The 51482-nt window shown below is 55.7% G+C and carries 40 protein-coding genes; 26 read left to right on the top strand and 14 right to left on the bottom strand.

Annotated elements, in window-relative coordinates:
• Positions 1 to 446: 446 nt before the first annotated feature.
• From BUE18_RS22420 to BUE18_RS22455, 8 genes are all read left to right on the top strand, one after another.
• Positions 447 to 1298 carry an SDR family NAD(P)-dependent oxidoreductase gene (locus BUE18_RS22420; RefSeq protein WP_073478399.1) on the top strand — a complete coding sequence of 284 codons (852 nt, stop codon included), beginning with the start codon at positions 447 to 449 and terminating at the stop codon, positions 1296 to 1298.
• Positions 1299 to 1711: 413 nt separating this feature from the next.
• Positions 1712 to 3268, top strand: a complete 1557-nt coding sequence (locus BUE18_RS22425) for an ABC transporter substrate-binding protein (RefSeq protein ID WP_073478400.1) — start codon at positions 1712 to 1714, stop codon at positions 3266 to 3268.
• Positions 3269 to 3355: 87 nt separating this feature from the next.
• The gene (locus tag BUE18_RS22430; RefSeq protein ID WP_073478401.1) at positions 3356 to 4330 is read left to right on the top strand and encodes an ABC transporter permease; all 975 of its coding nucleotides are present in this window, start codon (positions 3356 to 3358) and stop codon (positions 4328 to 4330) included.
• The gene (locus tag BUE18_RS22435) at positions 4327 to 5247 is read left to right on the top strand and encodes an ABC transporter permease (protein WP_073478402.1); all 921 of its coding nucleotides are present in this window, start codon (positions 4327 to 4329) and stop codon (positions 5245 to 5247) included. Before BUE18_RS22430 ends, BUE18_RS22435 begins: the two co-directional genes overlap by 4 nt.
• Positions 5248 to 5258: 11 nt before the next feature.
• Positions 5259 to 6239: an ABC transporter ATP-binding protein gene (locus BUE18_RS22440; protein WP_073478403.1), complete on the top strand. Its 981-nt coding sequence runs from the start codon at positions 5259 to 5261 to the stop codon at positions 6237 to 6239.
• Positions 6236 to 7258: an ABC transporter ATP-binding protein gene (locus BUE18_RS22445; RefSeq protein ID WP_073478404.1), complete on the top strand. Its 1023-nt coding sequence runs from the start codon at positions 6236 to 6238 to the stop codon at positions 7256 to 7258. Before BUE18_RS22440 ends, BUE18_RS22445 begins: the two co-directional genes overlap by 4 nt.
• A gap of 1009 nt (positions 7259 to 8267) precedes the next feature.
• Positions 8268 to 9764 carry a PP2C family protein-serine/threonine phosphatase gene (locus tag BUE18_RS22450; protein ID WP_073478405.1) on the top strand — a complete coding sequence of 499 codons (1497 nt, stop codon included), beginning with the start codon at positions 8268 to 8270 and terminating at the stop codon, positions 9762 to 9764.
• A 27-nt stretch (positions 9765 to 9791) separates the two neighbouring features.
• Positions 9792 to 13196: an adenylate/guanylate cyclase domain-containing protein gene (locus BUE18_RS22455; RefSeq protein WP_073478406.1), complete on the top strand. Its 3405-nt coding sequence runs from the start codon at positions 9792 to 9794 to the stop codon at positions 13194 to 13196.
• Positions 13197 to 13290: 94 nt separating this feature from the next.
• On the opposite strand, the gene BUE18_RS22460 is transcribed toward BUE18_RS22455, so the two are convergent.
• Both BUE18_RS22460 and BUE18_RS22465 read right to left on the bottom strand, forming a co-directional pair.
• Positions 13291 to 14118 carry an amidohydrolase family protein gene (locus BUE18_RS22460; RefSeq protein ID WP_073478407.1) on the bottom strand — a complete coding sequence of 276 codons (828 nt, stop codon included), beginning with the start codon at positions 14116 to 14118 and terminating at the stop codon, positions 13291 to 13293.
• A 70-nt stretch (positions 14119 to 14188) separates the two neighbouring features.
• A complete protein-coding gene (locus tag BUE18_RS22465; RefSeq protein WP_073478408.1) occupies positions 14189 to 14626 on the bottom strand; it encodes a MarR family winged helix-turn-helix transcriptional regulator in 438 nt (145 codons plus the stop codon).
• Between the two features lie 681 nt (positions 14627 to 15307).
• On the opposite strand from BUE18_RS22465, the gene nifH reads away from it, so the two are divergent.
• The 13 genes from nifH (at position 15308) to BUE18_RS22530 (ending at position 28625) form a co-directional block, all read left to right on the top strand.
• Positions 15308 to 16132: a nitrogenase iron protein gene (gene nifH / locus BUE18_RS22470; RefSeq protein ID WP_073478409.1), complete on the top strand. Its 825-nt coding sequence runs from the start codon at positions 15308 to 15310 to the stop codon at positions 16130 to 16132.
• A 41-nt stretch (positions 16133 to 16173) separates the two neighbouring features.
• Positions 16174 to 16530: a P-II family nitrogen regulator gene (locus BUE18_RS22475; RefSeq protein ID WP_073478410.1), complete on the top strand. Its 357-nt coding sequence runs from the start codon at positions 16174 to 16176 to the stop codon at positions 16528 to 16530.
• Complete coding sequence (locus BUE18_RS22480) at positions 16527 to 16907, top strand: P-II family nitrogen regulator (RefSeq protein WP_073478411.1); 381 nt, start codon at positions 16527 to 16529, stop codon at positions 16905 to 16907. The genes BUE18_RS22475 and BUE18_RS22480 overlap by 4 nt, the downstream gene beginning before the upstream one ends.
• 148 nt (positions 16908 to 17055) lie before the next feature.
• Positions 17056 to 18759 (top strand): nitrogenase molybdenum-iron protein alpha chain, encoded by a 1704-nt coding sequence (gene nifD / locus BUE18_RS22485; protein ID WP_280173720.1) that lies wholly within the window; start codon positions 17056 to 17058, stop codon positions 18757 to 18759.
• 63 nt (positions 18760 to 18822) lie between these two features.
• Positions 18823 to 20202, top strand: a complete 1380-nt coding sequence (gene nifK / locus BUE18_RS22490; protein WP_073478413.1) for a nitrogenase molybdenum-iron protein subunit beta — start codon at positions 18823 to 18825, stop codon at positions 20200 to 20202.
• Positions 20203 to 20305: 103 nt separating this feature from the next.
• Positions 20306 to 21667 carry a nitrogenase iron-molybdenum cofactor biosynthesis protein NifE gene (nifE, locus tag BUE18_RS22495; protein WP_073478414.1) on the top strand — a complete coding sequence of 454 codons (1362 nt, stop codon included), beginning with the start codon at positions 20306 to 20308 and terminating at the stop codon, positions 21665 to 21667.
• Positions 21668 to 21678: 11 nt separating this feature from the next.
• Positions 21679 to 23055: a nitrogenase component 1 gene (locus tag BUE18_RS22500; RefSeq protein WP_073478415.1), complete on the top strand. Its 1377-nt coding sequence runs from the start codon at positions 21679 to 21681 to the stop codon at positions 23053 to 23055.
• A 70-nt stretch (positions 23056 to 23125) separates the two neighbouring features.
• Positions 23126 to 24400, top strand: coding sequence for a radical SAM protein (locus tag BUE18_RS22505; RefSeq protein ID WP_073478416.1), 1275 nt, complete (start codon positions 23126 to 23128; stop codon positions 24398 to 24400).
• Between the two features lie 68 nt (positions 24401 to 24468).
• On the top strand, positions 24469 to 24771 hold the full coding sequence (locus tag BUE18_RS22510; protein ID WP_073478417.1) for a (2Fe-2S) ferredoxin domain-containing protein: 303 nt from the start codon (positions 24469 to 24471) through the stop codon (positions 24769 to 24771).
• A gap of 55 nt (positions 24772 to 24826) precedes the next feature.
• Positions 24827 to 25222, top strand: a complete 396-nt coding sequence (locus tag BUE18_RS22515) for a hypothetical protein (protein WP_073478418.1) — start codon at positions 24827 to 24829, stop codon at positions 25220 to 25222.
• A gap of 48 nt (positions 25223 to 25270) precedes the next feature.
• A complete protein-coding gene (locus BUE18_RS22520) occupies positions 25271 to 25729 on the top strand; it encodes a GNAT family N-acetyltransferase (protein WP_073478419.1) in 459 nt (152 codons plus the stop codon).
• A 15-nt stretch (positions 25730 to 25744) separates the two neighbouring features.
• On the top strand, positions 25745 to 26869 hold the full coding sequence (locus BUE18_RS22525) for a homocitrate synthase/isopropylmalate synthase family protein (protein WP_073478420.1): 1125 nt from the start codon (positions 25745 to 25747) through the stop codon (positions 26867 to 26869).
• A gap of 241 nt (positions 26870 to 27110) precedes the next feature.
• Complete coding sequence (locus BUE18_RS22530; RefSeq protein ID WP_083611226.1) at positions 27111 to 28625, top strand: vWA domain-containing protein; 1515 nt, start codon at positions 27111 to 27113, stop codon at positions 28623 to 28625.
• Between the two features lie 32 nt (positions 28626 to 28657).
• On the opposite strand, the gene BUE18_RS22535 is transcribed toward BUE18_RS22530, so the two are convergent.
• Positions 28658 to 29830: a type III PLP-dependent enzyme domain-containing protein gene (locus BUE18_RS22535; protein ID WP_073478422.1), complete on the bottom strand. Its 1173-nt coding sequence runs from the start codon at positions 29828 to 29830 to the stop codon at positions 28658 to 28660.
• Between the two features lie 263 nt (positions 29831 to 30093).
• Between BUE18_RS22535 and BUE18_RS22540 the strand changes: the two genes are divergently transcribed.
• The gene (locus BUE18_RS22540; RefSeq protein WP_073478423.1) at positions 30094 to 32340 is read left to right on the top strand and encodes a hypothetical protein; all 2247 of its coding nucleotides are present in this window, start codon (positions 30094 to 30096) and stop codon (positions 32338 to 32340) included.
• A gap of 5 nt (positions 32341 to 32345) precedes the next feature.
• On the opposite strand, the gene BUE18_RS22545 is transcribed toward BUE18_RS22540, so the two are convergent.
• The 3 genes from BUE18_RS22545 to BUE18_RS22555 form a co-directional block, all read right to left on the bottom strand.
• Positions 32346 to 33335 carry an ABC transporter ATP-binding protein gene (locus tag BUE18_RS22545; protein ID WP_170868436.1) on the bottom strand — a complete coding sequence of 330 codons (990 nt, stop codon included), beginning with the start codon at positions 33333 to 33335 and terminating at the stop codon, positions 32346 to 32348.
• A gap of 20 nt (positions 33336 to 33355) precedes the next feature.
• The gene (locus BUE18_RS22550; RefSeq protein ID WP_073478425.1) at positions 33356 to 34051 is read right to left on the bottom strand and encodes an ABC transporter permease; all 696 of its coding nucleotides are present in this window, start codon (positions 34049 to 34051) and stop codon (positions 33356 to 33358) included.
• 128 nt (positions 34052 to 34179) lie between these two features.
• Positions 34180 to 35064, bottom strand: a complete 885-nt coding sequence (locus tag BUE18_RS22555; RefSeq protein ID WP_073478426.1) for an ABC transporter substrate-binding protein — start codon at positions 35062 to 35064, stop codon at positions 34180 to 34182.
• A 496-nt stretch (positions 35065 to 35560) separates the two neighbouring features.
• Between BUE18_RS22555 and BUE18_RS22560 the strand changes: the two genes are divergently transcribed.
• Positions 35561 to 38167, top strand: coding sequence for a PAS domain S-box protein (locus tag BUE18_RS22560; protein ID WP_073478427.1), 2607 nt, complete (start codon positions 35561 to 35563; stop codon positions 38165 to 38167).
• 13 nt (positions 38168 to 38180) lie between these two features.
• Here BUE18_RS22560 and BUE18_RS22565 read toward each other — a convergent pair whose 3' ends face one another.
• Together BUE18_RS22565 and BUE18_RS22570 are read right to left on the bottom strand one after the other, a co-directional pair.
• On the bottom strand, positions 38181 to 40721 hold the full coding sequence (locus tag BUE18_RS22565; RefSeq protein ID WP_073478428.1) for a response regulator: 2541 nt from the start codon (positions 40719 to 40721) through the stop codon (positions 38181 to 38183).
• 350 nt (positions 40722 to 41071) lie between these two features.
• A complete protein-coding gene (locus tag BUE18_RS22570) occupies positions 41072 to 41554 on the bottom strand; it encodes a single-stranded DNA-binding protein (protein ID WP_073478429.1) in 483 nt (160 codons plus the stop codon).
• Between the two features lie 162 nt (positions 41555 to 41716).
• Here BUE18_RS22570 and BUE18_RS22575 point away from each other — a divergent pair, with 162 nt between their 5' ends.
• From BUE18_RS22575 to BUE18_RS22585, 3 genes are all read left to right on the top strand, one after another.
• Positions 41717 to 42523 carry a class I SAM-dependent methyltransferase gene (locus BUE18_RS22575; RefSeq protein ID WP_170868437.1) on the top strand — a complete coding sequence of 269 codons (807 nt, stop codon included), beginning with the start codon at positions 41717 to 41719 and terminating at the stop codon, positions 42521 to 42523.
• Entirely contained in the window at positions 42480 to 43493 is a 1014-nt protein-coding gene (gene amrS / locus BUE18_RS22580; protein WP_073478431.1) for an AmmeMemoRadiSam system radical SAM enzyme, read from the top strand. The genes BUE18_RS22575 and amrS overlap by 44 nt, the downstream gene beginning before the upstream one ends.
• Before the next feature lie 123 nt (positions 43494 to 43616).
• On the top strand, positions 43617 to 45437 hold the full coding sequence (locus tag BUE18_RS22585) for a C45 family peptidase (RefSeq protein WP_139264872.1): 1821 nt from the start codon (positions 43617 to 43619) through the stop codon (positions 45435 to 45437).
• A 98-nt stretch (positions 45438 to 45535) separates the two neighbouring features.
• Here BUE18_RS22585 and BUE18_RS22590 read toward each other — a convergent pair whose 3' ends face one another.
• The 6 genes from BUE18_RS22590 to rfbA form a co-directional block, all read right to left on the bottom strand.
• A complete protein-coding gene (locus tag BUE18_RS22590) occupies positions 45536 to 45982 on the bottom strand; it encodes a CGGC domain-containing protein (RefSeq protein WP_073478433.1) in 447 nt (148 codons plus the stop codon).
• Positions 45983 to 46196: 214 nt separating this feature from the next.
• On the bottom strand, positions 46197 to 47045 hold the full coding sequence (locus BUE18_RS22595; protein WP_073478434.1) for a lysophospholipid acyltransferase family protein: 849 nt from the start codon (positions 47043 to 47045) through the stop codon (positions 46197 to 46199).
• A 75-nt stretch (positions 47046 to 47120) separates the two neighbouring features.
• Complete coding sequence (locus BUE18_RS22600) at positions 47121 to 48128, bottom strand: glycosyl hydrolase family 18 protein (RefSeq protein WP_073478435.1); 1008 nt, start codon at positions 48126 to 48128, stop codon at positions 47121 to 47123.
• A 60-nt stretch (positions 48129 to 48188) separates the two neighbouring features.
• Positions 48189 to 49595, bottom strand: a complete 1407-nt coding sequence (locus BUE18_RS22605) for a mannose-1-phosphate guanylyltransferase/mannose-6-phosphate isomerase (RefSeq protein WP_073478436.1) — start codon at positions 49593 to 49595, stop codon at positions 48189 to 48191.
• A 176-nt stretch (positions 49596 to 49771) separates the two neighbouring features.
• Entirely contained in the window at positions 49772 to 50326 is a 555-nt protein-coding gene (gene rfbC, locus BUE18_RS22610) for a dTDP-4-dehydrorhamnose 3,5-epimerase (RefSeq protein ID WP_073478437.1), read from the bottom strand.
• Between the two features lie 11 nt (positions 50327 to 50337).
• Positions 50338 to 51213 carry a glucose-1-phosphate thymidylyltransferase RfbA gene (gene rfbA / locus BUE18_RS22615; protein ID WP_073478438.1) on the bottom strand — a complete coding sequence of 292 codons (876 nt, stop codon included), beginning with the start codon at positions 51211 to 51213 and terminating at the stop codon, positions 50338 to 50340.
• Positions 51214 to 51482 lie beyond the last annotated feature (269 nt).

Consider the following 51482-nt stretch of genomic DNA (forward strand, 5'->3'; position numbering starts at 1 on the left):
GTGTTTTCCTTGCTCAAGGACAACCATGGAGGCCGTCATATCCGCGTTCGCGGCCCCAAGAAGGTGATGGCGCACCTGATGTTTGGAATACTTGTAATCACAGCGACGCAGTTATTCCGCCTTACGTTGTGAGTTAGCGGTATTGGATGCGGAGTTTTTTTGGCGGCTGGGCCGTTATCAGGATAGGTGCGTGTAAAGTTGGGCGAAAAGTATGGAAAATGCGAAAAATCCGCTTCAAAGACTCTTTCGGCCGAGGGTCCAAGCCCTTGAAGCGGTTAAGATCGTCTGCGTACGGTCGTCGCCGTGACCTTTTGCAATTGGCTCGGTTTATAATCATTTTTTCACCCTTGAAACCCGTCATCCCAGCAAGGGCGATCCGTTATTTCAGGATCGTCTGCAAGCGGGAACCCAGCGTCGCCGTTTTAACCAAATCCAAGGAGAGATCCATGAACCAATTCAAGGACAAAGTCGCCATAGTCACCGGAGGCGCTTCAGGCATGGGCGAATCTTTGTGCCGGAAGCTGGCGGCTGCGGGCGCAAAGGTCATTGCAGCGGACATAGCCTTTGATAATGTAAATCGCGTGGTTGAAGACATTCGCTCCGCCGGAGGAAAGGCCGAAGCCGCATCCCTGGACGTAACCGATAAAGACGCTGTGTACGCCCTGGTGGAAGAGGTTGCGCAAAATCACGGCCGCCTGGATTATATGTTCAATAACGCTGGAATTCTTGTGGTGGGCGAAATTCGGGACATGGCGCCGGGCCAGTGGGACAGGCTTATGGCGGTCAACGTCATGGGCGTATTGCACGGAACCCTGGCCGCTTACTCCGTGATGCTTCGCCAGGGCTTCGGCCATATTGTGAACACGGCTTCCATGGCCGGGCTGATTTATCAGCCGGTGACTGCGGCGTACGTCATGACCAAGCAGGCCGCCGTGGGCCTTTCCCTTTCCCTGAGAGCCGAGGCGGCGGCCCTGGGTGTCAAGGTTTCCGTGGTTTGCCCGGGCTTGGTGGACACCTCCCTGTATACCAACTGCCAGTCCGTCAAGGCGGACGTCCAGGATGTGCTTGGCATGCTGCCTGTCCGGGCCTGCCCGGCGGATAAGGCGGCGGACAAGATTCTTTCGGGCGCAATAAAGAATAAAGCCGTGATCGTTTTTCCCCTGCACGCCCGCATTCTTTGGCGGGCCTATCGCCTTGCTCCCATTGGCATGCTTAAAGTGATGGAAGTCCTGGTCTGGGCTTTCAGAAAAAAGGCCCGCAAAGAAGCACAGCAAGGGGTTTGCATCGACGAATTATAAATAGCCTGATCCGGAAAAACAGCGGTTTCTTTAAGCCTTCCGGCCATAGCCGCGCCGGTTAAGTTTATCGTCAATTGTTGCGCTTCGCCTCACCGTAAGCAAAACGGCCTTCTTCAACTTCCGCCCAATTTTTTTTTCTTCCTGCAAAAATTTTTTCGAGGTTTTTACACAAGTTTACATGGAGTTCTCTAATGTGTATAATGCGAAAATAAGAATCAACACCAACTTAAAAGCCCGCGGCGCCGTTTTTCCTTGACCCCTGTCCTAACATTGTCTAAACACAGCGGCGGTTGATCCACGGGAGGGCGTCAATAGCTGTTTAATCCTGAAATTAAAGCATATTTAAACAATAGTGCAGTGAGGCTATGCCTGGATTTTCAACCGACCACAACTCACTTACCAGGAGGTTTGCCATGAAAAAGATTTTAATCGCTGCGTGTCTGGCCCTGTGCATCGTGCTGGCGTTCGGTGCAACGGCTCAGGCCAAAACCCTCAAGCTCGCCATGGATGCTGACCCCGTCTCGTTAGATCCTCATGTTCAGCTTTCCGGCGGAATGCTGCAATACAGCCACATGGTGTTTGATCCGTTGGTGCGCTGGACCAAGGACATGCAAATTGAACCCCGTTTGGCGGAAAAATGGGAAAGACTCGACGACCTGACCATGCGCTTTTATCTGCGCAAGGGCGTCAAATTCCATTCCGGAGCCGAGTTTACGGCCAAGGACGTGGTCTTTACCATTGATCGCCTGAAAAAAAGCCAGGACTACAAAGCCCTGTTTGAGCCCTTTACGGGCGCTTTGGCTGTGAGCGACTATGTGGTGGACCTGAAAACCACCAAGCCGTACCCCCTGGTCCTGAACATGGCAACCTATGTTTTTCCCATGGATTCCGCATTTTATACGGGAACCGATGAAAAAGGCCAGCCCAAGGACGCCATCGTTAAAATCGGCCCCTCCTTTGCCCTGACCAACGAATCCGGCACCGGCCCCTACAAAGTGACCTTCCGTGAACAAGGCGTGAAAAACGTGTTCACCCGTTTCGCCGATTACTGGGACAAAGCCTCCCCCGGCAACGCCGATGAAATCGTCCTGACTCCCATCAAGAACGACGCCACCCGCGTGGCCGCCCTTCTTTCCGGGGACGTGGATTTCATCATGCCCGTGCCGCCCCAGGATTACGAACGCATCCGCAAGGAATCCGGCGTGCAGTTGGTTACCATGGCCGGCTCCCGCATCATCACCGTGCAGTTGAACCAGAAGCGCCGTCCTGAGTTCGCCAACCGCAAGGTGCGCCAGGCCATTGTTTACGCCATCAACAACGAAGGCATCGTGAAAAAGATCATGAAGGGCGAAGCCCTGGCCGCCGGCCAGCAGGGCCCCATGGGATTCGCCGGCTACGATCCCGCCCTGGTTCCCCGTTACGACCTGGAAAAAGCCAAGACCCTCATGAAGGAAGCCGGTTTTGAAAACGGCTTTTCCTGCTCCATGATCGCCCCCAACAACCGGTACGTAAACGACGAAAAAATCGCCGAAGCCATCGTGTCCATGCTGGCTAAGATCAACATCAAGGTGAACCTCAAAACCATGCCCAAAGCCCAATACTGGGATGAATTCGACGCCCAGGCGGCTGACATCCAGATGATCGGCTGGCACTCCGACACCGAAGACTCCGCCAACTACACCGAGTTCCTGTGCATGTGCCCCAACAAGGACACCGGCTACGGCCAGTACAACAGCGGCAACTACTGCAACCCCCAGGTGGATGAGCTTGTTCTGGACTCCCAGAGCGAAACCGATCCGGCCAAGCGGTCTCAGATACTCAAACAGGTGGAACGCCTCCTGTATGACGACGCCGCCTACGTGCCCCTGCATTGGCAGAACCTGTCCTGGGCCGGCAAGTCCAATCTGGACATCGACCCCATCGTCAACGTCATGAACTTTCCCTACTTTGGGGATCTCGTGATCAAATAACCTGCACCCAAACCCCGGACCGCAAACGCGGTCCGGGGTTTTTTTCGCTGGATTTCCAACCAATAATTTAAAAATCGCGCGGTAAATATGTTCGCCTTTGTCATTCGACGCATTATTCAATCCTTGTTCGTGATTCTGGTCATCGGCTTTATCGGCTTCGCCATCAAGCACCAGATCGGCGATCCCGTGCGCGACCTGGTGGGGATTTCCGTCTCCAAGGCCGAACGGGACGCGCTTCGGGAGGAGTTGGGGCTGAACGATCCTTTTATGTCCCAGTACGTGCGTTTTATGAAAAACGCCGTCCGCGGGGACCTGGGCATGAGCTTTTTCTACAAAAAGCCCACCTTGAAGGTCATCGTCAAAAAGGCCCCCGCCACCCTGGAACTGGTTTTCGTCTCCAGCCTGATCATCATCTTTCTTTCCATACCAGCCGGAGTGTACGCAGCCATACGACCTCGAAGCTGGCTCACCCGGTTTATTATGGGCGCCAGCATTGTGGGCGTCTCTATTCCCGTCTTTTTAACGGCGATTTTATTAATCTATGTATTCAGCGTGGAGTTGGGGTGGCTTCCTTCCTACGGGCGGGGCGCCACCGTCAGTCTGTGGGGATGGGAGACCGGCTTGCTGACCATTGACGGGTGGAAGCATCTCATCCTGCCAAGCATCGCCCTTTCCTCCATCATGCTCCCTTTGTTCATCCGTTTAATCAGGTCCGAAATGATGGAAGTCCTCCAGAGCGAGTACGTCAAATACGCCTGGGCCAAAGGGCTGGCCCCCAGACGGGTGTACTTCGTCCACGCCTTTAAAAATACCTTGCTGCCCGTCATCACCGTGGGCGGGGTGCAGTTGGGAATACTCATCGCCTACACCATCCTCACGGAAACGGTCTTCCAGTGGCAGGGCATGGGCTTCATGTTTCTGGAAGCCGTGGAGCGCTCGGACACCACGCTGTTAGTGGCGTACATGATGGTTGTGGGCGTGGTCTTTGTGGCGGTGAACACCATGGTTGATATCATTTACGGGTTGGTCAACCCCACGGTCCGCATAGCAGGCAGGAAATGAAAAAATATTGGCGGCGTTTTAAAAATTCGTTTTTCTGGTTCAGCTTTCGCCGGGATCCGGTGGCCATCGCCAGTTTTTCCATCCTGGTCATCCTGGCGATTCTCAGCTTTTCCGCGCCCTGGATCGCCCCCCATGATGTGTACGAATCCTCGTCCATCGACATCATGAACTCGGAGCTTCCCCCAGCCTGGATGGAGGAAGGCTCAAGCGACTACATGCTGGGCACGGATATTCAGGGGCGGGACATGCTGTCAGCCATGCTCTACGGCATGCGGCTGTCCATCCTTATCGGTCTTGGGGCTGTCTGCCTGCAGGCGGTGTTGGGAGTGTTGATCGGCCTCATCGCGGGCTACGTGGGCGGCAAGGTGGACTCCTTTCTCATGCGGGTGGCGGACGTGCAGCTATCCTTTTCCACCCTCATGGTGGCCATCATTATATCCGCCATATTCCAGCTGGCCTTCGGCCTGGCCAAATACGAAGACCTTGCCGTGCCTTTGCTGATCGTCATCATCGGTCTGGCGGAGTGGCCCCAATACGGCCGCACGGTCAGGGCCAGTGTTCTGGGCGAAAAGAAAAAGGAATACGTGGAAGCCGCCCGGGTCATCGGCCTGCCCCGGTGGTGGATCATGTTCCGGCACATCCTGCCCAACACCTTGAGCCCGGTGCTGGTTATCTCCACGGTGCAGGTGGCCAACGCCATCATGAGCGAGGCGGCCCTGTCCTTCCTGGGCCTGGGCATGCCGGTCACCAAGCCCAGCCTGGGGTCTCTGATCAATTCGGGCTTTGAATACATCTTCTCCGGGTCCTGGTGGATCACCCTGTTTCCGGGCGTCCTCCTGGTGACCCTTGTTGTCGTGATCAATCTTCTGGGTGACTGGGTGCGCGACGTGCTCAACCCCAAACTGTATAAAAGGTAATCCAAGCGGCTATGGATCATTTGCTGGAAATTCAAAATCTGGAAGTAAAATTCCGCCTGCGCTCCGGCGAGGTCACGGCCATCAACGACGTGAGCTTTTTCCTGGATCAGGGGGAGCGCGTGGGCCTGGTGGGCGAAAGCGGCGCGGGCAAGTCCGTGACCGGCTTCGCCATTATCAAGCTGATCAGCAAACCGGGATTCATCTCCGGCGGCAAGGTGCTTTTCGAAGGCCGGGACATCGCCGGGCTTTCCATTGAGGAGGTGCGCAATATCCGGGGCAATCGCATCAGCATGATTTTTCAGGATCCCATGATGACCCTGAACCCGGTGCTTTCCATCGGAACCCAGATGACGGAAACCATCCTGGCGCACAAAAACGTCTCCAAAGCCGAGGCCCAGGCCATCGCCCTGGACAAGCTGAAAAAGGTCCACATTCCCTCCCCGGAAAAAAGGCTGGATCAATACCCCCACGAGTTTTCCGGCGGCATGCGCCAGCGCATCGTCATCGCCATAGCCCTCTTGACCGACCCGGCCGTGATCATAGCCGACGAGCCCACCACCGCCCTGGACGTGACCATCCAGGCGGAAATCATGGATCTCTTGTCCGAGTTGTGCGAGTCGGAAAAAATGGCCCTGATCCTCATTACCCACGATTTGGGCGTGGTCAGCCAGGTGACCGACCGGATCATCGTCATGTACGCAGGCCGCATTGTGGAGCAAGGACTCACCCGGGACGTGGTCTCCAACCCGCGCCATCCCTACACCAAGGGACTCATCGCCGCCCTGCCCGAAAGCCAGCAGCGGGGCAAGGCCCTGAGCCAGATCCCCGGAACCATGCCGTCTTTGACCGACATGCCCCAGGGGTGCTCCTTCCATCCCCGGTGCGAACTGGTCATGCCCATATGCAAGGAAAAAGTCCCGGAACTGATCGAATTGGATAACAAAAACGCCCTGGTTGCCTGCCACGCCCTGGCGAAAGGAGGGGCCTCATGAACACCCAAGCCAAGCCCCTTCTCAAGTTGGAGGACGTTTACAAGGAATTCGACGTCACCGGCGGCTTCTGGGAGCAGTTCCGGTGGGAAAACGGCCGCCCGGTGCGAAAAAAGGCCATCGTCAAGGCGGTCAACGGGGTTACCTTTGACATTTATCAGGGGGAAACCTTTTCCGTGGTCGGGGAATCAGGCTGCGGAAAGTCCACCCTGGCCAGGACCGTCACCGGCCTGCTGCAGCCGGAATGCGGAAAGATCTTCTATGACGGCGACCGGATAGACGATCTGTCCTACTCCCAAAAGACCCCCTACAAAAAACGCATGCAAATGGTCTTCCAGGACCCCTACGCCTCCCTGAACCCCCGGTTCACCGTCCGGAAAACCCTGGAGGAGCCCCTGTTTTTTCACTACCCGGAGCTTACAAGGGAACAGCGGCTGGATCGCATCGCAGAGGTCATGGAGCAGGTCGGGGTGCATCCCGCCTGGGCCGAACGCTTTCCCCACGAGTTTTCCGGCGGACAGCGCCAGCGCATATCCATCGCCCGGGCCCTGATGGTGGACCCGGAGTTCATCGTGGCCGACGAACCGGTGAGCGCCCTGGACGTGTCCGTGCAGGCCCAGATCCTTAATCTGTTCATGGAAGCCCAGGAAAAGCGCGGCCTGACCTATATGTTCATCACCCACGATCTTTCCGTGGTGGCCCACATTTCCACCAGGGTGGCGGTCATGTATCTGGGCAGCCTGTGCGAGCTTTCCCCGGGCGGCGAGATTTTCAACAACCCCAGGCACCCCTACACCAAGGCTCTGTTATCGGCCATCCCCAGACTGGGGGAGAAAAAGGCCAAACACATCCGCCTGAAAGGGGAGGTCACATCCCCCTTGCACCTGCCTTCTGGGTGCGTATTTCATAAACGATGCACCTACGCCAAGGAGATCTGCACCCAGGAAATCCCCACGCCCTTCACAGCGGGAGACAACGCCGCTGTCGCCTGCCACGGCGTGGAACAGGGGTGGGTGGGTTAAAAATAGTTTGGGCCAATCCATGTTTGACGTTTGAGCGTTTGTCATTTGCAGTTGCAGGGCTTACCTTGGTCAAAGCGTACTCCGCACGCCATTGGAACCCATAAAGGGCGCGGCTACAACGTGGATTGCGGCGCTTTGGTCGGCCTTCCGTTAGGGTAGCCCCGGCAGAGCAGCATCCTGCCGTCAAACTATGGGGTCAAATCTACGTTTGACGTTTGAGGCTTTTTGACTGCGATAGCTGGCATGCGGCATGTAGATGCATGGCCTGCCCAGCCCAAGACGCACTTTGCGCGTTCCAAAGGCGCCCACAGGGGGACGCGGCTACAAGGTAGATTGCGGCGCATAGGCTGCCATCCGTCCGTAGTAGGGTAGCCCCGGCAGAGCAGCATTCTGCCGGGGCGTGTGAGCACATGTCAGGCGGCCTCGTCAACCATGGAAATCAAGGAAGGTTAATCAGAAGGACGATCTATCCAATGTCGGCCTCGCTCCCATGCTGCGCGTGGGAATGCATACGGAAGTATTTGAAATCATATTTTTCTCAATGTGTTGAGGATTCATTTGAAAACCCAGGAAACAGGAATCCAATCCATTCCCTCCGGCCGCCGACCATTCCTGATTCCTGCAATTTTTAAAGGTCGCAATTAGTGTTGCCAACACAATATGGCGCCAGACCGCCGCTGTCGGCGCCGCCCTAAAAAACAATACGCCCAGGCTCTAAACAAGGCATTCCTTCCGCCTGCCATCCCTGATAGAAAGATCCTCAATTTCAAGGCTGGCGGCAACTCAGACCCTATCGTTCTTTCCCGGATGCCCCCTGGATTTTATGTTGCATATAGTCATAACTGGCAAATGTTATCAAAATGGGAATTCAGACGTGACGCCCTTAGAAAAAAGTTGAAAGGTCGGTCAAAAGAGGAGTATTTTTAAAGTACATGAAAAAAATGGGCGCTGGCCATATTTGAAGGTTGTTTATAGCTCTATGAAGCGGGACGCCTTCGAAAGAGGGCTTATGCGGGAACCGGACTTTCAGGCAGAGATCGCCGCACTCCGAAAGGAGAACGGGGCGTTGAAGGCTCAGAGCCTTCTGCTGGAAAATTTTGTGGCCATGCTGCGCGCTCCCATGAAAGACGACATGCTCTGCGCCAGCCTGCAACAAACCTTAACCCTTTCTTTGGAATTGACCGGGGCGGAGAAGGGGAGCATCTTTTTGCTTGACGGCAACGGCGCGGTCACGGACAGCATCCTTACCCGGGACGCCTCCGGTGAGGAGAAAACCGCCCTCGTCGGCCAGGTCATGGACAAAGGGCTGGCCGGCTGGGTGCTGAAACACCGGATCTATGGAATTGTGGATGACGCGGATAACGATTCACGCTGGTTGTCCATGGAAAACCAGCCATACCAAGTCGGGTCCGCGCTGGCGGTTCCTATCAAGCGGAGGGGAGCCTTCTTTGGACTTCTGACGCTCCTGCATTCGGGAAAACAGCACTTCAATCAGGCTATCGCCGAATCCATGATGGTCACCGCCGACCAGATCGCCTTGGTGCTCGAAAACATCAAACTCTATGTGGAACTGGCCGAGGCGAAAGCCTCCGCGGAGTTATATTCCTCCATCCTTGCTCGGGAACTGGAAAAGGGCCGCAAGATCCAACGGGGCTTCTTGCCCCGGAATCTCCCCCGGCTGCCCAATATGGAAATCGCCGCCTTTTTTTCCCCCGCTCTTCAGGTTTCGGGTGACTTCTACGACGCCTTTATCCTGCCCGGCGGCCATGTTTGCCTGGTTATAGGGGATGTGTCCGACAAGGGGGCGGCGGCTGCCTTTTACATGGCGTTGATTCGCAGCTGCATTCGGATTTTCGCCGTCCAGTGTTGCGAAAGGGCGCTTGCCGCATTGGGCGAAAGCGTTTCCGAATGCGGGGCGCCGACAGTCCGCCGTTCAATCCTGAAGGCCCTTGATATCACCAGCGATTATCTGGCGCAGGAGCATGGCGCCGAGGGCATGTTCGCCACGGTGTTTTTCGGCGTTTTAGATCCCAAAGGGGGCGCTTTGTCCTATATAAACGCGGGCCATTTGCCTGTTTACGTGCTTGGCGGCAAGAGCGGATTCATGGAGTTGAGCGCCACAGGGCCTGCCCTTGGCCTGCATGGGGCTGCGCCGTATGAGCCGAGGGAACTCCGGATTCATTCAGGTTCGCTGGTTTTCGGATACACGGACGGGGTTACCGAAGCCCTGTCGCCCGACGGGGAGATGTTTGGAAGGCAGCGGCTGAAGCGATTGGTTGAAAGCGCCGGCCGCCCTTCGGCGGACGAGTTGATTCAACATATTCATAGCGGCCTTTTTTCTTTCATGAATGGCGCAGGCCAAAGCGACGACATCGCCATGTTGGCCGTCTATTGGGAATCAAGGGGGGCGCCTCCAGCCCCTGATTGGTCCGGCCCCCTAAAGAAGGATGTCTCTGCGGACGCAATCTGCGCCCTTGGCTTTAATCCCTGTGTCGTGCATTTTTAATAATTGGAAGATTCCGGGAGGGAGGCCATGAAATGCATGCAATGCGGATTCGAAAATCGGCGGGAGGCAAAATTTTGCAGTGAGTGCGGCCATGCATTGGAAACCGCCTGCCCCAAATGCGGCAGCGCCCTGCGGGGCGGCGCCAGGTTCTGCGATCAGTGCGGCCATCAAACCGCAGAACCAGCGCCGATAGCTCCTCTTGACTACAATCAGCCCCAATCCTATACGCCCAAACACCTGAAAGAAAAGATCCTCACCACTCGTTCGGCCATTGAGGGGGAGAGAAAGCTGGTCACCGTCCTTTTCGCCGACGCCGCGGACTTCACCGAAATCTCCGGAATGCTGGACCCCGAGGAGGTTCACCAGATCATGGACGGGTGTTTCAGGATTTTGATGGATGAGATCCATCGATGCGAGGGCTCCATCAATCAGTTCACCGGCGACGGCGTCATGGCCCTTTTCGGGGCGCCGGTAGCCCACGAGGATCATGCGCAAAGAGCCTGCCATGCGGCTTTGGCCATCCAAAGGGCGCTCAAGGTTTATGGGGAGAAAATTTACAAAGACCTGGGAGTGGCGTTCAGGATGAGGATTGGGCTCAACACGGGACCTGTGGTTGTCAGTTCCATCGGCGACGATTTGCGCATGGATTACACAGCCATCGGGGATACCGCCAATCTGGCCTCCCGCATGGAGAGCATGGCCGAACCAGGCGAAATTTTGATTTCGCGGAACACCTACCGGCTTGTGAACCATTTTTTTGAGTGCACGGCCCTGGCTCCCGTTGCGGTCAAAGGAAAGGAGGGGTTGCAACAGGTCTACCGGCTGGAGAGGACCGGAAAGGCCGTTACCCGCATTGAAGCCTCTGCAGCCAAAGGGCTGACGCGGTTCATAGGCAGGCATAACTCGTTTGCCGCACTCTGGGAAGCCTGGGGAAAAGCCTCTTCCGGCTCGGGCCAGGCGGCCTCCCTGGTGGGGGAGGCCGGCGTGGGCAAGTCCAGAATTCTGCTGGAGTTCAAAAAAAGGCTGGACGAGCAGGGGATTACGTGCCTGGAGGGATGCTGCCTGCATTATGGCGCATCCATGCCTTATCTGCCCTTTTTGGATATTCTTAAAATCCTTTTCGGCATCGAAGAGGATGACCGTGAATTCATCGTCAAAAAAAAGATTCGGGATAAGGTGGACGGTCTGGGCGAAAATATGGCTCATATGCTCTCTCCCCTGCAGGCCCTGCTGTCTGTCGCGGTGGACGACCCGGGCTGGCTCGGCCTTGAACCTCAGGAGCGGCGCGAAAGGGCCTTTGAGGCCCTTCGGGACCTGCTGATTCTTTCCAGCCAGGATCAGCCGCTTGTTATTGCCGTGGAAGACCTGCATTGGATCGACAAAACCTCCGAGGAGTTTCTCGGCTATTTTATGGGGTGGATCGCCGCCAGCCCCATCCTCCTGGTCATTACCTACCGGCCCGAGTACACCCATCCGTGGGGAAGCCGTTCCTATTATTCCCAGATACGCGTCGACCAATTGACATCCAAGTCCAGTACGGAGTTGATTTCCGCCATGCTGGAAGGCGGCGAAGCCGTTCCGGAGCTGAGGGACCTGATTATTACCAGAGCTGCGGGAAACCCCTTGTACATGGAGGAATTGACCCGCTCATTGTTTGAAAACGGCTGCATCGCAAAGGAGGGGGCCCAGTTCGCCTTGATCGGCCGGGCGGAATCGCTGCAGGTTCCTGACACCATACAGGGTATCATTGCGGCGCGAATCGACCGGCTTGAGGAAAGCCTGAAGCGCACCATGCAGGTGGCCTCGGTAATCGGCCGGGATTTCGCCTTCAAGATTCTCCAGACCGTGACCGGAATGCGGGAAAACCTGAAAAAGTCGCTGGTGAATCTACAAGACCTTGAATTTATATATGAAAAACAGCTGTTTCCGGAACTGGAATACATTTTCAAACATGTCATGATTCAGGAAGTGGCTTACGACAGCCTTTTGATCATGCGCCGCAAGGAACTGCACGAAAAGATCGGCCAGGCAGTGGAGGAAATATACTCTGCCCGTATCGAGGAGTTTTATGAGGTTTTGGCCTACCATTATTCAAAAAGCGAAAATGCGGAGAAAGCCTGCAAGTATTTGAAGCTCTCCGGGGAAAAAGCGTCTATAAAGCACGCGAATCAGGAATCTCTCCAGATCTATAGGCAAGCATTGGAAATCCTGAAAAGCCAGCCTGAATCCCAAAAACGAAAGAAAGCCATTATTGCTCTTATCCAGCAGATGCTTCCCCCTATGGTGTTTTTGAATTATCCCGGTGACTCGCTCCGGCTTATCGAGTACGGAGAAGATCTTGCGAAGAAGATACCGGATGAAAAGGCAATGGCCGTGTTGAATGCCCGGCTGGCCCATTATTATTCATGGGCGGGAAACACGCCCCTGTCCATGGACTACGCGGAAAAGAGCATCCGATACGCCGAAGCTTCCGGCTGCATTGATTTGATGATCCGGACTGTATGCGGCATTATAAATACATATTACGTGTCCGGGAAAATCAGAAATCTTATCGAAATATCAGCACGGCTTATTAATATTATCGAAAAGCAGGCAACCCAATTCAATAAATACGATCTTCCGATCATTCCCTATCCCTATTTGTGTTCTTATGCTTCTATCGCCTTAGCCTTGCAAGGAAGATTTTCTGAGATGCAGACATATTTGGATAAGGGATTGCCCGTGGCAATGGAATCCAATCATTTGGTAACCATGGGCCATTCAAACCTTTTCTATGCATTCTCCCTGCTGATAAAAGGAGAATATGAAAAGCCCATAGAACTTGCCCAGATGAGTCTGAAATGTTTTGAGAAAGCGAATTCCCCCTTGTTTTACATCTTCGCATTGACTGCCCTGGCCTGGGCTTATTGCCTCTCCGGGGACCTGGAAACAGCTCGGGGATATTGTGATAAGAGCCTGAAAATGCATAAGGATACAGGAATAGTTTTTAACCTCAACATGCCGTATTACATATCAGCGTTGATCCATTATTACAGCGGAAACCTTTCCATGGCCAAGGCTGACGCCGAAATGGCGACAAAACTGGCGGAGGGGCAGGACAGTCTGCATACAGCGACCGTATCCGCTTTCATGCTTGCTGTGTTGCTTACCAAAATGGATCCGGAGAATTTGACAGTATCCGAAGCCATTATTTCTGAACATCAGAAAAGGATTGAACGAGAACAACTAGCTACCTTTCATGCAATTGGAAACTACAGCCTTGGCGAGTGTTACGCTCATGCCAATCAAAAAAGCAGGGCCCTGGAAAAACTCCGGATAGCCGATCAAATGTTCCATGAAATGGGCGGCATGCCGCATTTTTCGCGCCGAATCCAGGATATCTGCCAAGGCCTGGAGCCCCTATCTTCCGGAGATGACCGGCCTCATGATTGAAATGCCGAAAATGAATGCTTTTTTGAAAGCGGCGCCGGGAGGCAAGTTCCGGCTTACAGGGGGCGGCCCTTCAAAAGGCCGCCCCAGGTTCATCCTATCCCAGATTGAACACCTCCCGGGCGTTTTGGTGCAAAAAGCGCTCCTTGACGTCCTGGTCCAGGCCCAGGCTGTCCAGATCCTCCAGGCATTTGGCGTGAGGGATCATGGGATAGTTGGTGCCGAACATCACCTTTTTCTTGCCGTTGGTTTTCATGTATTGGATCAGTTCGGGCGGAAAGCGTTTGGCCGTATAGGCCGACGTGTCGATGTATACGTTGGGGTGCTTGGTGGCCACGGCGATCATCTCCTGGGTCCAGGGATAGCCGATGTGCCCGCAGACCATCTTCAATTCCGGAAAGTCCAACGCAACCTCGTCTATATAAGGGATAGGCCTGCCCGGCTCTGACGGGCGTAAGGGGCCGGTATGCCCGACTTGAAAGCAGATGGGGACGTCCAGCTCCACGCACCGGGCGTATAGAGGATAGTAGCGCCTGTCCGTGGCCGGAAGGTTCCAGAACCACTGCACCTGCCTCACTCCCACGAATCCGCGCTCCTGTATATAATAGGTCATCTCCCGCAAGGCTTCCATGGGCTGATGCAGATTGACCGAGGCCAGGCCCTTGAACCTGCCGGGGAAGGCCTGAACCAAAGACAAAACCTGCTCGTTGGAGATCAACGGGCCGCAGGGGCCATGCCAGGCGCTGAGGAGCCCCAGGCCGACTCCGGCTTGATCCATGGAATCCAGGGTCCATTCCATGGGCAGGTCCTGTTCGATCAAATCGATTCCCATCCATTTCCTTAAGGAAGCGAACATGGGGTGGTTGAGGAATTCCCTGGTGGGCTGCTGCATCCATACGTCGATGATGGGCTTTTCCGATTTCATGATGTCTCCATTTTAATTAGATGTCTAACTATTTGGGGGCGTAAAACTACTTGCGTACATGACCGTATTTTTATTGAGCGGAATGAAAATTACGCAGGGCTTTTGCCGTCAGTCCGGCCAGGACCTGTTTCTCGTGCTCATCAAAGCCTGTGTACAGCCGCTCCCTGAGCTCTTGGGAGACGGCTTCCAGGTCCTCAGCCAGTTCCCGGGCCTTGGGGGCCAGGCTCACCTGAAAGACGCGTCCGTCCTGGGGATCTCGGACCTTTTCCACGTACCCGTGCTTCATGAGCTTGCGGACCAGCACCGTGACCGTGGGCCTGGTGCGCCCGGTCAAACGGGCCAGCTCGCTCATGGTCAAGGGGCCCTGGACGTGCAATTGCCGCAGGATGACCCCATGGGAGGGCTCGATCCCCTGGACGCCCCTCTGCCTGAGGGCGTCTGTCAGAAAGCGGTGGGCGCTTTCCTGAAGCCGTGTGACGAGAAAAACAATGTGGTCCGGATTGGTCATGGCGTCTCCTGGGCGCATTTAATTAGATATCTAATTAAATGTCAAGGGTGATTTCCATCCATAAATAAAAGGTCAACGACGTTTTGGAGGCGGCAATATTTCCTAAGCACATTTTTGTATGAATCCTGACGGGACGGAGCCGGAGAGGGCGCGGACTTTTCGGCGCCGGGCGGTTTTTCCCCGGGAATGGGCGTGTAAATAAGGGGGCGACCCTATTTTGGCCTGCGGGGAGGAGAAAAGAATCTTGGGGTCTTGGGCGGCCTGGGGCGGGGGAGGGGGGTCGGGGCGGCGGCGTTGAAGGGGAGGGCCGGGTCCATTGCGTGAGAGTTTCAATTTTTTTAATAAATAAAAACAGGTAATTAATTGAATAGGGCATGGTTTGTTGGATGCCCCCTCCGGAATTTATATACATAATTGTAGAAAGTAAGTATTCGATAGACAAAATTGTATATTATAATTATCCTATAAACAAAATTGTAATAAATAAGGGGCCATGCTCGCCTGCAAAATGTCCGGCTCCGCCCTTTTTTAAAGAAATATCTCTCATTATACCAGAACTTTATAATTGTATGAAGCATTCACTCCACCCCCCTTGGCACATGCGTTGCTCTTATACCCAGGCAACCGGTTGGGATTAAGTCACCCTATACCCCCTGGCAAACTAACAAAGGAAACAGAAAAATGAGAAAAATCGCAATTTACGGCAAAGGCGGAATCGGCAAATCCACAACAACCCAGAACACAGTGGCTGGTCTGTCTGAAATGGGCAAGAAAATCATGGTGGTCGGCTGCGACCCCAAAGCGGACTCCACAAGACTTCTTTTGGGCGGTCTGGCCCAACGTACGGTTCTGGACACCCTGCGGGAAGAAGGCGAGGACGTGGAACTGGAAGACGTGCGCAAGGTCGGATACGCCGGCACCCTCTGCACCGAGTCCGGCGGCCCTGAACCAGGGGTGGGCTGTGCGGGCCGCGGAATCATCACCTCCATTAACCTTCTGGAGCAGCTGGGGGCTTACGCCGACAGCGAAGAGTTGGATTACGCGTTTTACGACGTCCTGGGCGACGTTGTGTGCGGCGGATTCGCCATGCCCATTCGCGAAGGCAAGGCCCAGGAAATTTACATCGTGGTTTCCGGCGAGATGATGGCCATGTACGCCGCCAACAACATCTCCAAGGGCATCGTGAAGTTCGCCGAAGCCGGCGGCGTCCGCCTGGGCGGCCTCATTTGCAACAGCCGCAACGTGGATAACGAGCGTGAAATGATCGAAGCCTTTGCAGCCAAGCTGGGCACCCAGATGATTCACTTCGTCCCCAGGGATAACATGGTGCAGCGGGCGGAAATCAACAGGAAAACCGTCATCGAGTTCGATCCCGGCCATTCCCAGGCGGACGAATACCGCACTCTGGCCAGGAAGATCGACGCCAACGAGATGCGCGTGATTCCCTCGCCTTTGGAAATCGAAGAACTGGAAAAACTGCTCATTGACTACGGCATTGCGGCCTAACAAACCATCCGGAAACCAGAACCTTAAGGAGAACTTAAACCATGATAATGATCCGTTCAATCGTCCGTCCCGAAAAAGTAGACAACGTGCTGGCCGCTCTGATGGAAGCCGGCTTCCCGGGAGTCACCAAGATGTCCGTTGTGGGGCGCGGCAAGCAACGCGGAATAAAAATAGGCGAAATCACCTACGATGAAATCCCCAAGGAAATGCTTCTGACCGTAGTCAGGGACTCAGACAAGGATTTCGCCGTAAGAACCATCGTAAAGGCTGCGCGCACCGGCGACAAGGGCGCATTCGGGGACGGCAGGATCTTCATCATCCCCGTCATCGAGACCTACACCATCAGCTCCGGCATCAAGGAAACCGAAGACGGCGCAACGGAAGAGGTGCAGATATGAAAGAACTGATCGCCATCGTACGCATGAATATGATGAACAGGACCAAAAAGGCCCTTGCGGACATTGGACTGGGCTCCATGTCCGCCCGGGACGCACTCGGCCGCGGCAAGGGAATCGTGGACCTCAACCTGCTGCAAGGCGCAGAGCTGGGATACGAAGAAGCCATCTCCCAACTGGGCCAGAGTCAACGCCTTATCCCCAAGCGCGCCATCATCATGGTGGTGAACGACGAACTGGTTGACAAGGCCGTAAAGACCATCATCAAGGTCAATCAAACCGGCAAGTCCGGGGACGGAATGATCTTTGTGATGCCCTGTGCGGAAGCGGTCCGGGTTCGCACCGGGGAAGAGGGAGAAGATACTCTGGACGAAGGATAACGCCAGGATTGGAAGCAAGTTCCTCAACCGGAACCCCGTAACGGCCCGCGCCAAAGCCTTTGAGACGCCGCTTGAAAAAGCGGTGTCCGAATCCCGGGGCTCTTGGCAAGACCAGGCCGCCCCGTCCAAAAATGCGGGACGGCGGGCAATGAAGACACTGAAATGTTTTGAAATAGGAGATTTTCCCATGGCCGAGGCCGCAAAGGATTTATCGACCGAAAAGGTAACTCTGGATAACCTTGATCCGGAAGAAGTCAAAGCCAGAATCATGGCCAAATACCCGCCCAAGGTGGCTCGTAAAAGGTCGAAACAGTTTGTTATCAACAAGGTGGGCGAAGACGGCAAAACGCCCGTGATCAACGCCAACGTGCGCACCGTTCCCGGCCTCATGGGTCAGCGCGGCTGCTGCTACGCCGGCTGCAAGGGCGTGGTTTTGGGGCCCACCAGGGACATCATCAACATCACCCACGGCCCCATTGGATGCGGTTTTTATTCCTGGCTGACCCGCCGGAACCAGACCGATCCGGAATCCACCCCGGACGGACACAACTTCATGACCTACTGCTTTTCCACCGACATGCAGGACGAGGAAATCATCTTCGGCGGGGAAAAGAAGCTGAAACAAGCCATTCAGGAGGCATACGACAACTTCAAGCCCAAGGCCATCGCCGTATTTTCCACCTGCCCCGTGGGGCTCATCGGCGACGACGTGCACTCCGTATGCCGTGAAATGAAGGAAAAGCTGGGCATCAACGTATTCGGCTTCTCCTGCGAAGGATACAAGGGCGTCAGCCAGAGCGCGGGCCACCACATCGCCAACAACGGCATCTTTAAACACGTGGTGGGCCTGGACGACACTATTAAAGAAGGAAAATACAGGATCAACCTCCTGGGCGAATACAACATCGGCGGCGACGCCTTTGAAATCGAAAGAATCTTTGACAAATGCGGCATCACCCAGGTTGCGACCTACAGCGGCAACTCCAGCATCGATGCCTTCGCCAACTCCCACACCGCGGACCTGAACTGCATCATGTGCCACCGCTCCATCAACTACGTGGCCGAAATGATGGAAACCAAGTTCGGCGTGCCCTGGATCAAGGTCAACTTCATCGGCGCGCACGCCACGGCCAAGTCGCTCCGCAAGATCGCCCAGTACTTCGGCGAGCAGGAATTGATCGACAAGGTGGAGGAAGTCATCGCCGAGGAATTGCCTGAAGTGGAAGCGGCGTGCGCTGAAGTCAGGCCCCGCACCGAAGGCAAGCGCGCCATGCTGTTCGTGGGCGGCTCCCGCGCTCACCATTACCAGGAGTTGTTCGGCGAATTGGGCATGAAAACCCTGTCCGCCGGCTACGAGTTCGGACATAGGGACGACTACGAAGGCCGCAAGGTGCTGCCCGACATCAAGGTGGATGCAGACAGCCGGAACATCGAGGAATTGACCATTGAAAAGGACCCGGAACGCTTTAATCCCCGAATCAGCGAAGAAAGAAAAGCGGAGTTGGAGAAAGCCGGTTTTGCGTTCAACGATTACGACGGCATGATGCCTGAAATGCCGGACGGAGCCATGGTTATCGACGATTTGAGCCAGTGGGAGACCGATCAGCTGATCAAGATCTTCAAGCCGGATCTCTTCTGCGCCGGCATCAAGGAAAAATACACCGTGCAGAAACACGGCATCCCGCTCAAGCAGCTCCATAGCTACGATTACGGCGGACCTTATGCCGGCTTTAAAGGCGCTATCAATTTTTACCATGAGATCGATCGCATGGTGAACAGCCGGGTGTGGGAATACATGAAGGCGCCCTGGGACAAGAACCCCGAACTGGCGGCCACATACGCCTGCGACTAAATGGCGCAAGATTAGAATCACATCGGGAACCAACACCGATCGATAACAGGAGAAAGAATTCTCATGCTACTTAGACATACTCCAACGGAAATCAAAGAACGCAAGGCCCTGACCGTTAATCCGGCCAAAACCTGCCAGCCCATCGGGGCCATGTACGCCTCCCTGGGCATCCACGGCTGCCTGCCTCACAGCCACGGGTCCCAGGGATGCTACGCCTACCACCGCAGCGCCTTGACGCGTCATTTCAAGGAGCCTGTAGCGGCGGCCACCAGCGCATTCACCGAAGGCGCCTCGGTATTCGGCGGGCAGGCCAACCTGCTGCAGTCCATTGACAATATCTTTACGGTATACAACCCGGACGTCATCGCCGTGCACACCACCTGCTTGTCCGAAACCATCGGCGACGACATTCCTCAGATTGTGGCCAAGGCCAGAGCGGACGGCAAGGCGCCGGCCGGCAAGTACATCATCCATGCCAATACTCCCAGCTATGTGGGATCGCATGTGACCGGCTACTCCAACATGGTCAAGGCCATGGTGGACTATTTCTCCACCTCAACGGGCGCCAAAACCAAGGCCGTCAACCTGATTCCCGGGTTTGTGGAGCCTTCGGACATGGCGGAAATCCAGCGCATCGCCGAAGTCATGGGCGTACCCTACATCATGTTCCCGGACACCTCCAAGGTCCTGAACGGCCCCCTGACCGGGAAATACAAGATGTTCCCGGATGGCGGAACGACCATCGAAGACCTGCATATGACAGGCGACAGCAAAGGAACCATCGCCCTGGGCCGCACGTGCACTATGGCCGCCGCCCGCGCTCTGGATTCCAAGTGCAAGGTCCCCTGCGAAATCCTGGATCTGCCCATCGGGCTGCAAGGCACGGACGAGTTCGTGGATAAGCTCCGCCTCATGGCCGGCGTAAACGTTCCGGACGTCCTCAACCTCGAACGCGGCCAGTTGGTGGACTGCATCTCGGACTGGCATCAGTACTTATACGGCAAACGCGTGGGCGTGGTGGGCGATCCCGATCAGGTTTTGGCCCTGACCAGGTTTTTGGTCTCCCTGGACATGAAGCCGGTGCACATCGTTTCCGGCAGCCCGGCCGGAAAGAAGTATGTCAAGGCCCTGGAAGAAGTTGTGGCGGACATTGGGGAAGAGGTTAACATCAAGGTCCCCGGCGACATGCTGCTCTTCCACCAGTGGATCAAGAACGATCCCGTGGACCTCATCATTGGCAACACCTATTGCAAGTACATCGCCAAGGATGAGGACATCCCCTTTGTCAGGCACGGATTCCCCATTTACGACCGCATGGGGCACTCCTACTTCTCCACCATGGGATACCGGGGCGCCATGCGCCTGATGGAGCAAATTCTGGGCGTCCTCATGGACCGCCAGGACAGGGACGCCACGGACATCACCATGGAACTGGTTATGTAGCAGAGAGGAAATATGACGATGGACGGAGGTCCCTTGCAAAAGGGACTCCGGCCCGGAGTCAGGGCATCCTCCATAAAAGAGCAGCATGGATTAGGAGAGAAATATGTCGTCCATACCCATCCTGAAATCGCGCGAGGCGCAAATACACACCAAAGGCGAAAAGCCTTTTGACATGACCTGCGGAAAGCACAGCGTAGCGGGTTCCGTCAGCCAAAGGGCCTGTGTGTTCTGCGGATCCCGGGTGGTGTTGTATCCCATAGCCGACGCTTTGCATTTGATCCACGGCCCCATTGGCTGCGCAGCCTACACCTGGGACATCCGGGGCGCGCTTTCTTCAGGACCCCAATTGCACAGGCTCAGCTTTTCCACGGACCTTAGGGAAAGGGACGTCATATTCGGCGGCGAAAAGAAACTGGAAGCCGCCCTGGACGAACTCATCGACCATTATAAACCCAAAGCCGCCTTTGTTTACTCCACGTGCATCGTGGGGATCATCGGCGACGACGTGGCCGCAGTCTGCCGCAAGATAGAGGCCAAAAAGGGAATCCCCGTCCTGCCCGTCCATTCGGAAGGGTTTAAAGGCACCAAAAAGGACGGCTACAAGGCGGCCTGCGACGCCCTGTTCAAACTGGTGGGCAAAGGCTCCACCGAAGGCGTCTCGCCCATCAGCATCAATATCCTGGGCGAGTTCAACATCGGCGGCGAAGCCTGGCTCATCAAGGAATACTACGAACGCATGGGCGTGCAGGTGGTTTCGGTCATGACCGGCGACGGCAGGGTGGACCAGATCGGCAAGTCCCACGGGGCGGCGCTCAATGTGGTCCAGTGCTCCGGCGCGCTGACCTTTCTGGCCGAGATGATGAAGGAGGAATACGGCACGCCCTACATCCGGGTTTCGTACATCGGCATCGACGACATGGCCAAGTCCCTGTACGACGTGGCCGCCCGGTTTCCGGACAACCCGGAAATCATGGAGCGCACAAGGAAAATCGTCCGGGAGGAGGTGGAAGCCATTCTGCCCGAGCTGAACGAGATCCGGAAGGACCTGGAAGGCAAAAAGGCCGCCATCTACGTGGGCGGCGCGTTCAAGGCCTTCTCCCTGATCAAGGCCCTGAACTACCTGGGCATGAAAGTGGTGCTGGTTGGCTCCCAGACCGGCAATAAGGAAGATTACAAAACCCTGCAGGAGATGTGTGATGACGGCACTATTATTCTTGATGACGCTAATCCCCTGGAACTCTCCAAGTACATCATCGAAAAAGACGCGGACCTTTTCATCGGAGGAGTCAAGGAGCGTCCCATCGCATTCAAAATGGGCATTGGCTTTTGCGACCATAACCACGAAAGAAAGATCCCCCTGGCCGGATTCCGGGGCATGCTCGCCTTCGCGCGGGAGGTCCATACCTCGGTAACCAGCCCGGTTTGGCAGTTTTGCCCGGCTCGCCTGGGCAACAAAGAAAAGTAGAGGAGGCGATCATGAAATTTGCGGGAAAGACCGATAATTATGCAGCCACGCAGAACGCCTGCAACCTGTGCTCCCCGCTGGGCGCGGCCCTGGTGTTCAAAGGCGTCTCCAATTGCGTTCCTCTGCTTCACGGATCTCAGGGCTGTTCCACCTATATCAGGCGCTACATGATCAGCCACTTTAAAGAGCCCATGGACATCGCCTGCTCCAATTTCGGCGAACACACGGCGATTTTCGGCGGCGGCGCCAACATCAAGCTGGCCATCGACAATATCCGCAGCCAGTACAGCCCGGAGTTGATCGGCATCGCCACCACGTGCCTGTCCGAAACCATCGGCGACGACGTACCCATGTTCATCAGGTCATATAAGGAAGAATGCGAGGACAAGGAAAACCTCCCCGCCCTGGTTCACGTGTCCACCCCCAGCTACCAGGGAACCCATATGCAGGGCTTTCACGGCGCCGTAAGGGCGCTGGTGGAAACCCTGGCCGAAGCCGCGGAAACCGGAGACAAGCCCCTGCTAAACCTGTTTCCCGGCATGGTCTCTCCTTCGGACTTGCGGCTGCTTAAGGAAATCGCCGCGGATTTCGGCATGGAGCCCGTCCTGATCCCGGATTACAGCGACACCCTGAACGGCCCCTTGTGGACGGAGTACCAGCGCATTCCCGAAGGCGGAACCACCATCGAGGCCATCAAATCCACCGGCGGAGCCGCAGCCTCCCTGGAATGCGGAATGATTCTGGCTGGAGAGCCTGAGACCGCCGGAACCTGGCTGGACAAAAAATTCAGCGTGCCAGCCCATCGGATCGGCCTGCCCATCGGCATCCGCGAGACCGACAAGATGATGGACATCCTGGCCGAAGTGAGCGGAAACCCCATCCCGGACAAATACCTGGGGCAGAGAGGCCGCCTGCTGGACGCCATGGTGGACGGGCACAAGCATTTGAACGGCGTGAAAGCCGCCCTGTTCGGCGAGGAAGACCTGGTAGCGGGCCTGGCCGCCTTCTGCAGCGAAATCGGCGTGATTCCCGCCCTGTGCGCAACGGGCGGCGGCGCCGGACGGTTTGAAAAAACCATCAAAAGCGTGGTTCCGGAAAGAATCCACCGCAAAATGGAAATCATGGAAGACGTGGATTTTGTAACCATCGAAAAGGCCCTGGAAAAAACAGGCGTGGACCTGCTCATAGGCCACAGCAAAGGCTACGCCATGTCACGGAGACTGAAAACCCCCCTCCTGCGGGTGGGATTCCCGGTCCACGACCGGGTGAACGGCAGCAGAACGCTGCATCTGGGCTATCGGGGCGCGCAACAGCTTTTTGACAGGATAGTCAATAAAATCATTGAAATAAAACAAGATCGCTCGGACGTAGGATACACCTACATGTAGCTTCGGACAAAACGAACACGCCGAAACCCTCTAAGAATAATAGAAAATCCGAGATGGAAAGGGTCGCACCATGAATTTTGACAACCATCCCTGCTTTAATCCCAATGCATGCAAATCCTTCGGACGGGTCCACCTGCCGGTAGCCCCCCGTTGCAATATACAGTGCAAGTTCTGCAACCGGAAGTTCGATTGCGTCAACGAAACCCGCCCCGGCGTGACCAGCGCGGTGCTTTCTCCTCTCCAGGCCATGGTTTACCTGGACGAGGTTTTCGCCAAAAAAGGCAACATCTCCGTGGTTGGCATCGCCGGCCCCGGCGATCCTTTCGCCAATCCGGCGGAAACCCTGGAAACCCTGTCCCTGACCCGGGAGAAATATCCCGACGTCATGCTGTGTCTGGCCACCAACGGGCTTAACCTCTACCCGTACGTGCACGACCTCAAACAGTTGAACGTCAGCCACGTGACCGTTACGGTGAACGCCATAGATCCCGCCATCGGAGCCGACATCTACTCCTGGATGCGCGTGGGCAAAAGGGTGGTGCGTTCCGAGGCCGGCGCGGCCGTGCTGTTGGAAAGGCAGTTGGAAGCCATCCAGGCTTTGAAAGCCGAGGACATGATCGTCAAGGTCAACAGCATCATCATTCCCGGCGTCAACGAAGACCATATCGCCGAGGTGGCGAAAAAGATGTCCGATCTGGGCGTGGATCTGTTTAACGCCATGCCTTATGCGCCCAATCCGGGCTCGGATTTTGAAAATCTGCCCGAGCCTTCCAAAGACACGGTGGAAAAGATCCGGTCCGAGGCTTCCAAGCACGTCAAACAAATGCGCCACTGCACCCGGTGCAGGGCGGACGCCGTGGGCCTTCTGGGCGAGGCCCATGATCAGGGCCTGATGAAAACCCTCCAGGCCTGCCAGCGCCTGGACGTGGAGCAGGCTATGGTCGGCGAGGTTTCCTCCAGGCCGTGCGTGGCGGTGGCCAGCATGGAAGGCGTGCTGGTCAATCAGCACCTGGGCGAAGCGGAGACCCTGCTGGTTTACGGCGAAAAGGACGGACGGGTCCAGTTGCTGGAAGCGCGCACCACTCCGGCGGCGGGCGGCGGCATGGAACGCTGGACGCAGTTGGCGGAAACCATTTCGGACTGCGGCACGCTTTTGGTAAGCGGCATAGGCCCCAATCCCCAGCAGGTGCTGTCGGAATCCGGCGTCAAGGTTTATGAAATAGAAGGATTAATCGATGAGGCGGTCCGGGCGGTGTTCGCCGGACAGCCCTTGAATCACATGGTCAAGCGCTCGCTCACCGCCTGCGGCGGCGCGTGCGGCGGCAACGGCATGGGGTGCGGTTGATTAGGGAGAGCGCCCCCAGGCTAAATGGTAAGAACAACCCTTTATTGAGTGTGTAAGGAGCATTACAAATGGAAAAACCTGAACATCACATTTTTGTCTGCGCCAGCTTTCGCGCCGACGGCGACGCCAAAGGCGTTTGCAACAAAAAAGGCGCTGTCAGCCTGCTGCCGTACATTGAAAACGAAATCATAGACCGGGGCCTGGACGCTCAGATTACCAGCACCGGCTGTATGAAGGCCTGCGACCATGGCCCGGTCATGGTAATCTATCCCGCCGGACTTTGGTACGGCGGAGTGGAAAGCGAAGACGCCGTCGATGAAATTCTGGATGCCTTGGAAGACGGTGAGGCAGCCGAGTCTTACGCCTTGTGATGAATAAGCGCGGCGCCCGATTGACGGGCGCCGCCTTTACCTTGAGGAAAAACTCATGTCCAAAGAAAATTGCAGTCATTTTGTGGATGAAGCCAACAAGTTCCTGCAGACTGCCAGGCGCGGACATCGCCGCAGTGCGGTTTTTAACAACAGCATGATTTACCACATTGTGTGTCTGAGCATCGAAAAATACCTGATGGGCCTGTTCGCCTATCATGACGCCCTGCCCATGCACAACACCCTGACCTCCATGATTCGGGAGGCGGCCCCTTTGGTCAATCTGCCTCCTTTTTTAATCGAGGAAGTCACGGCCATGGACAACATTGTCAACCTGTGCGATCCCGGCGCTCCTTTGGAGACGGCCCTGACCGACGATCAGTTGCAGGGCATGATCATGACCGGGGAAAAGGTGCGGGAACTCGTCAACGGGGTCGTGTTCTGCGCCGCCTAAGGCGCCCTTCGCCCCCTGACGCACAACATTGCGGGAAAGGCCGAGGCTATGAACATAACGATTCGCAATGCGGAGTTTGAGGATCTGGAAGCCATGATCGGCCTGCTGGATGAGTTGTTCGCCATAGAAGCCGACTTTGCCGCGGACAGGGCCAAGCAAAAAAGAGGCCTGAAACTCATGCTGGACGGATGCGGCAAGCACCGTTGCGTGAAAGTTGCGGAAGCCGGCGGCAAAGTGATTGGCATGTGCTCGGCCCAATTGCTGGTTTCCACCGCGGAAGGCGCTTATTCCGCTCTGGTGGAGGACATGGTTGTGACTGAATCCCTGCAAAAACGGGGCGTTGGGTCTATGCTTCTTAACGCCGTAACCGAATGGTCCAGGCTCCGGGGCGTTACGCGCATGCAGCTTTTGGCGGATAAGGACAACAATCCCGCTCTCAGCTTTTATGAAAAGCAGGGATGGAGCGGAACCAAGCTCATTTGTCTGCGTAAAGCGGATATCAGTTAGAAATGCGAGATTAAGATGGAAGAAAAAGTTCCGGTCCATATCATTGACACCACCTTGCGCGACGGGGAGCAGGCGCCTGGCGTAGCCTTTGATAAAAGGGAGAAAATCGCCCTGGCCATGATGCTGGATCAGGCCCATGTGGACGAATTGGAAGTAGGCATCCCCGCCATGGGGCCGGCCGCGCAGGATGAAATCAAGGCCATCGCCTCCTTGACCCCGGATTGCCTGCTGACCGCCTGGTGCCGGGCTTTAAAGGACGACATCGACCAATCTTTGCCATGCAACGTGACCGGAGTGCACATCAGCTTTCCGGTTTCGGACATTCATTTGGAAGCCATGGGCAAGACAAGGCGCTGGGTTTTGGATCAGCTCAGAGAGTTGATACCCTACGCGCTAAAAAGGTTTAGCCGGGTTTCCGTGGGGGCGCAGGACGCGTTCCGGGCGGACATGGCGTTCTTGGAGCAGTTCGTCCACTCCGCCAACCTTTGCGGCGCCCATCGGGTGCGCATCGCCGACACGGTGGGGCTTGCCAGGCCCTCCCAGGTGGAAAATATGGTGCATGTTTTATCCAAGGCTGCAGGAAAAACGGCCCTGGAGTTTCACGGCCATAATGACCTGGGCATGGCCGCGGCCAACACCATTGCAGCCATCGAGGCCGGCGCCCAGGCCGTCAGCGTGACGGTCAACGGGTTGGGAGAACGGGCGGGCAATGCTCCTTTGGAGCAGGTTGTGGTGGCCGTCGGAACCCTGGACTCCCGCTTCACAGGCATGGACGCCACACGCATGAACGAAATATGCCGCTACGTAGCCGAGATCGCCAACAGGCCCATCCCTGCGGCCCAGCCCATAACCGGGCAGGCGGTGTTCACCCATGAGTCCGGGATTCATTGCGCAGGCATCCTGAGAAATCCCCATACCTATCAGCCTTTCGAACCCGAGACCGTAGGCCGGGATAGGGCGCAGCTCGTTATCGGGCGTCATAGCGGCTCCGGCATGATTCGGCATGTGCTGGCCAAGGCGGGCGTGCGCCTGGAAGAGGGTAAAACCGAATCCCTGATGGCCGCCGTAAGAATGGAGGCCCTGAAAAAACGCTCCGTGCTTTCCCCCGGCGAGCTTGTCAGGATCTACAACACCGTTTAGCAAAAACATGCGCTTATCCCGGCGGGGCGCAAAACTGCGCCCTGCCGGGGCTTCATGGCTGAAAAGGCGCCTCCCTCTTGACAGAATTCATCTTTTAAAAATACTCTGGCCCCATCATCCTCGAACAAGACCTCCGTTCGCCGGCTGCGTCCGATTGTACGATCTTTGCCGACGACCAAAATATGGGAGGGGAAAATCCTATTATTCCATTTGGTTGTACACAGTTTAAGAAAGGGAGAGCATGCGAAAAGGTTTTGCTAGGCAATGTCTTCTGACGATCGTGTTGTTTGCTTTCATTCTTGATCCGGCGGCGGCCGAACCTCCCGGGAACATGCTGGTTCTGGACTGCTCCCAAAGCATGCAAAGAACCCTGGATACAAGGCCGGGCATGGAAAATGCGCGGCCTGCAGCCTTGCGTTTCGTCAAATCGCTGCCCCAGGAGTCTTTGGTGGGCATTGTGGCTTACGGCCAGAGTGCAGCCAAAGGCTGCGACGACGCGGAAGTGCTCGTTCCTCTCGCCCCCTATGACAGAAGGGCTTTAATTTCAGCCATCAAGAAAGTGCAGCCCCAGGGCAAAGCGCCTTTGGCCGCGGCTTTGCGCAAGGCGTGGGAGCAGGCGGCCGGCCTGAGTCAGGGCTGCGTCATCACCTTGATAACGGACGGTTGGGACGACTGCTGGGGCGATCCTGTCTCCATGGTGGAGGATTTGAAAGCCCAGGGCTTTGGGATTATGGTGAATGTAATCGGGGAGGCGCCCAGTCGCGAGGACGCCGCCAAACTGACAAGGCTGGCCCGTGCGTCGGGAGGCGTCTACTCCTCCGCTGATACGCGCGCGGACCTGATCCTCAGGGCCGCCGAGGCTGCTGAAAGCGCAATCGCTGCAAACCCGTTCGCTCAGGCTGACCGGCCGAATAGAAAGCCGGGGAAGCCCCAGGAAAGATACGGCCATGGCTCCAGGCGGCCTCTTGCTGCGACGGATGAAGTCCAGGGAGGCGGCGGCGCCCCCGGAGCGCTGCAGGCGCAGTTTGTACAACTGCCTGGTTGGACCGGAAGCAAGGTTTCCATCCAGGACTACACAAAAAGCGGCGCCTCCATGCTCATTGCCGAGCAGACCCTGCAAAAAAATTATGCGCGAATCAGGACGGCGGTCAAGGCGGGCTCCTCAGGCATCGCCTCCAATCCGTATTCCGTTGACGGAATGCCGGACCTGACGGACCCGGGCGTTACAAAAACAACTTCCAAAATCAACGGGTTTTCCGTGCAAAACGTGTATGACAAACGCCGCAACAAGGGCTGTTTGGTCATCCTGCTTCATAAAGATAATAAATCCAGGCGGCACGCCCTGCTATCCCTTGTATACAATAACATCAGCGCCGACCGGGCCATGGAGCTTTCGCGGTTATATGATTGGCGGGCTTTAAAGGAAATCACGCGCGACTATAAGGCCATATTGCGGGAGGCCGAAGGACAGGGGAATGCAAACGCCTATCCGGGCCCGGGCTTTAAAGGCGATGGAAAAATATTCATTACGGCATTAAAAAGAGGAAAGCCCGTACCGGCCAGGGTGCGCTTCTTCAAGCGTGGAACCATGGAAGTGGTGTTCACCAGGGAGATCTCCGGCCGCCGGCGGGTTGAACTAATAATTCCCTATGGCAGGTACGACGTGGGCGTTAAGCCCGAAGGCGAGCGCGAAACCATAGAAGCCAATGTGGATGTGCTGCGCGGCGAAACTCCGGAAGTGGTTATGCGATTTTAAAGGTTTGCAGTCGTTGCGCGGCAAAAAAAATATCAGAAGCCCGGCGCCAGTTGTTCTCCCTCGAGAAAGTACAATCCCGGCGCTTTGGCCCCGTTAAAGCCCGTCTTCCGGGAGCCCCGAATCATTGAAGCGCAATAAGCGCCGGCGTTGCATATGACTATGCGGCTGGATTGGCTCGGATCCGCGTGATTCACCCGCACTTCGGGAAGCAGGGCGTCCGCCGTGAATGTATCCACCCCGGAGCTGGTGCATCCGTGCACCTGGTAATGGTAGAATCTGCTCGCTGGCGCCAGACCGCAAATAGGGTATTGGAGGCGATTGTTCATGGTCAGAATCTCTCCATGCCCGGCAAAGACCGAGGCGTCCACAAAAAGCCTGCGGGGATAACAGGATTCGTCGGTGTGGACCGCTGTCGTCAGGGTCACGGCCGCATCAGCCGCCAGAAAACGGCTGGGCTGCATCCATAAAACCGGGGTGAAGGGATAATACTTGCCAATCGCCTGCTTGATGGCGTCGGCCACAGTGCATGCGTCCGGCGAGGCGCCTTGATAATGGGCGGGAAAACCGCCTGCAATATGGAGGATTTGCAGGGAGGGGTATTCTCTTGCCAGCCTGGCGCATGCCGAAATTCCCGCCTTCCAGTTTTCCAGATTCACGCATTGGGAGCCCGGATGAAACGACAAACCGCAAACCTCCACCCCCCTTGCCGCCGCATAATCCAACAGCCGGTTGGCGTGATTCTCCTCCACACCCAAGCGGTGGCTGTCGGCGATTAGGCTGCCGGCGTTGGATGATGATACACGGATAAGGATTTTGGCGTGAGGCGCATTGGCCGCCAGGTTTTCCATCTGGCTGGCGCTGTCCGCGGAAAAAATGCGGACCCCCTGGGCGTACATTTCCTTCACGCTGTCCGCCGAGGCGATGGGGCATCCGTTAAAGCAGTCAGCTCCCTCCCTGGCAACCTGTTTGACATACTCCAACTCCACCGGATTGCCCGCGTCAAAACCGCATTGGTTTTGGTGCAAGACTTTTAGCACCTGAGGCAAAGGGTTGCACCGGACGCCGAACAGGATTTTATCCGGCCGGAGGGCCTGCCGTAAATTCCGGAGATTTTTTTCTATGATGTCCAGATTGTAGACGAAACACGGGGTGTCCAATTCGTGGATACGGGGCATCAGGATTTTAAATAACGTATTGAGATCCATTCCTTTTAGAGCCTGCTTGGGAAACCGAACGAGGGGGACTAGCGTTGGGGGAAACATACATCAATGGGGATTGGGGCGCAAGCAATAAATGCGCAAATAATTGAAATAAATTTGGAATTTTTATGAAAATAGCGATTTCATGGCGAATTATCTTGAAATTTCATTAAGAAAATGAAATATCACTAAAGTAACGCTGAAATTTTTTTTCCGGTTTCATTATACTGCTTGGTATTCTTTTTTTCATGCGGCTTAGGGAGTCAAGCATGCCCCATTTTGATCAAAGTACGGAAAATGTCCGCGAAGCCTTTTCCCGCGCCTTTCCTTCTCCCAAGGATTTTCGGAATTTCAAGGAAAATGACTTGAAAGTTTCACCGGGCGCTCTGGCGAAAATCCTGGAAATCGCCGATTCACAGGACTTCCTGGTTTCGGATTACCCGGACATTCCCATGAATAAGGAGGCCGCCTTTCAGAGATTTCTGGCTCGGGAGGGGGCGGAGAGGGAAAGGAGGCGGGGTGAGCCCATGCCCTCCGATCTTGGTTTTGCAGGGTTTCTCAGGATATTGTGGGATCATACCGGGGTGGGGTCCGCCTCCGCCCTGGTTGAGAATCTCAATGAGATTGCCAAAAAGCTCGGCATGGCGCCGGTTCAGGAGTCCATGGTCAGCCGGCTCAAGAGCCATTTCAACCTGAACACCCCCAAAAAGCGCAACTTCATCAGGCTGCTTTGCTTCTGGATCGGGCTGCGGGCCGCCCGGGTCTTGCCGTGGGATTACAACACCTTTTTGGCCCTCCCCTTGGATGAAACCGTCCCTGCCCCGGTTCCTGAGACCGAAGGCGTCCGGCTGAGTTTGATTGCGTCGGACAAACGGATGATGGAGTGGCTGCATAAGGAATTGGCGGAAAGCCTGAAATATCTCCGGTTTCATCATCTGGACCCTCGAAAAGCGGTGCGCTTTGAACGCATTATCTCCCTGGACATACCCAAGCTGCCTGGCCCTTCCCGCGAGCCCAGGCTGTTCGGAAAAGCCGTCACCGAGGCCTTGTCCCTGTCCCACCAGGCCACGGTTCGGTGGCTGTTGTCGGATTATCACGAGCCGGACGTCCGTTTGGGCGTTTTGATTTCAGCAGGCAATTTCGATTCAATGGAAACCAGCGTGAAGCTGTTATCGGCGGCGTCCTCTTTCGTGGGGGCTGGCATACTGGTGAACGATTTCGGAAGGTTGTGCGCTCGCATGGCCGAGGTCAAAGTCGTTTTCGGCCGGCAGCCTGGGGGTGTGGATGTGCAAGGAGGAACGGACCAACTGTGGGAAGTGGAGGGCTTTTGGCCGTCTTTTTTTAAACTTGTCCCCCAACTCCACGAGCCGGATGTTATTCCGCGGAAAAGGGAGTATTTTCAATCCTTTCAAGAGGCGCTGTATACGGCGGATCATGCAAAGGCCCCCTCCTTCCGCGCCCTGACCGCTATCAAGAGATACCCCCAGAACTCCTTTGTCATATTGGAAATATTCAAGGCCTTGTTTTTGAGGCGGATGTTCCAGGAAGCGAACGAGGTCCTTTCCACCCTGCTGGCCGCCGAGCCGGCCAACATCATCGCCCGCTCCATGCGCATCTCCTCCTGTTTCTATTTGGGCATGAGGCACGCCGCCCAACCCTCCTTGTCGGATTTGTTTTTTGACAGGGCTTTGCGAGAGGCCGAATTCGTTGAGAACCGCTGCATTATAGACGATGAGGAGTTTTACGGCAAGGTGGGGAGGATACACTTGGCCAGGGCCTTGCGGGACCTGTCTTCTTTATGGGAGGGAAATGGCCGGGAGCGGCTCTGCCTGGAAGATGTGACGGGCTCCTTAAAAAAATGCCTGGCCTGCTATGAAAAGGGCGTTGTGGCCTCTCCCACGGGCAAAGGCGCTCAATCCATCTTTTGGATGATTCATGTGAAGTCTTTGTTGGAGATTCTGGAAAAAAATCCGGCCCCTCCTCCTGACGGCGTTCTGATGGACGAACAAGGGATTTACCTGAAGAACGCATGGGACCTGTTTTCTTTTCATGGCTGGGTGGATCCGGAGGACGGACGATTTCTCATGCACCGCGTTCAGCCATTGGTGGCGTCTTATGGAACTGCATCTCAATTGGCGTCAATCACGCCGTACTCTTTATATTCCGTGGCCGCATTTCAGCATGACATGGCGCCGGTCCTTTCGGTGGGCGGCGTCAAGTTAGCCCTGGCCTATATCGACGAGGCGGAAAAGGCCGCCGCACGGGTTCCCCGGTTCATGGGACTGTACTCCATTGGAGGTTGCTTATGTCTTATTCAATCACTGGAGGAGTTTTTAGAGTGTTGCGGCGCATCCCGGCAGGCTATCCTGAAGAAGTATAAGGACTATTTGGAAGGAGCACGGGACGAACAGGTCATCCCCTGGAAGGATCGCATGGGGCTTCGGCTGTGCTTGATTAACTTAAACCGGCGGCCGGGGGCGGACGTCTTGTTTTGGGAAGAGGACGAGGAGGAATAAAGAATTCATCCGTTAAGGATTTTGACGGCGTGGGATGGAATGGCCACGTGCACCTTGTCCCCGATGCCGGGCGCCATGGCCTTGTATTCTTCCTCCGGCATGATGACCGAAATCAGGGCGCCTGCATCCACCACGACGCGTATCCCGTTTTTCTCCCGGCTGATCTGATGGATGCGCCCTGAAAGCCCGTCTTCCGGCCCCGGGGCGCTGGTATGATTGATTTTCAGGGCGGAAGGGTCCAAAGAAACCCGGACTTGCCCCGCAAGGCCTTCGGGCAAAGGGAGCCTTGTGCCGTCTCCGGAGGCGAACCAGACCTCTCCGTTTTCCGCCCTGGCGGCGCTGCCCGAAAGAATGTTTTCCAGCACGGAATCCACCGGCCTGCCCCCGTCCAGATACACCGTCTCGTGGGCCAGGTTTCTGGCCCAGACCGCGTCATGGCTCGTGAAGATGACCGTGATGCCTCGCTCTTTATTGATTTGCCTGAGCAGACTCACAATGATCGCCTGATTTTGGGAGTCCACGCTGGCTAACGGCTCATCGCACAATATCACCCTGGGCGACAGGGCCAGGGCCCTGGCTATGGCGACCCGTTGCGTCTCTCCGCCGGACAGCTTGTGAGCCCGCGCCTGCTCAAAATGGTCCAGGCCCACCAGCTTCAGGTTTTCCCGAATGATGTTCCTGCGCTCCTCCTTGCCGGCCTTGCGCAGCTTAAGCCCGAATTCCATATTTTTATACACCGTCTGGGAAAACATGATGGGGTGTTGGTTCATCAAGACCACTTCCCGGCGCAGGGGATGCATATGGGATTCCGTAAAATGCACTTCCCGGGAGTCATAGGCCAGAGAGCCGCTGGCGGGGCGGCTTAAAAAGGCGAGGATGGACAGCAGGGTGGTCTTGCCGGCGCCATTGGGGCCCAGCAAAGCGGTGATTTTGCCCTTGGGGATATCCAAAGAATCCACGTCCAGGACAGTCCTGCCTCCGAATATTTTGGTCATTCCCCTGATGGAGTAGATCATCAAGCCCGCACCCGCGACTGAAAAAGAGTAAGGGCGAAATTCAGCCCAAAAGCTATGGTTAAAAGCACCAGCCCCAAAGCCACGGCCAGGATGAACTCCCCTTTGTCGTACTCCAGGGCCATGGCGGTGGTCATGGTGCGGGTGAAGCCTTTGATGTTTCCGCCAAGCATCATGGACACGCCCACTTCGGCGATCACCCGGCCGAACGCCGCCGTGATCGCCGCCATGATTCCGTACCTGGCCTCCATGGCGACAACCATGGCCGTCTGAAACCGGTTGGCGCCCAAAGTCATGGCGGTCTGGCTGTACCGTTTGTCCACCTTTTTTACGGCGGTGATGGTGAAGGCGGCTACAACCGGAATAATCAGGATGGACTGCCCGATAATCATGGCCTGCTGGCTGTACAGAAGATCCAGCGGACCGAGAATTCCCCGGCGGGAAATAAAAGCGTAGACGAATAAGCCCACAACCACCGTGGGCAGGGCAAGCAGGGTATGGAGGATGGTGGTGACCATGCCCTTGCCGGGGAATTTGCCAAAGGCGACCCAGAATCCCAGCGGGACTCCCGTCACAGCCGCGATAAGCGTGGAAAAGCCCGAAACCGTCAAGGAAACCTTGACGATTTTCAATAATTCCTCATCAGCGCTGGCCAAGAGCAGCAAGGCCGACCAAAAGCTGTCAATCAGTAAGTCCACGGTAATCCAAAGTTCTTCAGGGTTAGAAAGCAGTCTTCCTGCGTTGGTAACATACTATGGCGGATGAATCGAGATTAAAAATGGGAAAGGCCGGAAAGCATTCCGGACCTTTCCCTCATTAAAAACCGCTATTTGGCGTCTCCAATGAACAGAGGACGTCCCACCAGACGGTAGTCGTTGATGAGCTTCTGTCCACGGGCGGAAACCAGCCATTCGGCGAATTGCTTGGCCAGGTCGTATTTAACATGGGGGAATTTTTCGGGGTTGATCGGAATGACGCCGTAGGGGTTGAAAAGCAGAGGATCCCCTTCGCAAAGCACTTCCAGGTTCAGGCCCTGGTCCCTTCCGAATTTGTACTTGAGATACGTGCCCCTGTCGCTGATGACGTATCCGGCCTTTTCCTCCGCAAAAGTAAGGGCTTTGCCCATACCCTGGCCAATGGAGTTGTACCAGTCGCCGTTGGGCTGCACAGCGGTTACCGAAACCTCCTTGCCCTTTTTGACGATGGTCTGGGTTTTTTCTTCAAGCTGTAAACCCGTGGCCTGCCACAGCGCCTGCTCCTTGGTATGCGTTCCCGAATCGTCGCCGCGGGACACGAACAAGGCTTTCGCCTGGGCGATCTTTTTCAAGGCGTCGGCGGCGCTGGCGTCGCCTTTAATCCCGGCGGGATCGGAGGCGGGGCCTAAAATCACGAAATCGTTGTGCATGACAGCATAGCGCTTGGTCCCGTAGCCTTCAGCCACAAAGGCTTCTTCGCGGGATTTGGCGTGCACGAAAATAACGTCCACGTTGCCGTCCATTCCGTCGCGGATGGCTGCGCCCGTTCCCTTGGCGATGACTTTCACCTGAATGCCGGTGTCCTTTTCCAACGCAGGAAGCAGGATGTCCAGCAGCCCGGAGGCCTGGGTGCTGGTGGTTGTGGACATTTTGATGACCTTGTCGCCGGCGAAAGCGGACGGCGCCAGGCAAAGGCAAAGCAAGGCGATCCCAAACAGAGTGGCAATTCGTTTCATTTGATAAGTCTCCCTTTCTTTATGAAAATGACGATAACCCCAGGTACTGGAGCCGAACGATAATAGGTATTTGTATATATTTGTTAAGATTTTTATCAAGAAGTTTTTTTAATTACCTTGTGAGGATAGAAGTAACCAAAATTAACTTATGTGGAGTGAAAATGCCGCCTTTTCCAGGCAGCCTTAGGAAAAACGCTTCATTTAAGCGCCGCGAATGAGACCCTGCCCCAGAAAAAGCCTCTAGGAAGCCGGGAAAAGGAAGAAAGAACGCCGGCATTCCTGTTTTTTGATCCAAGACCTGGGAAAATTTGATGCAGGATACAATTATATGCCTTTCAATCGTGTTATGTCATTGGATAGGCGCCTGAATTTCAGGGGGAATGCGTAAGCTCCCTTGACTCGTATGACATCGTGTTATAGGTCAATAGCCGTATTCAAATTTATACGGGCTACCCGCCCCAATCAGGGTTTTATTGCAGCATTTTTGAGAGCGTTCATGACCTTTTTGTCGTCCTTGCACATATTATCCATGGCGTTTGGTTTGGTTTTGGCCGTGCATGTCACAGGCAAGGACTTTCGTTCCTGGACGGGGCGGTGGTGCTCCATACTCATTGTATGCTTCAGCATCTGGAACGGAGGGATGGCGTTCAAGCATCACCCCCTTTCCACCGCGGAGCTTCAACCGATTTTGTCCAGCGTCAACGCCATTGGGTGGATATTCGCCCCCGGGGCGGGTCTGTGTTTTGTTTTGGCCTTTACCGGGCGGGAATGGATTTTCCGGACCAAATGGTTTTGGGCGATATTCGTCGGATTGCCCGGGGTGCTGCTCTATCAGCAGTTCACCGGGAACATTGTGGTCAGACACGAGCTCAAACCCTTTGGGTGGTATGGAGTATTCGGCGACACCCTGTGGGCCTATTTGTTTTTGTTGTATGAGATTGTGTGCATTGTAAGCCTTTTGGGGATAAGCTGGCAATACGCCAGGAGGCCTCATTCAGGCCCCCGCAAGACCCAGGCCCGGATTGTTTTTTTCTCATTGCTGCTTTCCGCCATTCCAATCACCATCAATACGGCGCTAAGCATTGTTTTTGGCGCCACTTCCGTTCCCGAGCTGGAAAGCATTTTCATGCTGATTTTTTGCTGCGGCATTGTTTACGCCATGTCCCGGTACCGCTTTCTGGACCTGACTCCCTCCCTGGCCGCCGAGAGCATTGTCGCCAATATGCCCAGCGGAATGATGCTTCTGAACAAGGACGGCGTGCTGGCCATCGCCAATGAACAGGCCATGGATATGCTTGGCATGCGTCAAGGCGAGATGGCGGGGCGGCATATCAGCGAATTTTTGCATGAAGACCAGATGGTGGAAGGCCTCCGGAACGATATCGTCCATGGAAGCAATTTTAAAAACCGGGAGATCAATTTACGAACCAGAGGCGGAGACTCCCTGCCCGTCAGCATGTCGCGGTCCGTTATGAAAGACTACGACGGCGATGCAACGGGCATCGTCTGCCTGGCTACGGACCTCACCTACGCCAAAGAAAAAGAGAGGCTGCTCCGGGAGAGCGAGGAAAAGTATCGCGACCTGGTGGAGAACATCAATGAAGTGGTCTATTCTCTGGATGAAAAAGGGCGTCTGACTTACATCAATCCCAGGATCAGAACCTTGATGGGATATCATCCTGAGGAGCTGTTGGGGAGAGACTTCAATCGGCTCGTTCATCCGGCTGATCTGGAAGAAGTGGCCAAGCGTTTTCGGGATGTTCTGGCCGGATACGCATGGTCCCATGAATTTCGGGTGTTGGACAAGACCGGAGAGGTTCGCTGGGTGTATTCCTCCAACCGGCCGGCTCGAAAGGATGACGTGATCATAGGCGTCCAGGGGACCCTCATGGACGTGACGGGGCGCCGCAAGAGCGAAGAGGAGAAGCTGAGGCTGGAAACCGATCTGCGCCGGTCTCAAAAAATGGAGGCCGTCGGAACTTTGGCCGGAGGCATAGCCCATAATTTTAATAATATCCTTTATCCCATCATGGGATACGCGGAAATGGCCCTGGAAGACTTGCCCGAGGACAGCCCGGTGCGAGAGGAGTTGGAGGGCATTCTCACGGCCACCCATCGGGCCAAGGACCTGGTTAAGCAGATTCTGGCCTTTTCCCACGTGACCAAGGAGTCTTTTCATCCCCAGGACCCGCGCCCCATCATGGATGACGTCATTACTTTCATCAAAGGGGTTCTGCCCTCCACAATTCGGATAGAAACCCGCCTGGACGACAACGCCGGCTTTGTGATCGGAGACAGGGCCCAACTGCACCAGATGTTGCTTAACCTGTGCACCAACGCCTATCAGGCCATGGCTTCCAAAGGAGGGGTTTTGGAGTTGCGGCTGGAACGGTTCCAGCCTTCCTCCCAGGAGGTGATTCCCGGGCTTCCCCCCGGCTCAGGACCGTACATGCGATTCAGCGTGATCGACACCGGGGAGGGAATGCCCCAGGAGGTGATGGACCGGATTTTCGACCCCTATTTCACCACAAAGCCGGTGGGGGAGGGCACGGGAATGGGGCTGGCCGTCACTCACGCCATGGTGGAGAAGCACGGGGGCGTCATTCAGGTTTTCAGCCAGCCGGGAAAAGGCGCCCGGTTCGACATACTATTGCCGGCCGCCCCGGCCTCCCGTCAGGAAGTCAAGATTCCTGAATCCCATGAAAAGGTTTTGGGAAACGGAGAACGCATCTTGCTGGTGGATGATGAGGCCGCGGTGAGAAGGGTCACGAAAAGGGCTCTGGAGCGCCTTGGCTATGTTGTTGTGGAAGCGCCGGACGGCCTGACCGCCTGGGAGGCTTTTCAGCAGGCCCCCGATAGCGTGGATCTCATCCTCACAGACCTCACCATGCCCGGCCTGACCGGGGAAGTGCTGGCCCAACGCATTCGTAAGGAGCGGCAGGACATGCCGATTATCCTGATTTCCGGATACAGCGAGTCGGACGGCGGCGGAGACGAGGAGGCGGATCCGTCATCCTCGTGGGTGCGCATGATGAAGCCCCTGGAGCAAAATCAACTGGCCCGGATTGTTCGCCAAAGCCTGGACCGCGCCCGGAGCGCATAGCCGCATAGGCTTTCTACGCCGCTTTTTGCAGGGATTTTTTAACCTCAGCGGCCAATTCATTCATGGATATGGGCTTCCGGAGATAAGTGACCGCGCCCAGGTCCAACTCCCTCAGCTTTTTTATCTTTTCGGAAAAACCCGTACAAATGATGATGGGAATGTCGGGTCTGACTGTCCTGGCTTTCTGGGCCAATATATCGCCCGAAAGATTGGGCATGGCCATGTCGGTTATTATCAGATCAAAATCGCCGGGAGATTCCAAAAACCTTTTAAACGCCTCCCGGCTGTCCGTAAACGAGGTGACCTGGTATCCGAATTTCTCCAGCATCAGAGTGTTCATTTCAATAATCTGAGGCTCGTCATCCACCATGAGCACTCTCTCGGTCCCTCCTTCCGGAAGCGCGGGCGCGGGCTCCGGCTCCGGGACGGCCTGATCCGAGGCTGGAAAAAGAATGGAGATCCGGGTTCCTTGATTGGGGGCGGTATCCACTTCAATGGCGCCGGAGCAGGAGCGGACAATCCCATGCACCACCGACAGGCCTAACCCCGTTCCTTTGCCTAATTCCTTGGTGGTGAAATAAGGGTCGAAGATGCGATCCGCCGTTTCCTTGCTCATGCCGATTCCCGTATCCGCAACTTCCAGCCGAATGTATGAGCCGGCTTCCAGATTAAGGCTCCGGGCGGCGTCATCATCGTTCAGCTCCACGGATTTCACGCTGATATCAAGAATCCCGCCCCCCTCCTCCATGGCGTGGGCGGCGTTGGTGCACAGGTTGATCAAAACCTGATGAAGCTGCGTGGCGTCCGCCAGGATTATCCCCTTGTTTTCCAGGCCGGTGCAGCGAATTTCAATATTGGCGGCCAAGGTCGCCTGCAACAGGCCCACGGACTCGCTTACGATGGATGACAAGAGAACGGGCCGCTTGGATAAGGGCGTGTTTCGCGAGAAGCTCAGCAGGCGCCTGACCAGATTGCGCGCCCGCATGCCGGCAGATTTGATTTCGATTAACTTGGCGTAAGTGGGGCTCCAGGCCGGCGCATCCGCGGCGGCCAACTCGGCGTTGCCTATCATAATGCTGAGAATATTATTGAAGTCGTGGGCGATTCCTCCCGCCAAAGTGCCTATGGCCTCCATTTTCTGAGACTGCCTCTGGTCCTCCTCCAGTTGCAGACGCAGAGAAATATCTGAAAACGCGCTGAAGACCGCCTCTATTTCTCCCTTGTTTCCATAAACAGGCGCGGCGCTCACTTCCAAGGGAACCTGGCGCCGGTCCCGGCCGATGGCCATGATGCGCTCATTTTCCACGGTCTCTCCGGCAAAGGCCCTCTGCGCCGGCAGCATGGAAAAGGAGATGGGCTCGCTTGATGCAATATCCCGAAACTCCAATTCAAAACAGTCTTCAAGAGCAAACCCATCGTCTCCGCCCTCCCGGCAAAGAACGTCCTTGATTTTCTGGGACTCCTGATTCTCAATTATCAGCTGTATCCGGCCGTCCGCCTTTTTGAGAATTTCAATGGCCATGGGGGCTTGTTCAAGGGTTTCATGCAGGATGCTCAAGGAGGTGTGCAGGTCGCGCTCCGTGGCCTCTCTTAAGGCGATTTCACGCCCCAGGCGCCTGTTCCAAGCCAGGATCAAGCCCATTATCAAAAACAGGGAGGCGCCGGCGCCCGCCCCCCATATCAGGACGTCCTGCAAGCGAATTCCATGCTCATAACGCAAGGACAACCATTTTCCCTTGATTTCGTTTTTTTGCTCCGTGGGCAAGGCATGCAGCGCTTTATTAAGGATGGACTGAAGCTCGGGCCAGTCGTTTCGCACGGCGAAATGCAGATTATAAGCCTCATAGGCCGTGGGGGCGGCCGCCTTGAGGTTGGACAGCCCGTACCTGTCTATATTGTATACCGAAGTCGCCAGGTTTTCGATGGTGGCGTCGGCCTTGCCTTCGCTCACCATGCGGAGCGAGTCCAAAGGCGTGGCGGCCGGAATCCATTCATAAGCTATGCCGTCCTTGGCCAGCCAGTCCCTCCAGGCGATGTCTTTCACCCCCGACAGCTTTTTGCCGTTCAGATCATGGATGCCGCCGATAAATCCGGTGTCTGAAGTTGTAATGATGAGCAAGGGGAAGGACATGAATGGATCGGTAAAGCTCCAAAAGGCCTTTCTTGGCTCAGAGACTGCAGCGCAGGGTATCCAGTCCACCTCACGATTTTTCGCCATTTCCAAAACCCGGGGCCATGGAATGTCCGGGATAACCTCCACCTCCAACCCCAGCGTCCCGGCCACTGCCCGCATGATGTCCGCCGCGACTCCTTTGGGGGCCGGGCCGTCCTCGTAAAAATAAAAGGGAGGAAAATTCCGGGGGCCGGCCACGCGGATTTTACGATGCTGGGCGAGCCAGTCTTTTTCAGCCTGGGTGAATGACAACCCTTCCGGGTATGCAGGCTGGTCAACATCGGCGTATCCAGCATTGCTGAACAGGCAGACGCCAAAAATATATAACAGGATAATGCCAATAAAAAAGATGGTGAATTGCCACCTAAAAGCATGTCTCATATGGAAATTGATCCTTAAATTACAGCTGCTTAACAAGTCGCGCCTGTCGGAGGATCCTATGGACGCAATTAACCTTATCGGAACAATTCTCAAAAATATTGAATGTAAAATTATTGGCCCAAAAGGGCGCTATAGAGAATATATGAACTGAACGCTATTCAGATAGATTGGGCGCGCATCCATTCGCAGCCTACATGCTTTTCCGGCTTGGGTCAAAAAAAAACGCAAACCCCGCAGGAAGAATGCCGCCTGGCAATAAAAAGCCCTGAAAACGTTGGGTAAAGCGTCTTCAGGGCGTGCGTTTTCTGTATCAATGGTCAGACGGCGGAACGTCCCGCAGATGCGTCTCTTTAGAAGGGGATGTCGTCATCGTCCATGCCGCCCTGATCGTAGGAAGGTCCGGGCATATCGTCCTGGTAGCCGCCGTCCGCAGGGCCGTTGTTTTGATATCCGTTGTTTTGGGGTGCGGGCCTTTGGGCCGGCCTGGGCTGGTAGTTGGAAGGGCCTTGTCCTTCCCCGCGCCCTCCGAGCATGACCATGTTATTGGCGATAATCTCGGTGGTCCATCTTTTGTTGCCGTCCTTGTCGGTCCATTCTTTGGTCTGGAGGCGCCCTTCAAAATAAACCTGTCTGCCTTTTGTGAGGTATTGGCCGCAGATCTCCGCCAGTTTGTCAAAGACCACGACCCGGTGCCACTCGGTCCTGTCCTCGCCTTTGAACCTTTCGGTGGTCGCCAGGTTGATATTTGCAATGGCCAGGCCGCTGGCGGTGTAACGGATTTCCGGGTCTCTTCCTAAGTTGCCAATAAGCATTACTTTATTCAATCCCGCCATTCAACGTCTCCCTTTTTGCTTGAAGTTCATTCGGATGATTAATTAGGCCATGAAAGTATCGGTTGCCGGGGCGTGTGTCAAGCACTTCCCGAAAAAGGGGCGTTCAATGATTAATGGTTGAAAAATCAGGCGTCATGCCCTATTATTTATAGTATGGGATACGTGTTCGAACATCAAGACGCCGCCAGTTACGATGACTGGCTTTTCGACCCTTCCAGAAGGGCTGCGGCGCAATTGGAAATGCGTCTCATGACCCGTATGCTCGGCAAGGGGCAGGGCCGCAGGCTGCTGGACATCGGGTGCGGAACTGGTTGGTCTCTGGAGCTTTTTTTGCGCCAGGGGTTTAATTGCACCGGCCTGGACCCTTCCATACCCATGCTGGAAAAAGCCAGGGAGCGTCTCGGGAACCGGGTGGATCTCCATCCCGGCTTGGGGGAGAGCCTGGACTTTGACGACAACAGCTTTGACGTCGCCTCCCTGGTCACCACTCTGGAGTTCGTGGAAAATCCCAGAGCATGCCTGGAAGAGGCCTGCCGGGTAGCCAAGGACCAGTTGTTCGTGGGGTTTCTCAACCGCTACGCCATCAAAGGCCTGCAGCGCAGGCTTAAAGGCCTGTTTTCCTCAACGGTGTACAACAAAGCCCAGTTCTTTTCGGTTTGGGAAATGAAGTCCCTGATCCGCTCCGTGGCGGGGGAAGCGCCGATCCGGTGGAGAACCACCTGCCAATTGCCCGGAGTTTACGGCCAGAGATCCATGCAGCTGGAGCAGTCTCCCATCATACAGCGGGCGCCCACAGGGGCTTTTTGCGGTATGATCGTCGTACTCAATCCCAAGTTCAGGACAAGGCCCCTCCCTCTGAGGGTGGAGCCATCCCGCAAGGAGAAACTTCTGGCCTGCTATCGAGATTACCCGGGGGTTTGCAATCATGAAGGCATATCTTTTCCAACCCATGGAGAACTCCAGGGTTAAATGCAACCTTTGCCGCCATCAGTGCATCATTCCAAAAGGCAAAAGAGGAATTTGCGGAGTCAGGGAGAACCGGGACGGAGAGCTGTTTACCCTGGTTTACGCCCAGGCCATCGCCGCCAGCGACGATCCCATTGAAAAAAAACCCCTGTTTCACGTGCTTCCCGGGTCGCGCTCTTTTTCCATTGCAACCGTTGGGTGCAACTTTAAATGCCGGTTTTGCCAGAACCATAACATCGCCCAAATGCCCCGGGACCATAACGGCAAAATTATGGGGCGGCCTTTCCCGCCGGACCAGGTTGTGGCCCAGGCAAAAAAAACCGGCTGCCAAACCATTGCCTACACCTATACGGAGCCCACGGTATATTTTGAGTACGCCTACGATACGGCCAAGCTCGCCAGGCAGGAGGGCGTCCGCAACGTCTTTGTGACCAACGGATACGAGTCCCCCGAGGCGGTGGAGATGATCGCCCCGTACCTGGACGCCGCCAATGTGGATTTAAAGGCGTTTTCCCCCGAGTTTTACAAAGATATGTGCGGGGCGAAACTGGAAAACGTGCTGGACTCCCTGAAATGCATGAACGAGGCCGGAATTTTTCTGGAAGTAACCACCCTGGTTATCCCAGGGCTCAATGACGATCCGGACCAGCTGCGCCGGCTCGCCGGATTTATTTCAGAATCGCTGGGGCCCCAGACCCCATGGCATGTCAGCCGGTTTCATCCCATGTACGAACTGACGGACAGGAGCTCCACGCCGCCCTCCACGCTGTTTGAGGCTTTTGAAATCGGCCGTAAGGCCGGGCTGCATTACGTGTATACCGGGAACATCCCGGGTCAGGGCGGAGAAAGCACTTTTTGCCATCATTGCGGGCAATTGTTGATTGACAGGATGGGGTACGTCATTCAAAGGAACGAACTTGTGGACGGAGCATGCCCCAATTGCCAAACTCCGGCCCATGGGATATGGAAGTAAATTGATTAAAGAGGAATTGTCACTTTCCACCGGGAAAAAACGACTATAAACTTGGAGGGAGTTTATCTTCTGTTCGTTTTCTTACCGGAAAGGTCTTGCCTGATCATGCGCCTTGGATTCCAATTGAAAGCTGTTTGCATACTTGCGTCCATATTATTGTCTTTGCTTGCCGGGCCGGCAGGGGCTGCGCCCCATGTTTTTCGCGTCGACGCCTCCGGAGGCAGGACTCCCCTGGAGGTCGGCCAGGATCTTGGCGCCCAAATCCTGGAGCAGGAGCCCGGCTTCCCGATTCTGGTGGACGGCCTTTTGGCCGGAAGCCTGGAGGTCCTGGTGGCTCTCTATAACGGCTATTACAGCCTGAACCTGGACGCTCAGGGGCTTTTTGACGACCTTATGAACGCCAAAAGCAGCGGCGATCATATCCCGGAACTTGTCGCGGATATGCGGTCCGGTTCAAAGGTTGACCAACGATACCAGGAGGAGATGCAGGGCCTGGCCTCCCAGTTGGATTTGACGGCGGATGACGTTTTGGGCGACGGGGCGTTGTCTGCAAACGAGTTCATCCTATATCAGTTTCTTTACGACGCGCTTCAACCGGTGTCTTGCTCGGGATTCGGGGTTTACGGGGCTTATTCGGGCACAGGCAATCCCATAATCGGAAGAAACCTGGATTTGCCTTACGTCACTACGGACACGCTTAAGCTGCATGCCGTCACCATTTATGAGGGCGATTCCTATTCCTTCGTCAATATTGGCTATATGGGCATGGCGGGGACGATCACCGGGTTACGAAGCGACGGTCTTTTCGGCGCGGTTATCGGCTCGAGCCTGTCCGGCATCCCCTTTCTGGAAACCGGCCGCAGGTCCATTCTTTTCGACCTTCGCTACGCCCTGGAAAACCTGGACGAAATCGGATCCCAGGGAGGGGACGAAGGCATCCACGGCTACACCAAGGATCATAAATACCATTTCAGCCATAGCCTGCTCCTCGCTGATTCCAGCCAGGTTATGATCCAGGAGCATCCCTGCGGCAAGACGGTGAACAATGAGGAATCCCTTCCCGGCAGACTCCGGGGGTGGGAGGCCGACCTGTATCCCACCACGGTTTCCTGGGGAGGCCGGAGAAACATGGTCGCCGTCACCAACCGGTTCGTCCTGCCCCCCGGCCTGCCTTATCCCTGCGAGCTCTGCCCTTCCGGCTGCTTCTCGGGCGCTTTGGATGCCGCCGGCATAGCCGAATATAATTACTATTCCATGGATCACGCCTGCGACTACATTAATGAAACCTGTTACGCCTATGACGCGGACCAACCGGACGACTGCACCCTGGCCGAGCCCCAAACCAATTGCTGGGAGTACTGCAACCGCGAATCCGATTACGCCGGGGATTACTGGCCCGGGACTTATGATGTAGGCTTCTATAGCGAAGACTTTGACCGCAACGGATACTATCCGATTATGGAAGAGGAATTGGGTTTCAGCACGGCCGAAAAATGGGAGCGCTTTGTGGAACTGGCGAAATTCCTGCCCAACACCCAGGCTCACCCGGGAAGGGCCGCCACAGTCGCCGATATAGCGGCCATGATGACCGACCAGGAAGGAGAAACCGACCCGATTCTAGCTGAGGGCACCGGGCTGGTCGTTGCTGTGGCTACTGTAGAGTCCATGGTGATTCAACCCGTGGAGGGACGCCTTTACCTGTATACTCCCCCCAGCTATAACGCCCAGGCGGACAAACCCTATTTGGAGGAAATCGGCTTGTACAATCCTTTGAAGGGGGATATCAACGCCTCGGGTCTCTTGGACCTGGACGACGCCGTCCTCTGCCTCCAGGCCCTGGCCGGGTGCGATGTTCAGGATTTTGAGAACAACGGCGTTAACGGCGAACTGGACATGGAAACCGCCCTGTACATCCTGCAAAAGAAGGCGGAGGCAAGATATTGAAGCCTCCTCCTTCCAAGGATTTCAAAGGCTATGTGTAAGCGAATTGATTCTTCCACGCCGCCGCGTCCGGAAAAATATTATTGGGAGCCCGGCATTCCTTAGTTGTAAGCCAGGCGCATCTTTTCATCATTCAATGTCGGCTGAATAATAGCCTGCCATTCATCGCTGTTCCATGTTTCCAGCTTTTCATGCATCTGCAAATATTTCTCCGGTATGGGATGGGTGCCGTATACAACCTCCAGACCATACTTGGCTTTAATAAAGTCATGAAAATAAACGATATGTGGACAAGGCGGATACCCGACAACCAGGCCGGTGGCCAGATGAATTACTTCTGCTCCGTTTGCCTTCATTTCGTCCACGGCGTATTCCATGTTGCCCCCGGGGCATCCGTCGCAACTGGTGTATCCGACGACTTCCACTTCCATGCCTTTGTATTTGCTGAAGGCGCCCTCGCGATTTTTAAGAGATCTGAAACATTTTCCCCCGGCGCATCTGCGATAGCGGTCGCAAATTAATATCCCAATTTTTTTTGTTTCTTTCATAACGTCTCCTTTACATTGATAGACGGAAAAATTTTTAGGGACAATTTTCGTATATTTTCAAATCCAGGAGAATGTGTCCAGAATTTTGACAAAGGCGGGGGCAAAAAAAGGGGGCGGCCTTTGAGGCGGCAGGGCTTGTCAAACGCCGCTTGCTTCCATGGTCGGCAAAACGGCAGGGACATCCTTGTCCCGCATGCCTTTGGCGTGCCCTTATCTAAAAAAACACCTTTTCCCTTTGGACCAAAAGGCGGTTGACCGTCTTCTGGATGTGGTCCCGGACCTGGGCGGTAATGCGGTTGACCAGCAAGGGCTCCTCCGAGGGCCTGTATTTCATGTCCGGGATTGGGATGGGCTTTCCAAAATCGATGAACCATTTGCTGGGCAGGGGCAGGGCGCCTAAAGGCCCCAGCCACGGCCAGGTAAAGGTGATGGGCGCCCAGGGCAGTCCCAGCATTTTCGCCAGGGGCTTGACGTCGTACAGCATGGGATAGATTTCCTCGGCCCCCACGATGGAAACCGGGATGATGGGCGATTGGGTCTTAAGCGCCACCTTGACGAATCCGCCCCGGCCAAAGCGCTGCATCTGGTATCTTTTGCTGAAAGGCTTGCCAAGGCCCTTGCCGCCTTCCGGAAAAACCAGGGTGAGGCAGCCGCTTTCCAGGAGCTTTTCCGCGTTTTCCGGCATGGCCTGCACCCCGCCCAGCCGGGAGACCAGATAATTGGCCCACGGCCAGTTGCTCAGCATGTCCACATGGAGGGTTTTGGGCAGCCTGGGGTTGGGATGCTCCCGCATGATGGCCGCCATAACCATGGCGCCGTCAAAAGGCACCGCGCCGCCGTGATTGGCGGCCAACAAAGCCCTTCCCTTATCCGGGATGTTCTCAATGCCCGACGCCGTCACCCGAAAATAGCGGCTGTAGAAAAAATCCAGGATGGGCCAGAAGGATCGGCGGATTCCTTCGTCCATGCCCCATTCGTCTACGTGATAATCCCCCTCCAACCGCTTTTTAGCGGCCTGCGCCAGAGAGTTTACGCCCAGCGCTCTTTTCAGCGATTTATTCATCAAGGCCTCGCAGGATTGTCCATGCTGATTTTACGGCGCGTTTTCGGCGGCGGCTCAATGGCGGTCCATGGTTGACTATTGCAAATTGGTGGACTTGGACAGAAAATGCTCCCTATAATACTCCCACTCCCAGTCGTCCATCTCCCATTCGCAATAAATAGCCGTCCCCTGGTAATTGGCGGGAAGCCGCTCTGATGACAGCAGCCCCGCGTGAATGCCGGACAGCGCCGTTTTGATATTTTCCACCCTGGGGCTATGGTACAACACTCCGGTGTCGTCGTAAACCGGAATTCCCAACAGCACTTGCGAATCCTCGGTCCATGACAGAATTTCCCGGGTCCAGCCGGCCATAAGATGTTCGTAGATTTTGGGCATGGGGGCGGCCGAATCGTAGGTCATGACGGCCATTTGATCCACCGGTTTTGAGATGGCCCGGTAATACTCCTCGCTCCAGTGCACGGAAATGACCGGCTGCAGCCAGGTGGTGGGCGGGTAGGCTGCTATGGACAAAACCTTCCCCGGCGGCATGCGTTTTTTCAGGGTTTCAAGCAGCAGGACAAAGTCCTGATTGCCCGAAGGCATGGGCTCGATGTTGACGTGCAGCCCGGCCAGCCGGGGATGTTCTTTCAGCAAGGCGATTGCCGACCGGCAGAAATTGTCCCGCCACTCCGGGGATTCCAAAAAGCAATGGGTGTCCAGAATTCCTCCGATCCAGGGCATAACGCGGATGCCGTGAAAACAGTCCAGCAGCAGTTCGGTCTGGGGTTTATCCACGGGAGGAATCGTCCCGTCGGGTTCGGCGGGGCAAAGATGGGGATATACGTCCTTAATATGATATTTTCGCAGTTTTACGGCAATCTCCTGGATGCGTTCCGGATCGCGATACAGGGAGGCCTTTTTCCTGTATTTGGAAAACCAGCCGTCGTCGCCGATCCAGCCGTGGCTCAGCCACATGCCGTTGGCGCCAAGGTCGTGGATTCCACGAACCTCCCGGGCGCCCGGGGTCCACAGGGTATATGCGGCCGCCGCCAGGCCGGCTAAGGCCAGGCACGCAATCAGGATGCGGGAAAGTACCCTTAACATGAAACTGCAACCACCTCGCTCTATGCTTCTCCCGGAGGATTTCCGCCGGTTATCGGCCTGCTAACGGCCGTACACGTCATCCAGACGGACTATATCGTCTTCACCCAGATAGGCGCCGGACTGGACCTCGATCAATTCCAAAGGGATCTTCCCCGGATTTTCCAGCCGATGCACCACGCCCAGGGGAATATACGTAGACTGGTCTTCATGAAGGGTGATTTCCTCGCCGTCGCGGGAGGCGATGGCCGTGCCGCTCACCACCACCCAATGCTCGGCGCGATGAAAATGCTTTTGGAGCGAAAGTTTGGCGCCGGGCTTGACCGTAATCAATTTCACCTGAAAGCGGTTGGAAACCTCAATGCTTTCATACGATCCCCAGGGGCGATAAACCTTTCTGTGGCTGACCGCTTCCTCCCGCTGCCGTTTTCTCAACTCCTCCACAATGTGCTTGACGTTCTGCACCTTGTCCCGGTTGGCCACCAGGATGGCGTCCGCGGTCTCCACCACCACCAGATCCGAAACGCCCACGGCCGCCAGCATTCTTTTTGTGGCGTGCAGGTAGGAGTTGGTCACGTCCACCGTGGTGACGTCGCCCATGAGCACGTTGCTGTTTTCGTCCTTCTCCCCGGTCTGCCACAAGGATTCCCAGGAGCCCAGGTCGTCCCATCCAATCTCCAAGGGCAGAACCACGCCTTGGGACGTCTTTTCCATGACCGCGTAGTCGATGGAAATGGACGGCGACCGGCCGAAAGCTTTGGCGTCCAGGCGGAAAAAGTCCAGGTCCTCCCGGCCGTCCTCCACGGCCTGCTTGCAGGCCTGGACGATTTCAGGCGCATGCTTTTTCAGTTCGTCCAATACCACCGAGGCCTTGAACATGAACATGCCCGAATTCCAGAGGTAGTCGCCGGAGGCCAGATATTGCTCCGCCGTAGGCAGGTCCGGCTTTTCCACGAATTTGTCCAGGATGAATGCGCCTTCGGCGAAAGACTCGCCTTTGCGAATGTAGCCGTATCCGGTTTCCGGGGCGTGGGGGACAACGCCGAAGGTGATCAGGCGGCCTTGCTCGGCCAGCGCTTCCCCGGCCTTGGCGGATTTCAAGAAGCCTTCGGCGTCCTGAATATGGTGATCCGCCGGCAGCACAAAAAGCACCGGGTCCTCGCCCAGGGCCAAAGCCTTTATGGCCGCGGCCGCCACGGCGGGCGCCGTGTTTTTTCCCACCGGCTCAAGGACGATGGAAAAAGGATCGATTTCCATTTGCAGGAATTGCTCCGCCACGAAAAAGCGATGCTTTTCGTTGCAAACGACCAGGGGCGAGGCCGCCTCTTCCAAACCCTGAAGGCGCAAAGCCGTCCTTTGCAGCAGGGAATTATCCCCGGAAAGGGCAAGCAATTGCTTGGGATATTGATACCGGGACAAGGGCCACAACCGGGTGCCGGACCCTCCCGCTAAAATTACCGGTAATATCATGATGTGCTCCGTAAAGATCCAAAAAGGCCGAGACAACGCAATGTATCACGGAGAGCAAAGTCTATCAAGCACTGGGAATGCAATCCGATCCCTATTGAATCAGTTCACCCTTCAACAATCGGACGAAATTTCTTTGAAAAAAGCCTGTGCGTCACGCAGGGAATGCCAGGGCGTCCTTATTTGTATGCAGGCAAGCGGTTGGGGGGGATGTCCTTCAGCCTGGGTCCGGCCTGGTCTTTTTCCGATAAGATCGGATCGGACAAAGGCCATTCAACGCCTACGTCCGGGTCGGACCATAACAGCGTCCCTTCGTCGCCGGGGGCGTACAGGGCGTCGCATTTGTAGCAGACCCGGGCTTCCTTGCTGAGCACGCAAAACCCGTGGGCGAATCCGGCCGGGATGAACATCTGCCTGTGGCTTTCATCGTCCAAAATCGCGCCCGTCCATCGGCCGAAAAAAGGCGAGCCTTTTCGGACGTCCACGGCCACGTCAAAAATCCGCCCCTGGACGGCCTGGACCAGCTTGGCCTGGGCGCGTTCTATTTGATAATGAAGGCCGCGCAGCACCTTTTCTCCGGAAAGGGAAAGGTTGTCCTGGACAAACTTCACGTCCAGGCCGTGGGCCGCAAAGCGGGCGCTGTGATAGGTCTCCATAAAAAGGCCCCGATGGTCGGAAAAGACCGGGGGTTCTATGATCAAAACTCCGGGAAGGGGTGTTTCCTGTATTTTCATAAAGCCTGTTTTCAGTATTTTTCCTGGGCCAGCATGTCGAGCAGATATTGGCCGTAGCCGCTGGAGAGCAACGGCGCGGCCAGCTTTTCCACCTGCTCCGCGCTGATAAAGCCCATGCGATAGGCGATTTCCTCCACGCAGGAGATTTTCAGCCCCTGGCGCTCCTGGATGATGCGCACGTAATTGGACGCCTGCTGCAGGGTGTCGTGCGTTCCGGTGTCCAGCCAGGCCATGCCTCGGCCCATGACTTTCACCTGCAGTTCGCCTTTTTCCAGATACAGCCGGTTCAGATCCGTGATTTCCAGCTCGCCCCGGGGGGAGGGCTTGAGGCGCCGGGTCAGCTCCACAACCCGGTTGTCGTAAAAATACAGCCCGGGAATGGCGTACTGGCTTTTGGGCTTTTCCGGCTTTTCCTCGATGTTGACGGCCATGCCCTGGGCGTTGAACTCCACCACGCCGTATTCCTCCGGGCTTTTCACCGGATAAGCGAAGATGATTCCGCCCTTTTCCAGTTCCACCGACTCCCGCAGCAAAGGCGTCAGGGTTTGGCCGTAGAACAGATTGTCTCCCAATATCAGGCAAACGGAGCCGTCTCCAATAAAGGATTCGCCCAAAAGAAATGCCTGGGCCAGGCCTTCGGGCCGGTCCTGCACCGTATAGGTCAGGGACAGGCCAAGCCTGCCGCCGCCGCCCAACAGCTTTTTAAACAAGGGCAGATCCTGGGGCGTGGAAATAATGAGGATCTCCCTGATTCCCGCCAGCATGAGCACCGAAAGGGGGTAGTACACCATGGGCTTGTCGTAAACCGGCAGCAATTGCTTGGACACCACCTGGGTGAGCGGGTAAAGCCGGGCGCCGGTCCCTCCGGCAAGGATAATCCCCTTCATGAACGGTTCTCTCCAAAAATCCGCGGGTTGACTAAATAAACTGGGGCTGAAATCCAGTATTTGACTATTATCACAGAGAATCCCCGCCTGCAAGGCTGCTCCGACAAAACACCAGGGCCAACGCAAGTAAAGAATCCGCGTGTGGCGTTTCGTGTTCAGTGAATTTTACGAAAACACAACCTCTTGTAAATACTCAACGTCCATTGCCGCATTCAGCCTCTTGGTTTTTATACTTCCTTTAAAGGATTTGTCTTTTTTCAGCAAATTCA

Origin of the sequence: Desulfatibacillum alkenivorans DSM 16219 (genome assembly GCF_900142135.1) — a bacterium.
GTDB lineage: Bacteria > Desulfobacterota > Desulfobacteria > Desulfobacterales > Desulfatibacillaceae > Desulfatibacillum > Desulfatibacillum alkenivorans.

Coding starts and splice junctions, on each gene's coding strand:
- BUE18_RS22420 (WP_073478399.1), top strand. CDS start 447: ATGAACCAATTCAAGGACAAAGTCGCCATAGTCACCGGAGGCGCTTCA.
- BUE18_RS22425 (WP_073478400.1), top strand. CDS start 1,712: ATGAAAAAGATTTTAATCGCTGCGTGTCTGGCCCTGTGCATCGTGCTG.
- BUE18_RS22430 (WP_073478401.1), top strand. CDS start 3,356: ATGTTCGCCTTTGTCATTCGACGCATTATTCAATCCTTGTTCGTGATT.
- BUE18_RS22435 (WP_073478402.1), top strand. CDS start 4,327: ATGAAAAAATATTGGCGGCGTTTTAAAAATTCGTTTTTCTGGTTCAGC.
- BUE18_RS22440 (WP_073478403.1), top strand. CDS start 5,259: ATGGATCATTTGCTGGAAATTCAAAATCTGGAAGTAAAATTCCGCCTG.
- BUE18_RS22445 (WP_073478404.1), top strand. CDS start 6,236: ATGAACACCCAAGCCAAGCCCCTTCTCAAGTTGGAGGACGTTTACAAG.
- BUE18_RS22450 (WP_073478405.1), top strand. CDS start 8,268: ATGCGGGAACCGGACTTTCAGGCAGAGATCGCCGCACTCCGAAAGGAG.
- BUE18_RS22455 (WP_073478406.1), top strand. CDS start 9,792: ATGAAATGCATGCAATGCGGATTCGAAAATCGGCGGGAGGCAAAATTT.
- BUE18_RS22460 (WP_073478407.1), bottom strand. CDS start 14,118: ATGAAATCGGAAAAGCCCATCATCGACGTATGGATGCAGCAGCCCACC.
- BUE18_RS22465 (WP_073478408.1), bottom strand. CDS start 14,626: ATGACCAATCCGGACCACATTGTTTTTCTCGTCACACGGCTTCAGGAA.
- nifH (WP_073478409.1), top strand. CDS start 15,308: ATGAGAAAAATCGCAATTTACGGCAAAGGCGGAATCGGCAAATCCACA.
- BUE18_RS22475 (WP_073478410.1), top strand. CDS start 16,174: ATGATAATGATCCGTTCAATCGTCCGTCCCGAAAAAGTAGACAACGTG.
- BUE18_RS22480 (WP_073478411.1), top strand. CDS start 16,527: ATGAAAGAACTGATCGCCATCGTACGCATGAATATGATGAACAGGACC.
- nifD (WP_280173720.1), top strand. CDS start 17,056: ATGAAGACACTGAAATGTTTTGAAATAGGAGATTTTCCCATGGCCGAG.
- nifK (WP_073478413.1), top strand. CDS start 18,823: ATGCTACTTAGACATACTCCAACGGAAATCAAAGAACGCAAGGCCCTG.
- nifE (WP_073478414.1), top strand. CDS start 20,306: ATGTCGTCCATACCCATCCTGAAATCGCGCGAGGCGCAAATACACACC.
- BUE18_RS22500 (WP_073478415.1), top strand. CDS start 21,679: ATGAAATTTGCGGGAAAGACCGATAATTATGCAGCCACGCAGAACGCC.
- BUE18_RS22505 (WP_073478416.1), top strand. CDS start 23,126: ATGAATTTTGACAACCATCCCTGCTTTAATCCCAATGCATGCAAATCC.
- BUE18_RS22510 (WP_073478417.1), top strand. CDS start 24,469: ATGGAAAAACCTGAACATCACATTTTTGTCTGCGCCAGCTTTCGCGCC.
- BUE18_RS22515 (WP_073478418.1), top strand. CDS start 24,827: ATGTCCAAAGAAAATTGCAGTCATTTTGTGGATGAAGCCAACAAGTTC.
- BUE18_RS22520 (WP_073478419.1), top strand. CDS start 25,271: ATGAACATAACGATTCGCAATGCGGAGTTTGAGGATCTGGAAGCCATG.
- BUE18_RS22525 (WP_073478420.1), top strand. CDS start 25,745: ATGGAAGAAAAAGTTCCGGTCCATATCATTGACACCACCTTGCGCGAC.
- BUE18_RS22530 (WP_083611226.1), top strand. CDS start 27,111: ATGCGAAAAGGTTTTGCTAGGCAATGTCTTCTGACGATCGTGTTGTTT.
- BUE18_RS22535 (WP_073478422.1), bottom strand. CDS start 29,830: ATGGATCTCAATACGTTATTTAAAATCCTGATGCCCCGTATCCACGAA.
- BUE18_RS22540 (WP_073478423.1), top strand. CDS start 30,094: ATGCCCCATTTTGATCAAAGTACGGAAAATGTCCGCGAAGCCTTTTCC.
- BUE18_RS22545 (WP_170868436.1), bottom strand. CDS start 33,335: ATGACCAAAATATTCGGAGGCAGGACTGTCCTGGACGTGGATTCTTTG.
- BUE18_RS22555 (WP_073478426.1), bottom strand. CDS start 35,064: ATGAAACGAATTGCCACTCTGTTTGGGATCGCCTTGCTTTGCCTTTGC.
- BUE18_RS22560 (WP_073478427.1), top strand. CDS start 35,561: ATGACCTTTTTGTCGTCCTTGCACATATTATCCATGGCGTTTGGTTTG.
- BUE18_RS22565 (WP_073478428.1), bottom strand. CDS start 40,721: ATGAGACATGCTTTTAGGTGGCAATTCACCATCTTTTTTATTGGCATT.
- BUE18_RS22570 (WP_073478429.1), bottom strand. CDS start 41,554: ATGGCGGGATTGAATAAAGTAATGCTTATTGGCAACTTAGGAAGAGAC.
- amrS (WP_073478431.1), top strand. CDS start 42,480: ATGAAGGCATATCTTTTCCAACCCATGGAGAACTCCAGGGTTAAATGC.
- BUE18_RS22590 (WP_073478433.1), bottom strand. CDS start 45,982: ATGAAAGAAACAAAAAAAATTGGGATATTAATTTGCGACCGCTATCGC.
- BUE18_RS22595 (WP_073478434.1), bottom strand. CDS start 47,045: ATGAATAAATCGCTGAAAAGAGCGCTGGGCGTAAACTCTCTGGCGCAG.
- BUE18_RS22600 (WP_073478435.1), bottom strand. CDS start 48,128: ATGTTAAGGGTACTTTCCCGCATCCTGATTGCGTGCCTGGCCTTAGCC.
- BUE18_RS22605 (WP_073478436.1), bottom strand. CDS start 49,595: ATGATATTACCGGTAATTTTAGCGGGAGGGTCCGGCACCCGGTTGTGG.
- rfbC (WP_073478437.1), bottom strand. CDS start 50,326: ATGAAAATACAGGAAACACCCCTTCCCGGAGTTTTGATCATAGAACCC.
- rfbA (WP_073478438.1), bottom strand. CDS start 51,213: ATGAAGGGGATTATCCTTGCCGGAGGGACCGGCGCCCGGCTTTACCCG.